Origin of the sequence: Duganella sacchari (assembly GCF_900143065.1) — a bacterium.
GTDB lineage: Bacteria > Pseudomonadota > Gammaproteobacteria > Burkholderiales > Burkholderiaceae_D > Rugamonas > Rugamonas sacchari.
The window spans coordinates 1-57671 of the sequence record NZ_FRCX01000011.1 but is presented as its reverse complement, the minus strand read 5'-3'; the positions used below and the strand labels follow the sequence as shown (position 1 = coordinate 57671).

Here is a 57671-nt window from a genome sequence, read left to right as displayed (position 1 = left end):
GGTGATCTCCATTTTAGCAGGCATCGTGCGCTTGTTTTTGGTGGTGGTGTAGAAGTGACCCGTACCTGCGGTCGATTCCAGTTTGATTTTGTCGCGGCCAGTTTTCGCCATGATAGCTCCCTATTTAGACTTTTTCGCCACGGGCGCGCATGTCGGCCAGAACGGCATCGATGCCGACCTTGTCGATTACACGCAGACCAGCGTTGGACAGACGCAGGGAAACCCAGCGGTTTTCAGATTCAACAAAAATACGACGGTTCTGCAGGTTAGGCAGGAAACGACGTTTGGTTTTGTTGTTTGCGTGGGAAACATTGTTGCCGACCATCGGCTTCTTCCCAGTTACTTGGCAAACACGTGCCATAACGCACTCCTTAAAAGACATTCCAAAATTGGAAAAACAAGAGTATATCCAAAAAAATCAGCTTTTTCAATCACTTACGAAAAACAATTGTGTCTTTAATCTATGAATAAATTTAACAATTGTGAATTCGTTCGTAAACCCTTGAGCGCATAGGGGTAAACCTAGAGCTGACCATGCTCGGCAAACGAGTGCACTTGATGCCCGGCGACCACAAAATGGTCGAGGATGCGGATGTCCACCAAGGCCAGCGCCTGCATCAGTGCCCGTGTCAGCAACAGGTCGGATTCGCTGGGATCGGGCGTGCCGGACGGGTGGTTGTGGGCCAGCATCACGCTGGCGGCGTTGCGGGCCAGCGCTTCCTTGACCACTTCGCGCGGGTAGACCGAGGTGTGCGTGAGCGTGCCGCGAAACATTTCCTTGGCGTCGATCAGGCGGTTTTTCACGTCCAGAAACAAGACGTGGAAGGATTCGAAGGACTTGGCGGCAAAGGTGACGCGCAGATAGTCTTTGACCGCGTGCGGCGAACTGAGCGTGGTGCCGGCCTTGATTTCCTCGAGGATGGCCCGGCGCGCCAGTTCCATCACGGCCTGCAACTGGGTGAACTTGGCCGGTCCCAGCCCTTTGACGGCGCTGAATTCTTCCAGGCTGGCGCCAAACAGCTGCTGCAGGGAGCCGAAACGGTGCATCATCTCTTGCCCCAGCTGCACGGCATCCTTGCCGTAGACGCCGGTACGCAGGAAAATGGCCAGCAGTTCGGCGTCGGAGAGCGCCTGTGCGCCTTCGCGTATCAAGCGCTCGCGCGGACGTTTTTCTTGCGGCCAGTCGATGATGCGCATGATGATTCTCCTTAAAACGTCCCTCACTTTGCATCAGCGGCGACGAGAGAAGGCGAGGAGGATCAAAGGTGGCTTACAATATGGCCTTTGTCAGTTCAACGAAGCTTAAGTCATGTCTAACGAGCAACCTGTCGTCACCGCGTCGTCCTACCTTACCCTGAACTATCGTCTGGCCTCGCTGGATGGCGCCGATATTGTCACCACTTTTGCCACCACGCCGGCCACGCTGCTGATGGGCCAGGGCCAGCTGGCGCCGGTGCTGGAAGCGCTGCTGATCGGCTTGCCGGAAGGCACGCACAAGACGTTTGAGCTGGAGCCGGGTGTCGGCTTCGGTCCGCGCAACCCGGAGCTGATCCGCGAAGTCAGCCGCGCCACGCTGGACGCCAATTCGGCGCCCGATGCCGATTACAAGATCGGTGATCTGGTCGACTTCGCCGCGCCGGGCGGTGGCCGCTTTGCCGGCATCTTGCGCGAACTGGGCCAGGAAACCTGCTTATTTGACTTTAACCACCCGCTGGCCGGCCAGCCGTTGAAGTTTGAAGTCCAACTGATCTCGGTGCTGTGAGGAACGCATGAGCGATAAAGAACTCCTGTTGGCCCAGCCGCGCGGCTTCTGCGCCGGCGTTGACCGCGCGATTGAAATTGTCGAACGCGCACTGCAGCAGTTTGGCGCGCCGATTTATGTGCGCCATGAAATCGTCCACAACGCCTACGTGGTGGCGGACCTGCGCGCCAAGGGCGCTGTCTTTATCGAAGATCTGAGCGAAGTGCCGGCCGGCCAGACGCTGGTGTTCTCGGCGCACGGCGTGTCCAAGGCGGTACGCGCGGAGGCGGATGCGCGCGGTTTCAGCATCTTTGACGCCACTTGCCCGCTGGTCACCAAGGTGCACGTGGAAGTGGCCAAGATGCGCAAGCAGGGCTGCGAGATCGTCATGATCGGTCACGACGGCCACCCGGAAGTGGAAGGCACCATGGGCCAGACCGACGAGGGCATGTATCTGGTGGAAACCGTGGAAGACGTGGAAAAGCTGCAAGTCACCAAGCCGGACCAGCTGGCGTATGTGTCGCAGACCACGTTGTCGGTGGACGACACGGCTGACATCATTGACGCGCTCAAGCGCAAGTTCCCGGCCATCATCGAACCGAAAAAGGGTGACATCTGCTACGCCACCACCAACCGCCAGGAAGCCGTGAAGTTCATGGCGCCGCAAGTGGAGGTGGTGATAGTGGTGGGCAGCCCGAACAGTTCGAATTCCAACCGCCTGCGCGAAGTGGCGGAGAAGAAAGGCACGCCGGCCTACATGGTGGACAACGCCACGCAGATCAATCCGGCCTGGCTGGACGGCAAGCTGCGCGTGGGCGTGACGGCCGGTGCGTCGGCGCCGGAAGTGCTGGTGCAGGCCGTCATCGACCGCTTGAAGGCCTTGGGCGTGCGCAGCGTGCGTCCGCTGGAAGGCGTGGAAGAGAATGTCACGTTCCCGTTGCCGAAAGGTCTGGACGGACAAAAAGTTGCACCAGTGGAGGGCGCTGCCTAAACCTGTTACCCGCGAAGCGGAATATAATTCACCTTCGCGGGCGTTATTCCACGATTAGTTTTTCGGAAATCTCGCTATTATTTGCTTCGCTCTAAAAAGTTGTCGTTTCGGCTTATAAAACCGGGATGGCGGAGACACCGATCAGGCATGAAACTTGCATCGTGAACGTGTAGTCAACGGCGGCACTACGGGGACACCCGGGTGCCGTTTTTGTTACATGGACGCATAACAATAGGTAAAGGCAAAGCATGGATACTTTTATCCAACAAATCATTAACGGGCTGGTGCTGGGCAGCATGTATGCACTGGTCGCGCTGGGCTACACCATGGTGTACGGCGTGCTGAATCTGATTAACTTCGCTCACGGCGATGTGCTCATGATCGGCGCGATGACGGGCCTGACCATTCTTAACCTGCTGAATCAGCATGCGCCGGATTTACCCGGCTACATCAAGCTGGCGATTGCGATTGGTGGCGCGATTCCTGTTTGCATGATCGTGAATGTGATTATCGAGCGTGTCGCCTACCGCAGCCTGCGCAATGCGCCGCGTCTGGCGCCGCTGATTACCGCGATTGGCGTATCGACCTTGCTGAACACCTTTGCCATGATGATCTGGGGCCGCAACCCGCTGCCTTTCCCGCAACTGCTGCCATCTGATCCTATCTCCATCGGTGGTGCGCTGATCTCCCCAACTCAAATTCTGTTGCTGGCGCTGGCGCTGGTGTCGATGGCCGGCCTGGTGCTGCTGGTGGAAAAGACCCGCATGGGCCGCGCGATGCGCGCCACGGCGGAAAATCCGCGCGTTGCCGGTCTGATGGGCGTGGATTCGAACAAGGTCATCATCGCCACGTTTGCGCTCGGCGCGGCGCTGGCGGCGGTGGCTGGCGTGATGTGGGGCGCCAACTATGCGTCGATCCAGTTCTCGATGGGCTTCCTGCCGGGCCTCAAGGCGTTCTGCGCGGCGGTGCTGGGCGGCATCGGCAATATTTATGGCGCCATGCTGGGTGGCATCGTGCTGGGAGTGATTGAGAGCCTGGGCGCGGGCTATATCGGCGACCTGACGGGCGGCTTCCTGGGCAGCCACTATCAGGACATCTTTGCGTTTGTGGTGCTGATCCTGGTGCTGACGGTACGGCCGTCCGGCATCATGGGCGAGCGCGTGGCAGACCGTGCGTAAGGAGGCGACATCATGGCGATTCTGAGTTTTGACACCTCCCGCGAGCCGCGCAAGGCTTACACCAGCATGGCGCTGTTGCTGGCGCTGCTGCTGATCTTCCCGTTCGCGGCTTCACAGTTTGGCAATTCGTGGGTCCGCATCGCCGATATGGCGCTGCTGTACATCATGCTGGCGCTGGGACTGAATATTGTGGTGGGCTTCGCCGGCCTGCTGGACCTGGGCTATATCGCGTTTTATGCAGTGGGCGCGTATCTGGCCGGCCTGCTGTCCTCGCCGCAGTTTGCGACCTTGCTGGAATCGGTCATCAACCAGTATCCAGTGCTGGGCGACTCGCTGATTGCGCTGCTGGGGCCGGAAATTCAGCAAAACGGCATCCACCTGTCGGTGTGGCTGATTGTGCCGCTGGCGGCGGCGCTGGCGGCGTTCTTCGGTGCGCTGCTGGGGGCGCCGACGCTGAAGTTGCGCGGCGATTACCTGGCCATCGTGACGCTGGGCTTCGGCGAGATCATCCGTATCTTCATGAACAATCTGAACGAGCCGATCAACTTCACCAACGGTCCGCAAGGCATCAATATGATCGACCCGATCAAGGTGTTTGGCGTGAATCTGGCCGGCGAAGCGGGTTCGCGCGCCACCGTGTTCATCGGTGGCTACGGCATGCCGTCGGTGAATGCCTACTACTTCCTGTTCCTGATCTTGTGCATTGCCGTGGTGTTTGTGACCTCGCGCCTGCAGCATTCGCGTCTGGGCCGCGCCTGGGTGGCAATCCGTGAAGACGAGATCGCTGCCAAGGCCATGGGCATCAATACCCGCAACGTCAAACTGCTGGCCTTCTCGATGGGCGCCTCGTTTGGCGGTGTCGCTGGCGCTATGTTTGCTTCGTTCCAGGGCTTTGTGTCGCCGGAGTCGTTCTCGCTGACCGAGTCGATTGCGGTGCTGGCGATGGTGGTGCTGGGCGGCATAGGCCACATTCCTGGCGTCATCATGGGCGGTGCGCTGCTGGCGGCCCTGCCGGAAGTGCTGCGTCACGTGGTGGAACCGCTGCAGGAAAAACTGTTCGGCCACGTGCTGATCGAGGCGGAGGTGCTGCGCCAGCTGCTGTACGGCCTGGCCATGGTGCTCATCATGCTGAACCGGCCGGCTGGTCTGTGGCCCGCGCCCAAGCATGAAGATCGCCCGGATGGCGATTCCGACACCAAGAATCAATCGTCCGGCGTGATCGCGGCTTGAGGAAGAGACAACAATGACTGAACAGGTAATTCTCCATATCGCTGGCGTCAACAAGCGTTTCGGCGGCCTGCAGGCGCTGACGGATGTTGGCATCAAGATCATGAAAGGCCAGATTTATGGCCTGATCGGGCCCAACGGCGCCGGCAAAACCACTTTCTTTAACGTGATTACCGGCCTGTACCAGCCGGACACTGGCACTTTCGAGCTGGCCGGCAAGCCGTATTCGCCGTCGGCGCCGCATGCGGTGGCCAAGGCCGGCATTGCCCGTACCTTCCAGAATATCCGCCTGTTTGGCGAGATGACGGCGCTGGAAAACGTCATGGTGGGGCGGCATGTGCGCTCGAAGCAGGGTGTGTTTGGCGCGATTTTCCGCCACAAGGCGGCGCGTGACGAAGAGGCGTCGATCCGCCAGCGTGCGCAGGAACTGCTGGATTTTGTCGGGATTGGCCAGTTTGCGAATCGCACGTCCAAATTCCTGTCCTACGGCGATCAACGCCGTCTGGAAATTGCGCGCGCCTTGGCGACCGATCCGCAACTGCTGGCATTGGACGAACCGGCTGCCGGTATGAATGCCACCGAGAAACTCGCGCTGCGTGAGTTGTTGGTCAAGATCAAGCAGCAGGGCAAGACCGTGTTGTTAATTGAACACGACGTCAAGATGATGATGGGCCTGTGCGACCGGCTGATGGTACTGGAATATGGCAAGCCGATTGCCGAAGGCTTGCCCGCTGAAATACAAAGTAATCAGGCAGTGATTGACGCCTACCTCGGAGGATCGCACTAATGAGCGACAACGTTCTAAAAGTATCGGGACTGAAAGTCGCATACGGCGGCATCAAGGCCGTCAAAGGTATCGATCTGGAGGTAAACAAGGGCGAGTTAATCGCGCTGATTGGCGCCAATGGTGCCGGTAAAACCACAACGCTGAAAGCCATTACCGGTACTTTGCCGCCATGTAAAGTCGAAGGCACAATTACTTATCAAGGCGAACATTTAAAAGGCACTAAATCTTTTCATCTGGTGGAAAAGAAATTGGCGATGGTGCCGGAAGGTCGTGGCGTATTTACCCGCATGACCATCCATGAAAACCTGATGATGGGTGCTTATACCCGTAATGATAAAGCCGGGGTGGAAGCAGATATTGCGAAATGGTTCGATGTATTTCCACGTTTGAAAGAGCGCGCACAACAATTGGCAGGAACTTTATCCGGCGGTGAACAGCAAATGCTGGCCATGGCGCGTGCATTAATGTGCCACCCTAAATTGCTGTTATTGGATGAGCCGTCGATGGGTTTATCGCCTATCATGGTGGAAAAGATTTTCGAGGTTATTCGTAATGTCTCGAAAGAGGGAATTACGATTCTGCTGGTTGAGCAGAATGCGAAACTCGCATTGCAGGCAGCCCACCGAGGTTATGTCATGGACTCCGGCAATATCACCATGAGTGGCGATGCCTGGGACATGCTGGACGACCCGCGCGTCAAAGCTGCCTACCTCGGCGAATAATTCCGTCTCGCCTATGAAGAAGCCGCCATGTGCGGCTTTTTTATTGTCTGCACCATGCTAAAAATTGGCACGTATAAGCCGGTTTCTGGCGTGAGAAGGGCAGGTGGTACAAATAAAAAAAAGCCCCGGCATGACCGGGGCTTTTTAATCAGTTAATCCGGCACCCTACCGTGCCGGATTAAATCGATTTATTTCTTGACTGGAGCAGCTTTGGCGGCAGCAGCGGAGAATTGATTTACTGCGGCGCTCAGATTGTTTTCCAGCGATTCAACTGCTTGCTTAGCAGTTTTGGTGAATTGCTCGTAGCCGGCGTTTGCATTGCCGATTGCCGATTTAAACAGGGCAACAGCGTTTTCCGAACCGGCCGGTGCGTTTTTGCTGACTTCTTCAACCAGCGAAATAACTTTGCGGTTGGTTTCTGCGATTTGGGTTTCAGCAGCTTTGCTGAATTCTGCGCCGGTGCTGGTGGCGATGGTTGCCAGGTGGCGGCCATAAGCGATGGTTTTTTCAGCGCTAGGTTGTGCTTGAGCAGCAGCCAGCGAGAAGAATTCTTGTGGATCTTTAGCCGACAGCAATTGCTTGGTGGTGGCCGACGATTCTTCCAGCGATGCTTTGGCGGCGGTCAGGTTCAGATCAACGAATTTCTCTACACCTTCAAAGGCTTTATTGGTCAGCGTCGAGAAAATAGCGAATTGGGCTTCGAAATTAGCTTTGGTCGCATTCGAGAATTGCTCAGGAATCGAAAACATTTAGTTCTCCAGGAAAAATAGTCATTGAGGAATACTGCCAGTCTCTACCGTCGGTGAGAAACAGCCAAACTACGTTTCAGACCGAACAACGAATTGTGCATCGCAACAAACCCGATTTTACGGCCTTCAGAAATTAAGTCAAGCGATTTTTTGTGCATTGCATCAAAGCACCATTTGTTCAGCTGCCAGAAATATTTCAAGGTAGAACTATTGCCAAAAAGTGAGCAAATTAGCGGGCTGCCCATGGGAAACGACGTGCCGTGTTAGACTCAAACCCTCCTGAGTCAGCGTAGAAAGTCAGCGCTGATCGCCTTTTAGATCACAAGCCGCATTCATGCCCGATACGCCTCACACCGTGCCGACCGCCCGGCACGCCAGCTTTTTGTGGCCGTTACCGTTGTTTTTTGTGCTGTTGTGGAGCAGCGGCTTCATCGTGGCGAAGTTCGGCCTGCCTTATGCGCCGCCGCTGACGTTCCTGCTGCTGCGCTTTCTGGGCGTGCTGGTCTTGCTGGTTCCGGCCGTACTGCTGCTGAAAGCGCCTTGGCCGCGTGGCAAGATTGGCCATATTGCATTTGCCGGGTTGCTGGTGCAAGCCGGTTATCTGATCGGTGTCTGGTGCGCGATCAAACAGGGCATGCCGGCTGGTTTGTCGGCGCTGATCGTTGGCATGCAGCCGATTCTGACGGCGTTTGCCGCGCCCTTGATTGGCGAGAAAGTGCGTCCCCGCCAGTGGTTGGGCTTGTTGTTTGGCATAGGCGGCGTGGCGCTGGTGGTTGCTGCCAAGATTCAATTGCTTGGTTTGTCGGCCGTTGCCATTTTGTTGTGCGTGGGTGCACTGCTTTCCATCACGGCCGGCACGCTGTACCAGAAACACCATTGCCCGCAATTCGACCTGCGCGTCGGTACGGTCATACAGTTCACTGCATCATTGCTGCTGGTGTTGCCGCTGGCCGTGATTTTCGACGGGCTGGGCCCGGATTTTGCTGCGGTGCATTGGACGCCGCGCTTTATTGGTGCGTTGCTGTGGTCGGTACTGGGCTTGTCGATAGGCGCCATCTTCCTGCTGTTTGCACTGATACGCCGCAATGACGCCACGCAAGTCAGCAGCCTGATGTATCTGACGCCGCCGACCACCGCCATCATGGCCTGGCTGATGTTTGGCGAGGCTTTTAATGTCCTCGGCATTGCTGGTATGGTGCTGGCTGTGGCCGGCGTGATTTTCGTGGTCAAAAAATAAAGAAGCGAGACAGCATGATTTCTACCCCTCAACAGCAGGCCGTTGACGATGCAATTACCTCCCGCCGCTCCCTGCGCGCTTTTTTGCCGACGCCGGTCGCGCACGAAGACATAGTGCAGATTTTGCAAGTTGCCGGCCGCGCGCCATCCGGTACCAACACGCAGCCATGGAAAGTGTATGTGCTGCAAGGTGAGCGCAAGCAGCAGTTGTCTTCGGCCATTCTGGCCGCACATAACAATCCAGAACTGGCGAAACAGCACACGGAAGAATATGCCTACTATCCGCAGGAGTGGGTCTCGCCGTATATCGACCGGCGCCGCAAGGTCGGCTGGGATTTATATGCACTGCTGGGCCTGACGCGCGACAACAAAGCTGGCATGGCTGCCCAACATGGCCGCAATTATGAATTTTTCGGTGCTCCGGTAGGTCTGATCTTTACCATCGACCGCATCATGGAGCAGGGCTCCTGGCTGGACTACGGCATGTTTTTGCAGAACATCATGGTAGCGGCGCGTGCGCGCGGACTGGACACGTGCCCGCAAGCCGCGTTCACGCAATATCACCGCATTATCAGCGATCAACTGGCGTTGCCGGACAAGGAAACGGTGGTGTGCGGCATGGCGCTTGGCGTTGCAGATATGACCAAGGTTGAGAATTCTTTGATCACGGAACGTATGCGCGTCGAGGAATTTGTTAAATTTGTTGATTAGAACTAGCTTGTTTTTTCCTATATTGCGGCGCTACAACCATTGGGGCCGTGAAGGTTAAATTTGCTTGCGCTCGCTCTGTGTTTTGCTACACTGCAACCGTGATTGCTTGAATTCTTTTTTGGGGATACGAATGGTTAAACTCGCATTAAGCGCGCTCATTTCGCTGATGTTTGCATCTGCTGCCATCGCTGCACCGGCAACGGACGCCAGCGGCGCCGCGCCCAAAAAAACGCATGTGAAAAAGAAACGCCAGGTGGTACGCATCGCTGCGGCTGACGCCGGCGACCGCGTGGTCAAGCGCGTGATCAAGGTCAACGGCAAGCGCAAGGTGGTGTACCAGCGCGTGATCGCTGCCGCGCCGCCGGTGCCGACCATGGGCGATCTGGCGGGCCTGAGCAGCACCCACGATCCGCTGGACCTGAAATCCAACGTGGCGCTGGTGCTGGACCAGGCCAATTCGGAAGTGCTGTTTGAAAAGAATTCCAACATCGCCTTGCCGATCGCTTCGATCACCAAGATGATGACCGGCCTGATCGTGGTGGAAGCCCGGCAGGACATGGACGAAATTCTCACCGTCACCGATGAGGACGTGGACCGCGAGAAGTTCAGCAGCTCGCGCCTGAAAGTCGGCACCCAGATGACGCGCGCCAATATGCTGCACATCGCGCTGATGAGCTCGGAAAACCGTGCGGCCTCGGCACTGGGCCGCAACTATCCGGGCGGCCGCGCGGCTTTTGTGGACGCCATGAATGCCAAAGCCCGCGAGCTGGGCATGACGGACACCCACTATGTCGATTCCAATGGCCTGTCGAAAATGAATGTGGCCAGCGCGCGCGATCTGGCCAAGCTGGCGATGGCGGCGTATCAGCAGCCGATGCTGCGCCAGTTCTCCACCGACCCGAAAGCCATCGTGGAAACCAGCAATGGCCGTCCGATGGCGTTTGGCACCACCAACCATCTCGTGGCCAGCCCGGACTGGGCCATCGGTTTGCAGAAAACCGGCTTCATCAACGAAGCCGGGCGCTGCCTGATGATGCAGGCGGTGATTGAAGGCCGCTCGGTGATCATGGTGTTCCTGGATTCCAAGGGCAAGCAATCGCGTACGGCCGATGCCGGCCGCATGCGCAAATGGCTGGAAGCGCTGCGCCCGGCCAGCCTGGGCGGCAGCACCAGCCCAACTTACTCGGCAGGCATGTAACCCAGCGTGGCGGAGATCTGGCGTGCGGTAATGACCAGATCTTCCATCCATTCTTCCTGCAGACGGTCGGCCGGCGCCGAGATCGACAGCCCGGCAATCAGCTTGCCGCTGTCGTCGTAGATGCCGGCGGCCATGCAGCGCACCCCCAGTTCCAGCTCCTCATTGTCGCGCGAGTAGCCGCGCGACTTCACCAGGCTGAGTTCACGCTCCAGCTTGCCCAGATCCGTAATCGAATTCTTGTTGTGGCCCGCCAGGCCGGTACGGGTGGCGTAGGCGCGGATGGCTTTCGGCTCATCGGCTGACAGGAACAGCTTGCCGGTGGAGGTCAGGTGCAGTGGCGCCCGGCCGCCAATCGCGCGCACCACCTGCATGCCCGAGCGTTCCGAGAACGCGCGGTCGATGTAGACGATCTCGTCGCCCTGGCGTACCGACAGGTTGATGGTCTGCTGGGTTTTTTTGTGCAGTGCACGCATGAAGTCCAGCGCGGCCTCGCGCACGGACAGGCGGCTCTTGACCACATTGCCCAATTCCAGCAGGCGCATGCCGAGCCGGTAGGTGCCCGGTTCAACGCGGTCGACAAAGCGGGTGACCACCATGTCATTCAAAATTCGATGGGCGGTAGATGGGTGTAGCCCCGAAACCTTGGACAATTCCTTGAGGCTCACAGGATCTGGATACTTGGCCAAAGCATCGAGCAGCGCCACCATGCGCTCGATCACCTGGATGGTAGTCTTTTGCTCGGGAACGGGTTCGATTTTCATGATGTGGTTTGTGCGATGCGGTAATCGATACCAAACTTTATACCATAATGTGGAAAAAAACGAAAATGCTGCATAATTGCGGCATTCTTATTTTTTTCTACATCATGGATCCAGTCAGCGAGTTCAAAAGCAAGAGCGGCCTCAAACGGATTTATCAGGCATTTTGGTATTCGCTTGACGGCTTCCGTTCGGCCTGGCGGCATGAACACGCGTTCCGCCAGGAGGTCAGCGTATTTGTCGTGGGCGCCATCATTGCGCTGATCCTACGGATTTCAGCGTTTGAAAAGCTGGTGCTGATCGGCGTGCTGCTGCTGATCCTGATCGTGGAACTGATTAATTCCTCGATTGAAGCGGTGGTGGACCGGGTGTCGCTGGAACGCCACCCTTTGTCCAAAAACGCCAAGGATTTCGGTAGCGCAGCCGTGTTGCTGACCTGCTTGCTGGCGATCGCCACCTGGGCGGTGGTGCTGTACAACCGCTTCTTATGATTTTCTTGTATATGGAATCAATTAAATCTTAGTTCTCATTTATAAGGGACGGCAGTAATCTGGAGACCTTCACTACTAGGGGAATCCAATGCTGTCCAAAAAAATCATTGCTGCTGCTGTTCTCGCTGTCTCCGCTGTTGCACCTGCTTTGGCTGCGGAGATTTCGCTGCTGAACGTCTCCTATGATCCAACCCGCGAGCTGTACCAGGACGTGAACGTTGCGTTCGCCAAAGAGTGGAAAACCAAGACGGGCGACACCGTCAAAATCAAACAATCGCACGGCGGTTCGGGCAAGCAAGGCCGCGCAGTCATCGATGGCCTGGAAGCGGACGTCGTCTCGCTGGCGCTGGCTTATGACATCGACGCCATTGCCGAACATAAGCTGCTATCGCCAGACTGGCAGAAGAAGCTGCCGCACAACAGCACGCCCTACACCTCGACCATCGTATTCCTGGTCCGCAAGGGCAACCCTAAAAGCATCAAGGACTGGAACGATCTGGTAAAGCCAGGCGTGTCGGTGATTACCCCAAATCCGAAGACCTCCGGCGGCGCCCGCTGGAACCACCTGGCGGCCTACGGCTATGCGCTGCGTCAGCCAGGCGGCAGCGAAGCCTCGGCAAAAGACTTCCTGAGCAAGCTGTACAAAAACGTGCCAGTGCTGGATTCCGGCGCCCGCGGCGCCACCACCACCTTCGTTGAGCGTGGCATCGGCGACGTGCTGATCGCCTGGGAAAACGAAGCGCTGTTGGCGATCAAGGAACTGGGTCCGACCAAGTTTGACATCGTCGCCCCGTCGGTCTCGATCCTGGCCGAACCGCCAGTGGCCGTGGTGGACAAGGTGGTCGACAAGCGCGGCACCCGTAAAGTGTCGGAGGCTTATCTGAATTTCCTGTACACCGATGAAGCGCAGGACATCATCGCCAAGAACTACTACCGTCCAGCCACGGAAAAGGCGTCGAAGAAATACGCCGCGCAATTCCCGAACGTGAAACTGTTCACGCTGGCACAAGTGGCAGGCGACTGGACCAAGGCGCAGAAGACCCACTTCGCCGACGGTGGCCTGTTCGACCAGATCTACCAGCCTAACAAGTAATCCATCATGGCCAGCGTCTTTGCCGAGTTTCGCGTGCTGATTGCGCCCGGTCTGCATAACAGCGGACCGGACCACTGGCAAAGCCGCTGGCAGCGCCTGTTCCCCGCGTTCGAGCGGGTGCAGCAGGATGATTGGGAGGTGCCCGATCTGGCGCGCTGGTCGGCACGTGTCGATGCGCTGCGCCAGCGCGATACGCGGCCCACGCTGATCGTCGGCCACAGCTTTGGCGCACTGGCGACGGTGCACAGTCTGGCGCGCGATCCGGTTGGCGTCGCGGGCGTGCTGCTGGTAGCGCCGGCCGATCCCGATAAATTCAACGTCGCAGCGCAGCTGCCGCAGCAGGCTTTACCTGTGCCTTCCATCATGGTGGGCAGTACCAATGATCCGTGGATGGCGGCGCCGCGCGCGGCGCAGTGGGCGCGGCGCTGGGATAGCCGCTTCATCAATGGCGGACCGCTGGGCCATATCAATGCGGAGTCCGGCCTCGGCGATTGGCCTGAAGGTCTGGAAACCTTGTACTTTTTAGCAGAGCAAGCGCACAATGGTGTCTTGTCCGCTTGACCCTTTCCCATTGGAGAACATAACTATGACTATTCGCCTGGGCGATACCGCGCCTGACTTTGAACAAGATTCCTCGATTGGCAAACTGAAGTTCCATGAATGGGCTGGCAATTCGTGGGTAGTGCTGTTCTCGCACCCGGCAGACTTCACGCCAGTCTGCACCACCGAACTGGGCCTGACTGCAAAGCTGAAACCGGAATTCGACAAGCGCAATGTGAAAGCGATCGCGCTGTCGGTCGATCCGGCCGAGTCGCACACCGCGTGGATCAAGGATATCGAAGAGACCCAGAACACCGTGGTTGGCTTCCCGATCATCGCCGATGCCGACCGCAAAGTCGCGACGCTGTACGACATGATTCACCCGGAAGCATCGGCCACCGCCACCGTGCGTACGCTGTTCGTGATCGACCCGAACAAGAAGGTTCGCCTGAGCATCACCTATCCAATGAGCACCGGCCGTAACTTCGACGAAGTGCTGCGCGTGATCGATGCGCTGCAACTGACTGATGGCTACACGGTTGCCACCCCGGGCAACTGGAAGGACGGCGATGACGTCATCATCCCGCTGACCGTGCAAGATCCAGAAGTATTGAAACAGAAGTATCCAAAAGGCTTTAGCGCACCACGTCCTTACCTGCGCGTTACCCCGCAGCCGAACAAATAAGCTTATAAGTTTTCCGTTGTTTGGATATATCCTCGAAGTAGGTACCCTGCGGGCCTACTTTGGGGAAATTCTATGGATGTGCACTTTGTTGCATCGGGATTTGCAGTTGGCCTGCTGGTCGGCATGACCGGCGTTGGCGGCGGTTCGCTGATGACCCCGCTGCTAACTTTGCTGTTTGGCGTAACGCCGGCGGTTGCGGTCGGCACCGATCTCGCTTTCGCCTCGCTGACCAAGGGTGTCGGCACCTTCACCCACAAAATGCGTGGCACGGTCCACTGGGACATCGTGCGCCGTCTCTGCATCGGCGCGCTGCCGGCCGCGCTGCTGGCCTCCGTCGCCCTCAAACACTTTGGCACACTGAACAAGGAAATGGGACAGATCATCCGCTACATGATCGCCACCTCCGTGTTATTGACCGTCATTGCCCTGTTGTTTAAACGCACAATGCTGGCCTGGATTACCGCCCATCCGGAGCGTCAGTTGCAGGGCGCTGCCTTGCGCAATGCCACCATTTTGAGCGGCGCCGTGCTCGGCATCCTGGTGACGATTTCCTCGATCGGCGCGGGCGCGATTGGCGCTACGCTGCTGGTGATGCTGTATCCGCGCCTGTCGGCCGCCGAAGTGGCCGGTACCGACATCGCCTACGCCGTACCGCTGACAGCGATTGCCGCTGTCGGTCACTGGTGGCTGGGCTCGATCAACTGGACGCTGTTGCTGACCTTGCTGATCGGTTCCTTGCCCGGCATTACGCTAGGCTCCTATGCCGCGCGTGCGGTGCCGGAAGGGCTGCTGCGCGGCTTGCTGGCGGTGACCCTGGTGGCCGTGGCCGCCAAGCTCGTATATAGCTGAATGATCTAATCAAATGACTATTGCTTCGTTTGTATTATGAAGCATAGATGAGAATATGCAGCCCTTATAGAAGGTTTTGTAATAAGGGAGCAACCATGTCTGCAGTTCTCGCAGTGCCCGCCGCCACGCCGCCCGTGGCCAAGCGAGGCGCCCCGTTCCGCGTCATGCCGGGTTTCCGGCTATCGCTGGGATTCACGATTTTTTACCTGACGCTGATCGTCCTGATCCCGCTGTCGGCCATCTTCCTGAAGAGCGCCACCATGAGCTGGGAGGCGTTCTGGAACACGGTCACTTCGGCGCGCGTGATTGCTTCCTACAAATTGACGTTCGGCGCTTCGCTGATCGGCGCCTTCATCAACGTGATTTTTGGCGGCATCGTGGCGTGGGTGCTGGTGCGCTATGAGTTTCCTGGCAAACGGATTGTGGATGCGCTGGTGGACCTGCCATTCGCGCTGCCAACCGCTGTGGCCGGCATTACGCTGACCGCGCTGTATTCCGCCAACGGCTGGCTGGGCCGCTATATCGAAGGCGTGGCCGGCATCAAGGTTGCGTTCACGCCGCTGGGTGTGGTGATTGCACTGACCTTCATCGGCCTGCCGTTCGTGGTGCGTACCGTGCAACCAGTGCTGGAAGATGCGGAGCGCGAACTGGAAGAGGCCGCCGCAAGCCTGGGCGCCAATGCCTGGCAGACCTTCAGCCGCGTCGTGTTCCCGACCATCCTGCCGTCGCTGATGACCGGCTTTGCGCTGGCCTTTGCGCGCGCCACCGGCGAATACGGTTCGGTGATTTTCATTGCCGGCAATATGCCGATGGTGTCCGAGATTACACCGCTGTTCATCATCACCAAACTGGAGCAGTACGACTACGCCGGCGCGACCGCGATTGCGGTGGTGATGCTGGTGGTGTCGTTCCTGCTGCTGTTGACCATCAATCTGTTGCAAGCCTGGGCTCGCGGAAAGTCGGGGAAATAAAATGAGTGGAGCACCAACTACACCCGTGCGGCGCGGCGAGCTGCCGTCGGCGCCGGAGATTCTGGAACCACGCTGGGTGCGCGGCATCCTGATCACCATTGCGCTGCTGTTCCTGACGCTCTTCCTGTTTGTGCCGCTGGTAGCGGTGTTTGTCGAGGCGCTCAAAAAAGGCTGGGACGCGTATGCCGCCGCCATCATTGAAGACGACGCCATCTCGGCCATCAAGCTGACGCTGATTACCGCAGCGATTGCCGTGCCGCTCAACCTGGTGTTTGGCGTGGCGGCCTCGTGGGCCATCGCCAAGTTTGAATTCCGTGGCAAGAGCATCCTGCTGACCCTGATCGACCTGCCGTTCTCGGTGTCGCCGGTGATCTCGGGCCTGATCTATGTGCTGCTGTTTGGCGCGCAAGGTTGGTTCGGTCCGTGGCTGCAGGAGCACGACATCAAGATCCTGTTTGCGGTGCCGGGCATCGTGCTGGCCACCATCTTTGTCACGTTTCCGTTTGTGGCGCGCGAGCTGATCCCGCTGATGCAGGCGCAAGGCAGCGAAGAAGAAGAGGCTGCCATCGTGCTGGGCGCATCGGGCTGGGACACCTTCCGCCGCGTCACGCTGCCCAATATCAAATGGGGCCTGCTGTATGGCGTGATCCTGTGTAATGCCCGTGCCATGGGCGAGTTTGGCGCGGTGTCGGTGGTGTCCGGCCACATCCGTGGCGAGACCAACACCATGCCGCTGCAAGTAGAGATTCTGTACAACGAATACAACTTTGCCGCCGCCTTTGCCGTGGCGTCCCTGCTGGCGCTGCTGGCCCTGGTGACGCTGGTTGTGAAATCCTTTATCGCCTGGCGCCTGAACGAATCCATCGCCGACGACGTGCGCACTTCGGAGTAATACCATGACGATTGCAGTTAACAACATCAACAAGCGTTTCGGCGATTTCGTCGCCCTCAATAACGTGTCGCTGGACTTCCCGCAAGGCGAGCTGACCGCGCTGCTCGGCCCGTCCGGCTGCGGCAAGACCACGCTGCTGCGCTGTATCGCCGGCCTCGAGCATCCAGATTCGGGCCAGGTGCTGCTGGATGGCGAGGATGCGTCCCGACGTCATGTGCGCGAGCGCCAGGTCGGCTTCGTGTTCCAGCACTATGCGCTGTTCAAGCACATGACGGTGTTTGAAAACGTCGCGTTCGGCCTGCGCGTGAAACCGCGCGGCGAGCGTCCGTCGGAAGACCAGATCCGCCGCAAAGTGAAAGAGCTGTTGGAGCTGGTGCAGCTGGACTGGCTGGCGGACCGCTATCCGCCGCAGCTGTCGGGCGGCCAGCGTCAGCGGATTGCACTGGCGCGTGCACTGGCGGTGGAACCGCGTGTGCTGTTGCTGGACGAACCGTTCGGCGCGCTGGACGCCAAGGTGCGCAAGGAACTGCGCCGCTGGCTGCGCCGCCTGCACGACGAACTGCACGTAACCTCCATCTTCGTCACCCACGACCAGGAAGAAGCGCTGGAAGTGGCCGACCAGGTGGTGCTCATGAACAAAGGCAATGTCGAGCAGATCGGCGCACCGGACGAGGTCTACAACCACCCGGCCTCGCCGTTTGTCTACGGCTTCCTGGGCAACGTCAATATGTTCCATGGCCGCGTGCAGGATGGCGTGCTGGCCAGTGGCGACGCCAGCTTTACCGTGCCGGGCGAACCGGGCGCGGCAGGCAAGGGCATCGCCTATGTGCGTCCGCATGAGCTGGAGGTAGACCGCTACACGCCGGGCGCGGAAGGCATCGTGGTCAAGCTGCGCCGCGCGCATGCGATCGGTCCGCTGGCCCAGCTGGACCTGGAACGCGGCGACAACGCCGAACTGATCGAAGCAGTTATCCCTAATGAGCGCTTCAGCACGCTCGGCCTCAAGGAAGGCGAGACGCTGGTAGTGCGACCAAAACGTCTGCGCGTGTTCGTGGATGGAGGAGCCTCTCAATGAATTTTCAACAGCTGCGGTCCATCCGCGAAGCCGCCCGTCGTGGCTACAACCTGACGGAAGTGGCGAATGCCTTGTTCACCTCACAGCCTGGCGTGTCGCGCCAGATCCGCGAACTCGAAGACGAACTGGGCGTCGTGATTTTCGAACGTAATGGCAAGCGCCTGACCGGCATGACCGAGCCAGGCAAAGGCATCCTGAAAATCATCGACCGTCTGCTGATCGAAGCCGAGAACCTGCAGCAGGCCAGCCTGGAATACACGGGCCAGCAAAGCGGCACGCTGAGCGTGGCTGCCACGCACACGCAGGCGCGCTATGCGCTGCCGAAAGTGGTGCAGAGCTTCCGCAGCGCGTATCCCGATGTGCGTATCGCCTTGCAGCAGAGCGCGCCGGAACATATCGCCGAATGGATCTTGTCGGGCAAGACTGACATCGGTATTGCCACTGAGGGCCTGTCGCAGTTCCCGGACCTGGTGTCCTTCCCTTGTTACCGCTGGAGCCATCTGATTGTGGTGCCCGACGGCCATCCGCTGCTGAGCCGGTCGCCGATCAAGCTGGAAGACCTGGCCGAGTTCCCGCTGATTACCTATGACGTCGGCTTTACGGGCCGTGGCCACATTGACGCGGCGTTCGAACAGGCTGGCGTCAAGCCGGACATCGTGCTGACCGCCATGGATTCGGATGTCATCAAACAGTATGTATCGCTGGGCCTGGGTGTGGGTATTGTCGCCTCGATGGCGTTTGACCATGGTCGCGACAAAGGCATGCGTGCAGTGGAAGCGTCGCACCTGTTCGCGCAGAACACTACGCGCCTGGCCGTGCGCAAGGGCGCCTATCTGCGTGCCTACGCCTACCACTTCATCCAGCAATTTGCGCCGGACCTGAGCCGGGCCGACATCGACGCCGCCCTCAACGGCGGGGAACTCTCGTAATTGCCTGCCGCCGCCACCTGAGTGTGGCGGCGGCAGAACAGTTCTCAAATTTTCCCAAATTTCCGTAATGGAATGACCCTATACTGATTCCCTGCATCCAACTCCGGGAGCACTGAAATGGGTATCGGTAATTGGAAAATCGGCTACCGTCTGGCGGCTGGTCTGGGCGTTGCCATCATCTTCATGGTCGGCATTTCTGTTGTCGGAATAGGCAATCTTGGCAAGTTGAATAACAACACCAAGGATCTCGCCACGGATAAAGTACCCAAGGTCATCCTCGCTTACGAAACGATAGGCGGGCTCAACGACATTGCCCGCGCGATGCGCAACGCCATGCTGTCCACCGATCCGGCGGTGGTCAAGGCCGAGCTGGAGCGCGTGGACAAGCGCAAGGTGGAAAACGCCGAACGGCTCGACAAGCTGGGCAAGCTGATCGCCGACGATAACGACCCGCAAAGCAAGGCCAAGCTGCAAGCCGTGCTGGAGGCGCGCGAAAAATATCTGGTCGTGCAAAACGCCTTCATCAAAATGTCGCCCGACGAAAGCAAGCGCGACGAATCCGTCAAATATCTGCTGACCACTGTGCGCAAGGAACAGACCGCGTACCTGAATGCCTTGACCGACATGGTCAAGTTCCAGACTGCGGCCATCGAGGAAGCGAGTAGCGTTGCCGAGCAGGCTTATTCGAGTTCGCGCATGACCATGGTCCTGCTGACCGTGGCGGCAGCGGCGCTGGCGGCGTGGGTGCTGTACTGGATCACGCGCAGCATCACGCAGCCGCTGAACCGGGCGGTCGATATGGCGCAGGCGGTGGCGGGCGGCGACCTCACCATGCGCGTGGAGTGCAACACCACGGATGAAACCGGCCAGCTGTTGCGCGCGCTCATCGACATGAATGACAGCCTGGCGCGCACGGTGGGTCAGGTGCGCTCGGGTACGGACACGATTGCCACGGCGTCGAACCAGATCGCTACCGGCAATCTGGATCTGTCGTCGCGTACCGAGCAGCAGGCGTCCAGCCTGGAAGAGACGGCATCCTCGATGGAGGAACTGACTTCCACCGTGTCGCAGAACGCAGAGAATGCGCGGCAGGCAACCAAGCTGGTGGTGGCCGCCAGCGACTACGCTACCAAGGGCGGGCAAGTGGTGGGCGAAGTGGTCAGCACCATGGGCGCGATCAAGGAAAGCTCCAACAAGATTGTCGATATCATCAGCGTGATTGACAGCATTGCGTTCCAGACCAATATCCTGGCGCTCAATGCGGCAGTGGAGGCGGCGCGTGCGGGCGAGCAGGGGCGGGGCTTTGCCGTGGTGGCGTCGGAGGTGCGCACGCTGGCGCAGCGTTCGGCCTCGGCCGCCAAGGAAATCAAGGAGCTGATTGGGCGTTCGGTGGAGACAGTGAATACCGGCGCAGCATTGGTGGATCAGGCCGGGACAACGATGCAGAGCATCGTGCAGTCGGTGCAGCAGGTCGCGGAAATCATGAACCAGATCAGCGCGGCCAGCAGCGAGCAGAGTACCGGGATTGAGCAGGTCAATCAGGCGATTGTGTCGATTGACGACGTGACCCAGCAGAACGCGGCGCTGGTGGAAGAAGCGGCCGCCGCCGCGCAAAGCATGCGCGACCAGGCGGACTTGCTGGCGCAGGCGGTGAGTGTATTCAAGCTGGCGGGCAACCCGCCGCCAGCAAGAACACTGCGCCAGCTGACGGCTGCGTAAGCGCCAGCCTTGAACCCGGCACATCAGGGTCTGACCCCGTACGGGGGCGGACCCTTGCATACCGCTGTGCGGGGATAGGCTTACCAGCTATAGGCTGCCTTGGCGTAGTAGTAGCGGCCGTTGAAACCGTTCGGCGCAAAGCCGCTATACGGATTGATGCCGTTATTGTTCAGGTTGCCCGCCGACGTGACCTGGTCCGGATAACGGTTGGTCACGTTGTCGATGCCGGCACTCAGGCGCCAGTTCTTGCCCAGCTTGACGCTCCCCGACAGGTCCAGCACCCATTGCGGATCGTAGGTCTGGTCCAGCGCCACGCTATTCTGCGGCACCGTAAAGCTGCCGTAGCGCGTCACCACAGCACGCGCGCCCCAGATGTTCTGGGTCCAGTCGGTGGCCAGGCTGAACTTGTCCTTGGGCGAACCAACGGTGATGCGGTTGATGGTCTGGCGGTCGATCAGCGTCAGGCCGTTGGCGGTCAGGATCGCCGGGTTGGCGTTCACATGCTCCAGCGCCGTCTTGTTGTGGTTGTAAGCGGCGGTGAAGTCGAAACGGCCCACCTTGCTGCTCTCCCAGCGATAGGTACTGAGGATATCGACGCCGGTGGTGCGCGTGTCGATGGCGTTGGTGAAGTAGCGGCCCGCGCCCACCAGCAGCCCTTGCTTGGCCAGCGTATCCTTGAGCGTCTGGCTCAGCGTCATATTCGCCGACAGCGCGACACGGTCATCGATATTGATGCGGTAGGCGTCAATCGTGGTGGTCCAGTTGCGGGTCGGCTGCAATTGCAGGCCGAGGCTGTAGTTGCGGGCTTTCTCTGCCTTCAGCGGCGTCGCGCCCAGTGCCGAGGCGGCCGCGCTGCCCACCGCAAAGGTGCCGGTTTCAATCGGCGTATTCACGCCGTTCACGACCGAGAAGTTGGTGGTGGTGATGGTGTAGAACTGCTGCGCCAGCGATGGTGCGCGGAAACCGGACGAAGCCGTACCACGCAGCGATACCGCATCGTTGAACGCGTAGCGCGCCGAACCCTTGGCCGAGGTGGTGCTGCCGAAGTCGCTGTAGCGCTCGTGGCGCAGCGCGGCAGAGGCTGAGAACTGCTTGGTGACTTCCGCTTCCAGGTTGGCGTAGATCGACTGGTTGTGGCGGCTGTTGGTGCCGGCGTTGATTGGACGGAAGCCGGAGAAGCCCTGCGCACCGCTGCCCGAGTAGGACGCCAGATCGCCCGCGCCAATCTCGTATTCCTCGTGACGGTACTCGGCGCCCAGCGCCACCGTCAGCGGGCCGGTGAAGGCTTCCACTGCGTATTCCTTGGCGACATCCACATTCAGCAGCGACTGCGTGTTCTTCAGCTTGCCGGCGTAGAAGTGGGTCGGGCTGCTGCCAGCCAGGTCGAGATTGACGGTGTTGTCCAGGTCCAGCTTGAATTCGTTGCTGCCGTAGTTGGCGCTCACGTCCCAACGCCAGCCGGAGGCTTCGCCGCGCAGGCAGGTGACCAGCGAGGTGTCGGTGGACCGGCTGTTCTCGAGCGGCAGGAAGCCTTCCGGATAGATCGTCGAGCGGCCGAAGGTGCGCCAGGTGGCGGCGGCCGAGGTGTCGCGCTGGCCGTAGTTGGCGAAGGCGTACCAGTCGATATTGTCGTTCACGCGGTACTGGCCATTCACGAACAGCACGCGCGGCTTGGTGTCCGGGTCGCCGAAGCGCTGGTTGACCTTGCCGTAGCGCGGATCGGCCGGATTGCGGAAGTCGGCGCCGGCGCGGTTGGTCGGGTCACGGTCGGCGGCGTCGATGGCGATACGCACCCAGCCGTCATCACCGAGGTTGAAGCCGGTCGAGCCGCGCACCGACACTTGCTTGCCGTCGCGCTTCTGGTATTCGCCAAAGCCGATTTCCGCATCGCCGCCCGCCGCGCCTTTTTTCAGGATGATGTTGATGACGCCGGCAATCGCGTCCGAACCGTACTGCGCTGCCGCGCCATCGCGCAGCACTTCGATGTGGTCGATGGCCGACAGTGGAATTGCATTCAGGTCGACCGGCGCCGAGCCGCGGCCCTGCGTGCCGTTGACGTTGACCACGGCCGAAGCATGGCGGCGCTTGCCATTGACCAGTACCAGCACCTGGTCCGGCGACAGGCCGCGCAGTTGCGCCGGGCGCACGGCGTCGCTGGCATCGGCGCCGGAGGGGCGCGGGAAGTTCAGCGACGGCAGCACACGGCCCAGCACGGTCGCGAGCTCGGTCGAACCGCTGGCCTGCAGTTCGCGTGCGCCAATGATATCCACCGGCGATTCGGAATCCACGGTGCGGCGGTTCTTGGCATAGGTGCCGGTCACCACGATGGATTGCAGCTCGCCATCCGACACGCTTTGCTGCGCCCACGCGGGGACGCTTGCCATCATCAAACCGCCCAACAACAGGGCGCGCGGCAGGGGAGCAAGGACGGTCAGCGGTGAGCGGGTAGGCATGGTAGCAATCTCGTAGTGATGTAATGTCGGGATGTTATATGCGGGCAATGCATTTGCCCACGAATCGTTATTACTTAGGATATGTGAATTCTGAATATTGTTGTTACAAGGTGTCGCTATTGTGGCACGTATGGGTAAAATTTTGTCGCCGTAGCGGCAGCGCGCCACTGTGGGCGCGGCTATAGTGGAACGGTCGTTCAACCCACGGAGGATCGCCATGTCAGCCACACTGCGCCACTTTGCCATCAACGCCGACGATGTCGGCCGTGCCAGGACGTTTTATGAAAGCGTGTTCGGCTGGCGCTTCGACCCATGGGGGCCGCCCGGCTTTTACCAGATCAAGAATGCCGGACAGGGTTTGCTGGGCGCGTTGCAGGAGCGCCGCGAACTGGTGGCCGGCGTACGCGTCGCCGCCTACGAAACCAGCATGGGCGTGGACGACCTGCGCGCCACCATGGCGGCGGTGGAAGCCGGCGGGGGGCGCATCGTCATGCAGCCCTACCGGATTGAGGGCGTGGGCGAACTGATCTACTTCGAAGATACCGAAGGCAATCTGGTGGGCGCCATGCAGTACGATCCGGCCTTCCAGTTTCCCTGAGATGGATGGCGACGGCTACGATGTGCGCTCGCTGGCGCTGGGCTTCCGCACCGGCGCCGTCATAGAAGAGCACAGCCACGCATGGGGACAGCTGGTGTTTGCGGCGTCGGGCGTGATGCGGGTGTGCACCGCCAGCATGGCCTGGCTGACGCCGCCCACACGGGCCATCTGGGTGCCAGCACGGTTGCAGCACCGCATCGAGATGGAAAGCGCGGTGGCGGTGCGTACGCTGTACATCGGCGCGCAACGCGCGGCACCGTTGCCGCAGATGCCGGTGGTGCTGGCGGTGACGCCGCTGTTGCGCGAACTGATCCTGCACATCCTCGGCATTGGCATGCTGGCCCCGCACGAGCCCGCTCAGGCACGGCTGGCTGGCGTGCTGATTGATTTGCTGCTGTCGGCCGGCCATGAGGACCTGGCGTTGCCGCTGCCCGGCGATCCGCGCGCGTTGAAACTGGCGCAGCACTGGCTGCGGCAGCCGGATGATGAGCGTGGCATCGCCGCGCTGGCGGGCGAGGCTGGCGCCAGCCTGCGCACCATGCAGCGCCTGTTCCCGCAGCAGACCGGCATGACGCTGGAGGCCTGGCGCCAGAAGGCACGCCTGCTGCACGCGGTGTCGCGCCTGGCCGGTGGCGCCAGCGTGACCGACGCGGCGCTGGCCTGCGGCTATCATAGCCTGGCGGCGTTTGGCACGGCATTTCAGCGCCAGTTTGGCGTCAGCCCCAGCCGCTACATCGCATGAGCCTTACTGGCCCGGGTTGGTGATGCGCGCGTGAATGGCGTCGCAGGCCTGGATCACTTCTTTCGGCAACTGCACCTCGAGCGCGTCGATGTTCTGCTTGAGCTGGTCGAGGTTGGTGGCGCCGATGATGGTCGAGGCCACGAACCAGCGCGAGTAGCACCAGCCGAGGGCCAGCTGCGTCGGCGTCAGGCCGTTGGCGCGCGCCAGCTTGGTGTAGCAGGCCACCGCTTCCAGCACGCCCGAACGCAGGTAGCGCGGGCTCCAGTTGGGCGGGAAGATGGTCAGGCGGCCATGGGCCTTGGGATTGTCGTGGTACTTGCCGGTCAGCTGGCCGAACGCTAGCGGGCTGTACGCCAGCAGGCTGACGTTCTCACGGTAGCAGGTTTCGTCCAGCAGGCTGGTTTCGTAGTGGCGCGCGGTCAGGTTGTACAGGTTCTGAATCGAGGCGATGCGCGGCAGGCCTTGCAGCTCGGCCTGCTTGATGAATTCGTTGACGCCCCAGCAGGTTTCGTTGGAGACGCCAATCGCGCCGATCTTGCCTTCCTTGACCAGCTGGCCCAGCGCGGCCAGCGTGTCTTCGATGGCCACGCACTCGCGGTCATGCTGGGGATTGAAGCTGTTGTTGCCGAAGATGGGCGCGTTACGGCTGGGCCAGTGCAATTGATATAAATCGATATGCTCGATTTGCAGGCGCTGCAGGCTGGCGTCCACTGCCGCTTTCAAATTGGCGGCGTCGAAGTTGCGCGCGCGGCCGCCGCGTATCCAGCTGACGTTGGCGTTGGGACCGGCCGCCTTGGTGGCGATCACCACCTTGTCGCGCAGGCCGCTCTTTTTCAGCCAGCTGCCGATGTAGCGCTCGGTTGAACCTTGCGTTTCGGCGCGCGGCATCACTGGGTACATTTCCGCCGTGTCGATGAAGTTGATGCCGCGCTCGATAGCGTAATCGAGCTGGCTGTGTGCTTCCGCCTCGGTGTTCTGCTCGCCCCAGGTCATCGTGCCGAGGCAGATCTTGCTGACGTTCAGATGGCTGTTACCCAGTTGTACCGTTTGCATATGCTTTCCTTTTAGTGGCCGCGAAGCGCGTCGGCGCAGTCCTTGATCAGCGCAGGTCCAGCGTAGATCAGTCCGCTGTACAGCTGCACCAGCTGGGCGCCGCACTCCATTTTGACCTTGGCGTCCGCCCCTTGCATGATACCGCCGACGCCGATGATGGGCAGCGCATCGCCCAGCTCGGCCTTGAGCAGGCGGATCACGGTGTTGGAGAACTGGAACACCGGCGCGCCCGACAGGCCGCCCGCTTCAGCGCCGTGCAGCATGCCAGTCACTGCATCGCGGTTCAGCGTGGTGTTGGTGGCGATGACACCGTCGATCTTGTGGCGGATCAGCGCATCGGCGATGTTCTTGACCTGGTCGCCGTCCATGTCCGGTGCAATCTTCAATGCCAGCGGCACGTAGCGTTGGTGCTGGTCGGCCAGGCGCAGCTGGGCGTCTTTCAAGGTGCTCAGCAGGCCGTCCAGTTCGGAACCGCCTTGCAGCTGGCGCAGGTTCTTGGTGTTGGGCGAGGAGATGTTGACGGTGACATAGCTGGCGTAAGGGTAGACCTTTTCCAGGCAGTGCAGGTAGTCGTCGGTGGCGCGTTCAATCGGCGTATCGGCGTTCTTGCCGATGTTCAGGCCCAGCACGCCGGCCTTGTCCTGGTAGAAGCGCGAGGACTGTACATTGGCCACAAACGCATCGACGCCGCCATTGTTGAAGCCCATGCGGTTGATGATGGCGTGCGCTTCCGGCAGGCGGAACATGCGCGGCTTGGGATTGCCCGGTTGCGCGCGTGGCGTCACCGTGCCCACTTCGATCGAGCCAAAGCCCAGGTCGGCCAGCGCATCGATATAAGCGCCATCCTTGTCGAGGCCGGCAGCGAGGCCGACCGGATTTTTAAACGTGATGCCCATGACGGTGCGCGGATCGGCCTTGGGCTGGGCGACCAGCCGGGTCAGGCCCAGTGCGGCGGCGCGTTTCAGTGCAGGCAGGGTGAAGTGGTGGGCGGCTTCGGCGTCCATCGAGAACAGCATGGGACGGGCCAGGGAATACAGGAATTTGTTGGACATGGGGCGCTCTGGTTGGTGATCGCCCGTATTTTATCAGGCGTCCAGCACGCTCCACACGCCCTTGATGCGGGCTTCCAGCGGCTTGAAGTTGGTTTTATAGGACATTTTCGGGCTTTCCTTGATCCAGTAGCCCAGGTAGACATAGGGCAGCTTGAGTTCGCGCGCCTGCTCGATTTGCCACAGCACGTTGTAGGTGCCATAGGAGGCGCCTTCCACATCCGGATCAAAGAAGGTGTAGACCGAGGACAGGCCATCCGACAGCACGTCGATGATGCTGACCATGCGCAGCGTGCCGCCCGGCTCGCGGAACTCCACCAGCCGCGTGTTGACGCGGCTTTGCAGCAGGAATTGCGCGTACTGGTCGCGGCTGTCCTGGTCCATGCCGCCGCCGGCGTGACGGCGACTCTGATAGCGCAGGTAGAGCTCGTAATGCTCGTCCGAGAAGGACAGCGTGGCCACGCCTGCCGTCAGGTCGCCATGCTTCATGCGGGCGCGGCGCTGGGTGCGGTTGGGCTTGAACTCGTCCGCCACCACGCGCACCGGGATGCAGGCCTGGCAACCATCGCAATATGGCCGATAAGTAAAGATGCCGCTGCGGCGGAAGCCGTTCTTGACCAGCTCCGAGTAGACGTCCGCATTAATCAGGTGCGAAGGCGTAGCCACCTGCGAGCGGGCCTGACGGGCGTCGAGGTAGCTGCAAGGGTAGGGCGCCGTTGTGTAAAACTGCAGCGTCGCGAAAGGCAGGTCGTTCAGGTGCGTCATGCACGTCCTATCGGGCGAGTGGTTGAGTCTTTACGCTAGCTTAACTGGCTGGCGCGAGTGGTGCAATTGGTTCCCATGCTGTGATCTGAGGCAATTCAATACTGTTGCGCAGATGCGCCAGGAATTGGGCGCGCGGAATGGGCGCCGCACCCAGCGAGGCCAGATGGCCGGTCTCCTGTTGGCAATCGATCATGCTTACACCCTGCTCACGCAGGAAGCGCACCAGATAGGACAAGGCGATCTTGGAGGCGTCCGTGACGCGCGCAAACATCGACTCGCCATAGAACATGCGGCCAATGCAGACGCCGTACGCGCCGCCCATCAGCTCGCCATCCAGCCAGACTTCGGCCGAATGCGCGTAACCCATGCGGTGCAGGCCGGTGTAGCCGGCAATGATGTCTTCCGAGATCCAGGTGCCGGGGCCATCGCGGCGCGGCGCGGCGCAGTTGCGCATGACTAGTTCGAACGCGCTGTCGAAACGCACTTGCCAGCGGCCGCCTTCGTTGCGGCTGCGTTCTACTTTACGCAAGGTTTTCCTGAGCGAGTCGGTGACGTGGAAGTTTGCCGTCATGAGCACCATGCGCGGATCGGTGCTCCACCACAGGATGGGCTGGCCTTCCGAGAACCATGGGAAGATGCCGTGCTGGTAGGCCATGAGCAAGCGCTGCGGCGACAGGTCGGCGCCGGCGGCCAGCAGGCCGGGCGCCTCGGTCGTCAAGGCGGTGGAGACATCCGGAAACGGGGTGTCGGTATCGAGCCACGGAATCATCTTAATGCGTCACGCCGGTTCGATGTCAGAGCGCATATTGCGGTTGATGTCCTGCGTGTGGAAGCCATAGCTGCCGCCTTCGCGGATTTTTACGCGGTCGGCAAAGAACAGTTCCAGCGTGGTGCGGATGGTGGGGAAGGCCAGCTCGTCCCAGGGAATCTCTTTTTCCGTGAACAGCTGGACTTCCAGGCTTTCCTCGCCAGGCGCGAAGTCGAGGTCGATGAGTTCGGCCAGGTAGAACATATGGACCTGGTGCACGTGCGCGACGTTGAGCAATGTAAACAGCTTGCCAAGCTTGATATTCGCGCCAGCTTCTTCCTGGGTTTCGCGGATCGCCGCCTGGCTGGTGGTTTCATTGTTTTCCATGAAGCCGGCCGGCAGCGTCCAGTAGCCGTAGCGCGGCTCGATGGCGCGCTTGCACAGCAGCACTTGCAGCTCGCCGCCGCGCTCCCACACGGGAATCGAGCCCAGCACCATCTTGGGATTTTGGTAATGGATGGCGGCGCAGCTGGCGTTGGTGCACACGTAGCGGGGACGGTTATCGCCCGCCGGAATCGACAGGCTGACAGGGGAAGCGCATTCGGAACAGAATTTCATAAACTCATTGGACAGGTCGGTTTTATGCTTACTTTACACCGATTGCCGTGCGCGCGGCAGGATAGCCGTCCCGCCAGCTCGGCATTTATTCGATCTATCATGCTTCTTTCGGAGATTGATATTGCCTAAACGCGCGAACTGCCCTATAATAACGGCACAGACGCGGGGTGGAGCAGTCTGGCAGCTCGTCGGGCTCATAACCCGAAGGTCACAGGTTCAAATCCTGTCCCCGCAACCAGAATACGGCAAGCCGTTGAATCCAAAAGGACTCAACGGCTTTTTGCTTTTGCGGGTGTGCCATTCCTAGTGAGCCACCTATGCAAATCAAAGCACCTCGTTTGTTCCTCAACCGTTGCGGCGTCTACTACTTTCGCTACAAAGCCAACGGCACCGAGAAACGCATCAGTCTTCGCACTAAGTGTGTGCGAACTGCTAATATTATTGCTCTGCAATTGAATCTCAACATTGAGAGGCAACGAGCAATGAATCAGCCCAAAATTTCAGATTTCGACTTTGGCTCGATTGATCGTTATGAGATCAGCCTACCTAACGGAATGACCATCAAAACGGATGGCACCCAAGCAGATCATGACCGGGCTATGGAAGCCTTGGAAAAGATCGGTCCTATTCCTGAGCAGGTTCAACAGCGACGAGCTATGGAGATCAAGATGGAAAAATCTGAAGCCCTAATACCTGCTGTCAAAAAATGGCTGGCTAACTGTGCGGGGAAAAATGGGCCTAGGACAGTGGTGACGAAGACCTATCACATCAAAGATTTTCTAGCCCGCTCCTTCTCGCATGTTGAAGTCGTTGAACGCTGGCTCGCTGAAAGCCAGAATACGGACTTTTTGAAAGAGCGTGGTCTTCGGGCAGTGGAAGCTCGGAAGGCCAAAGGAGACTACAAAGAGAAAGACATTGAGAGCAATGCCATCAGCAAGAAGACCCTCACTGACTACAAGGGGATGCTCGCAAGTGGTGAGGATGCACAGTCGGCCAAGACCATTGATAACAAGCTAGACTCCTTGAAGGACTTCTTTGACTACGCCATTGGGCATGGCCTCTATACGCTCTCGCAAGAGAACCCTGTTCGGGGCTTACACATCCATACCAAGAAAACGAGGAAAGCCAGCACACAATCATTCCAGCCCTTCCCTGTGCAAGCCCTGCAAACGCTCTTTGAGTCGAAGGGCTATCTGGCTCGCATGACTGAGCCGGATTTATTCTGGGGGCCACTCTTGGGCGTTTATAGCGGTATGCGGATTGGGGAGGCGACTCAGATTCGCACACAGGACGTGCATCTTGCTGACAATGGCGTTCACTACATCCACGTCTACAAAAGTAAAACGGTCGGTGGCATTCGCAACGTCCCCATTGCACAAGCCTTGATTGATATGGGTTTCCTTCAATACGTGGAAGAGTGCAAAGCGGCAGGTGCTGAACGGATTTTCCCGCATACGCCATACATCAACCACTCTTATTACAAGCACCTCTCTGCCGCATTACTAGAGCATCAGCGGGCTTTGAAAATCAAGCTGCCACAAACGAGCTTCCACTCATTCCGCGTGAACGTCATCACAGAGCTTCACAACAAGGATGCCAACGCGGGCAAGATTTTAAAGATCGTTGGGCATGAAGATGGAAGCGGTGGCGGGCAAGCTGTGCATTGGGGCTATGTGCGTGATCTGCCTGACTGCAAGGAAATTGTAGACTTGCTGCAATGGCCTATCGATCAAACGGCTCTGAAATATGATGGCCGTTTTAAAGATTTCGTGAGTGAGCCGAAGAACTGGGCTAAAGAAAACCAACAGCCTAAAAAAGTAACAGGGCTGAAGAGTAAAAAAACAAGCAGCAACTAAGTCGTCTCACGAGATTTGATTCAAGCAGGATAAATTTTATTGTGCGAGCACAAACAAATCATTTAATCCATCAAGAATTTATCAAAAGAAAGTTACTTAGACCTGCCAACTTCAGGTAACTCCTGTAGAATTGCTAAAACATAATTGTTATTTATAACACGTTTTAGTCCACATGAATGCAGGGAAAACAGAACGGGGCCATGGGAGTCAGCCTGTGGCATCCTTCTTCAGTAGGTTTGAAGCTTTAGCAACTCGCTCGAATAAAGCAGAATGAGAGGAGCCAGCATGTCTCCTCTAAATCCTCTTTTCAAAATGGCTGTGATGGCAGGAGTTGAGAGTGCTGTGCAGCTCCATATCGACCGAGGCGATGATCTCAATGCTCGCGATGGGAATGGGCTGACCTTGCTCATGCTGTCAGCGACAAGAAACAAATCAGCCATATGCCAACTGCTACTCAATGCCGGTGCTGACGATTCATTACTTGACCCGGTAGGCAGAACGGCCCATGCGATAGCCGTTGAAGTGGGAGCTGACCAAGCGGCCCAAGTGTTGGCTCCTCCAACTTCTTCGCCTGAAATCGTAGCGTCGTCTGATGCACCACTGCCTTCTCCGGTAGAGCATGCAGCGGCGATAGATTCGCCCGCCGAATCAGCTCATCCAGATGAAGGCACAGTAATTGTCGTAGAAGCGACACCTTCTGATAGCAGCTCAGAAATCGAGGTGGATGGCTTTGATTTATTTGGATGGGAGCCGGAAGAAACCCTTACTCCACCTGAGCTAGATCCGACCTTAGCCGCCGAAGCGAGTGCAGTCCAGGCAGCCATATCTGCCCATGAACCCATTGATTCCTCAACTGACTGGGACGATGTTGATGCGTTCTTGCCAGAGCAATCGGTTCCGTTCATACGCAAAGATGATATTGAAGCCAGGGAGAATTTACGTCTCACGCTACTGAGAGCGTATCGTGAGGGAAGCGTGCCCCATATGGCAATCGAGGCTTTGTCTACGAATGACGACGGGACTGCGAACCCTGAGTTTGAAGCCCTGTTGAGCTTGGTAGTCAATGACTTGGCCGCAGAGATCGATGAGCGATTTGAATATCGAACCAGTCAGGAAGACTTCACCGTTTTCATCTCGCCGTATGAGAGTGAAGATGAGGAGCAAGTCATTGACACCGCCTTGCAATTTATCGATACCGTCGCTTCTCGACGCTCAGAGCCGTTGAGGATCTACCTCAAAGAATTTCAGAAGATCAAACTGATCTCCGGCGATGAAGAGGTTGCACTTGCAAAGCAAATGGAGAAGCAGCATGCACATGCTCTTGAGGTGCTCGCCTCTTGGCCCGAAGGAATCGAAAAGGTATTAGCCGCAGGTCGTCTTGTTCAGCAAAAAGCAAGGACTCTATCTTCAGTGTCAATGGGACCTCTTGAGCCTCAGCCTGATTTAGACGCCTCTGACGATGAGCCTACTCTCGTATCTGAGATGGAGGCCACTGACGACGAGACGGATGATGAAGCCGAAGAAGCTGCCATCACCTCGGATAGTGCTGCACACCCTTTCTTTGATGGGCTGCTGCGTTTGACCGAGTTGAAAAACGAGCCCTCATCAGCAGACTCAAAAAAAGAAATTCAAGAACAACTGGGAGCACTGCGGCTGAGCACGGGGTTTCTCTTCGAGTTAACTAAGGCCGCATGCAATGATCCTCACGAATCGGCTTGTGAATTTGCGGCGGCAATGGCTGGATACCTGCAAGCACGTGAACAGATGGCCGCAGCGAATTTGAAGCTAGCCTTCCATATCGCAAAAAAATATCTCTACAGCGGCGAGCCTTTGGACGATTTGGTTCAAGAGGCCAATATCGGCTTAATGAAAGCGGTTGAGCGTTTCGACTGGAGACGTGGTTATAAGTTCTCGACCTATGCTACTTGGTGGATACGCCAGCAAGTAGGCCGCTCCGTTGCTGACACTGCTCGGACGATACGGATTCCCGTTCATGTTTATGAAACGCTCCAGAAGCTATATAGAGAGACACGGGCTTTTGAAGCAGAGGTAGGACGAAAACCGGAGGCGGACGAGATCGCAGATCGTCTCGGCATCAGTTTGCGAAAGCTCAGATCGCTTGAGCGAATTCCGCAAGAGCCTGCCACGATAGATGACGACTTTGATGATGAACTGATTGATGCTAGTTCATACGATAGCCTGGTGTCGCCTGACCCGTTTGAAGTGTCAGCCGAAGCTCAGTTCTGCCGGATCGTTGACACGGTAATTTCTTGCCTCAAATTAAAAGAACAAAAGGTCACTCGACTACGCTTCGGTATTGGTGTGAACTCTTCCTCCACACTGGAGGAAGTTGGTGTCGCTTACGGTGTGACAAGGGAGCGTATTCGCCAAATTGAGGCAAAAGCACTTCGTAAGTTAAGACACCCTAATCAATCAGATCAGCTACACCTGGCCTTTTTCGGAAAGCCACCGATAAGACCGAAGCATCAAGTGAGCTCGGATGCTTCAGAAGATCAAACCGACGAAGGTGCTCAAGTGGATGACGATGCCTCTGTAGAAATTGAGCCAGCATCAGTCAACACCCCAGAGATGGAACTAACTAGCAAATGATTGCTTGCTTTAACTGAAGGCCATTGAACATGACATTAAAAACCCGTAGCGCACCTCCTCATGCAATGGCGATGCTTGAGGCACTTCGTGGTTTAGGTTATTCAACATCTGCGGCATTGGCTGACATCATCGACAACAGCATTTCTGCTGGAGCTAAAGAGGTGTGTGTCGATTTCGTTTGGGATGGTCTTTCAAGCCGTATTTCAATACTAGATAACGGCAGAGGCATGTCTGACGCAGAGCTGGAAAGTGCAATGCGTTTAGGTGATAAGAATCCACTCGATTTACGAGCAGCACATGACCTGGGCCGCTTCGGCATGGGTTTGAAGACAGCTTCATTTTCACAATGCCGGCGCCTAACGGTTAAGAGCATCAAGAATGAAGTGGAGAGCTGTCTTCGTTGGGATCTGGATGAGCTTGCAGCCAATCCTGACGGCGGATGGCTTTTGTTTGAGGGGCCAGCTGATGGTTCAGCTAGCTATCTCGACGCATTGAATGCTGCAAAGTCGGGGACGCTCGTGCTGTGGGAGCTGATGGATCGGGTCGTCACTGGCGGCTACACCGTCAACAATTTCAATGACCTAATAGATACAGTTGAATCGCAGTTAGCGATGATCTTTCATCGCCTGCTTCAAGGACCTCGTGCCAAGCTCAAGCTATTGCTCAACGGGAGAGCTGTCGCTCCTTGGGACCCGTTTATGTCGGGCCACGCTGCAAAACCTTGGACCTCACCGGTCACGAATCATGCGACCAGCTACGGTAATGTCGCGGTCCAGTGCCACGTATTGCCTCACCGAGATAAATTAACAGTAGCCGAGTTTGAGGAAAATGCGGGGCCTACCGGTTGGACAGCTCAGCAAGGGTTTTATGTATATCGAAATGAACGGCTGCTTGTTGCTGGTGGATGGCTTGGACTCGGCAATGCCCGTGCCTGGAACCGCGAAGAAGCTCATCGCCTAGCACGGATTCGCCTGGACATTCCAAACACCGCAGACGCAGATTGGAAAATTGACGTTCGCAAGTCCACGGCACGGCCACCTGTATCACTACGTCCTTGGCTGATGTCACTCGCAGAAAATACGCGTGAACGAGCACGGCAAGTATTTGCATACCGAGGCACACCAACACCGGCACAAGGTAACGCCCCCATTGAACAAGCATGGCGTGTAGACCGGCTTAAAGCAGGCATGCGTTACAGGATCGATCAAAATCATCCTTCGGTTGCAGCGGTTCTGGCAGGTGCTGGCGAGCTGCAACCGCTTATCAAATCAATGCTTCGCGTCATTGAAGAAACTGTGCCGGTTCAACGCATCTGGCTTGATACTGCTGAAAATAAAGAAACACCTCGAACCAGCTTCGAGGGAGAGCCTAATGAAGCCATCATCGAAGTGGCGAGCGTTCTTTTTGAAGATCTCATTGAACGCAAAAAACTCAGTGTTGAGGAGGCCCGCAAGACCATGCTCCGCACTGAGCCCTTCCAAAAATATCCATCACTTGTCGCAAAACTTGGGAGCTAAAACATGACTGTAGCTGAAGAGATCGCAGCACAGAACGAGTTAATCGAGAACGTTATCGCTACTGCACAGCGATTGATCCGGGCCGAAAAAGACAAATCCAAAATCACGCCTGCATACATCGCAGCCAAGGTGCAGAAGGCCGTGGATATGTTTACGGGTGACGAGCCCGTGGTCATTGACCAGCAAGCCGTTGTCTCGACCCTGATTCAGCGGTTCAGCCACTGGATGGGTAAGTCCACCACCATGAAGGACGACACCAATCACAAGGAATGGCTGAACGCTGCACGTAAAGCGGACTGGCAATACTGGCGGCGTTACCAAGACTTCTTGGAATCCAAGTTGTCTGATACCGTAGTGGAAGGCGTTGACGAGGCTACGGATAATATTCTTGAGCTATTAGAAGACCCGCAGCGAACAGACTCATGGGACCGTCGCGGCTTAGTAGTCGGTCACGTCCAATCGGGCAAGACCAGTAACTATTCCGGTCTTATCTGTAAAGCTGCTGACGCAGGCTATAAAATTATCATTGTGCTTGCTGGACTTCACAACAATCTTCGTTCGCAAACCCAGATGCGGCTTGAAGAGAGTTTCTTGGGATATGAGACCACTCTGGATCGATCCCCAGGCATGCCTATAGGCGTCGCAGAATTCGGTGGAGATCTAAAGACTCATTCCGCAACAACGCGTGCAGATAATGGAGATTTTAGTAAGGCTATCGCCAACCACTTCCAAGGTATTTCGCCTGAAGCCCGACCTTGGCTCTTTGTGGTCAAGAAGCAGAAAACTGTTCTAACAGCCCTCCTCAAATGGATACAAACCCGTGTCGCTGATTCTACTGATTCGGAAGACGGTCGGAAGTTGGTAACAAAGCTGCCGTTGCTTGTCATTGATGACGAAGCCGATAACGCATCCGTTGATACTGGCGAAGATATCATGGATGAAAATGGACAGCCTAATGAGGAATATAAACCCAAGACAATCAATAGCCTCATTCGTCAGGTCTTGCATGCATTCACCCGCAAAGCTTACGTCGGCTATACAGCGACTCCTTTTGCGAACATTTTTATCCATCAAAAAGGCAGCACTAAAAAAGAAGGCCCAGACTTATTCCCCAAGGCGTTCATCATTAACTTGTCCGCTCCTTCCAACTATGTGGGCCCTGCTCGCATGTTCGGAAAAATGACCAAGGATGGTCGACAAGGCGTGTTGCCTTTATCGCGGGATATTGAGGATAACTATGATGAGGGGACGCAATTAGGATGGATGCCGCCTAAGCATAAGAAGACCCATGAGCCGCTTTACGAGGGGCAGGAGACAGTTCCTCCGTCATTGCACGAGGCGATCCATTCATTTGTTCTTGCCTGTGCCGTGCGTGAACTTCGCGGACAGGGAACAGAGCATAGCTCCATGCTGGTTCACGTCACTCGATATGTGGATGTGCAAAATCATGTGAAAGCTCAGGTTGAAGAAGTGGTCCGCCGTATGAAACAGCGGATCACAAGAGGTATCGATTCTGAGACCCTTCTTGCTCAATTACGTGAACTTTGGGAGAACGATTTCCTTCCGACTCGCGATGAAGTAGCAGAGCTCTCTACTGAAGCGGAACGGCCCGCACTGTTGCCAGCATGGGATGACGTTGTGGCCGCACTTCCCAATATCCTGGCTGACATTCAGGTTCGCTCGATCAATGGAACAGCCAAAGACGCCCTTGACTATGCCGCTCCAGGAGCGGCATTGAAAGTGATTGCTGTGGGCGGTGATAAGCTTGCACGGGGTCTAACTCTTGAAGGCTTATGCGTTAGCTACTTTGTGCGAACCACTAAAATGTATGACACGCTCATGCAGATGGGCCGTTGGTTTGGATATCGACCAGGCTATCTGGATCTCTGTCGCCTCTACACATCGCCGGATCTCATTAAATGGTTTGAACATATAGCTGACGCATCCGAAGAATTGCGTGAAGAATTTGACTTCATGGCAGCGGCGAAGCTGACGCCAGAACAATACGGATTAAAGGTTAAGTCTCACGAACTCTTGACCGTCACATCGCCGCTAAAGATGCGAAACTCTGAAACGCTGTCCCTCACTTACAGCGGAACAAGACCTCAAACGATTCTCTTTCGCAGAAACGTGGAAACACAGGAAACCAATCTGGAAGCCACAGATGCTCTGATCAGCAGCCTTGGAGCTCCATCTGAGCGCGAAATCGAATATCAGCGTGATGGCGAAGCTCATCGCTGGAAGAATGCGGGCCTGTGGAGAGATGTGGATGCAACCAACATCATCACTTTCTTGGAAAGCTACTTAACACACCCTGCTGCAACAAGTGCTAAAGCTGCTGTGCTCTCGGACTTCATTACCAGGATGAATGACACGGGACAACTCACAAAATGGAGTGTCGCACTTATTGGCAGTGGCAGCGGGCGTGGTGAGTCTCATCAATTCGGCGAGATCACAGTTGATTCGTTCCCATTTCGGAAACTAGACGAAACTCTTGATAAGAAAGATCCGTCGAAATTCGCCATCGGAGTTTTAACTGACCCAAAAGACGAAAGCATCGACCTAAATGATGAGCAATGGCGAGCGGCGTTAGAGTTAACTAGGGCAGCATGGAAGCCTGAGCCAGCTCGCGGCCGAGTCAATCCTCCAAAGGAGCCGAGCGGGAAAGGCATTCGCGAGGCACGTCAAAAATTGGGAGGAACTGCTGACAGAGGTTTGCTATTGTTGTATCCACTGACGCCATACGATACGGAGAAAGATCCCAAAGATCCCCAAGATCTAGTTGTTCCAGGGTGGACTAAACCTATCATGGCCTTTGCCATCGCGTTCCCCGCTAGTGAAGATCCTATTAGCGTATCTTACAAAGTCAATCTCTTATACTGGACTCAAGAATATGGCCCGTCAGAGTGATGAATTTTTGATGGCGTGGTCATCACTGTCTGGACTTAGTAGCGAGCCAGGCTGGCAGGCTATTCCTATTGCCCCAGCCTTCCCGCTTGCACTCCAAGCGGGCCGCCGTTCACCAGACAATGCAGAAGCCGTGTTAGTTGGATTCCCTTCTATACATTTGTCTGCTTCAGACAAACTACCTGAGGGGCAAGGCTTTGCGGTTGAGCGAGTTGATCCTCAAGGCGATAGCAAACTATGGCTGGCATTGACACGAAAGGCAGCCGGTAGCGAAGATCTATTCGCAAGCATGGCGTCTGATGTAGTGGGAGCACTCGATGATGCGGTTGCTGTCGGATCGAATGAACAGAAGCTGCTGCGTGTCTTTATCGGTCGTGTTGGGGCTTGGCAGGAGTTCATGCGAAAGGGACTTCAGGCCCTAAGCCCTGAAGCTGAAATTGGTTTGGTTGGTGAGCTCTCTGTGCTTCGTTCCATCATGGATGCCGGTGTGCCGGCGCCACTGGCTGTCGAGTCATGGCTTGGGCCACTGGATGCTCTTCAGGACTTTGAATTAGGGACTGGAGCGTTAGAAGTGAAGTCCACGCTTTCGGCCATTGGATTCCCTGCCAAGATAGGCTCGCTTGAGCAGCTTGAGGACTCAGTGCGACAGCCGCTATTTGTGGTTAGTGTTCGACTTAAACAAACGAGCACTGGAAAAACTTTGCCTGAGATCGTTGATGAGATGCAGTGCATCGTTAAAGGTGAACCGGAAGCTGAGCGTCTCTTGGCCGAGAGACTGCTCGCAGCAGGATTCATAGAACAGCATGGCGATCGCTATTCTAGGCGGTTCTCTGCCGCAGGCACACGCATTATTGAAGTGGACAAAGACTTTCCTCGCCTCACACTAGGCAATGTCCCAGTAGGCATTACGAAGGCGACTTATGAGATCGACCTGGATAAGGCTGCTGGAACTGTTCTGGGGATTGATGAAGCATTGAAAAAATTAGGGGCAATGAAGCTATGAATTTGAATGATTTTTTGCTTGAGACGCAGACAAGTGTCAGAGCACAAATGAATGATGGTGCTCTTTTTGAAGAGCTGGTTTTTTCCGGCATTGTGATGGATCACATGGCCGAAATTGGCATGACCTTCGAGCCAGTCGAGTGCCACTACGAGGGCAAGTTCGGTGCCGCAAATCTGCGACTCAGCGGCTACGCGATTTCGGAAGACCTGGACCAACTGGATTTGTTTGTCAGTCTCTATGCTGGTGTTGATGTCCCCACTCCAATTCCTGACTCTGAAACCAAAACCGCAGTTGAGCAGTGCTTGCGATTCTTGACCCTCTGTGCTGAGGGTAAGCTTGCACAGAAGCTGGACCAATCGACTAACGTCCGCTCTCTTGCGGAGACTCTCCAAGCAATCTATAACGACTTGGAGCAGATTCGCGTCTACGTCATTACCGACAAAGTAGCGAAATCCAAAAGCTTCAAGACTCGCGAGGTTGGTAGCAAGGCAGTTCGTCTTGAGGTCATGGACATCGAGCGACTGCATCGCCATTGGTCAGAAGGAAAACCGCGCGATGAACTCGTAGTGGACTTTAATGAGGTATCAGGTGCTCCATTGCCTTGCGTGTTTGTCCCGGGAGAAAACGACGACTACGACTATGCACTTACCGCTGTCCCTGGTGAAGCCCTCCGTCTTCTCTACGAGCGTTTCGGTGCAAGGCTTCTGGAAGCTAACGTGCGCTCATTTTTGAGTGTCAAAGGCAAAGGCGTTAATGCTGGTATTCAAAGCACGCTGAGATCCTCTCCTGAACGCTTTATGGCCTATAACAACGGTATCGTTGTCGTGGCTGATGAAATGATCCTTGGCAAGTCAAATGATGGCCCATCGGGCATTGCATGGCTCAAAGGGCTTCAGATCGTCAATGGCGGGCAAACGACGGCTTCCCTGTATTTCACCAAAAAGAAATATCCTGCGACCGATCTGAGCCATGTTCGTGTTCCCGCAAAAATCATTGTGATGAAGACTGTTGATCCATCCAAGGAAGAGGCACTGGTATCTGATATCTCCCGATATGCAAACAGTCAAAATGCAGTCAAGCAGTCAGACCTCTCTGCAAATAAACCGTTCCATGTAGAGATTGAAAAGCTGTCGCGGACAATCTACTGCCCTGATGGCGTGGGCCAGTGGTTCTACGAACGAGCCTCTGGCAGCTACAACACCCTGCTGACGAGGGAAGGTTCTACTCCTGCTAAGCTCAAGGCTCTGAAGGATGCAATTCCAACGTCTCGACGCATTACGAAAACTGATTTGGCGAAGTATCTAACTGCTTGGGACCGTAAGCCGGATATCGTTAGCTTGGGATCGCAGAAAAATTTTGATCGCTTCATGGCGAGCTTGACGCCTGCTGATGGTCAGGAAATCCCGCTGCCAAACGTGCAGGACTTTAAAGCGATGATTGCCAAAGCGAAGATCTATCGTGAGGCTCAAAAACGCCTGCGGCCAATGTTCCCCGCGTTCCAAGCCAATGTCACTGCCTACACCGTATCACTCGTAGCAGAAAAGCTTGGAGGCCGCCTCGACCTGGATCGCATTTGGAACAAGCAGGCCGTATCTTCCGAATTGCTCGACCAGATCGCAGAGTGGGCTAAAGAAGTGAATGAAGTGCTACACAATTCTGCCGGTGGGCGTATGGTATCGGAATGGGCCAAGAAACCTGAGTGCAAGGAAGCAGTGATGAGTGCCAGTTATTCAGCACCAGCTAACGACATACCAGAGCTTAAGGCGGTGTAAATCTTACTTAGCGGGACAGAGGATCTTAGTGACAGACATCGTTCAACCTCACGTGCGAAGCCGGATGATGTCTGGCATTAAAGGGAAAAACTCTAAGCCCGAAATCCTGGTAAGACGTCTGTTGTTTGCAGCAGGCTTTCGCTTCCGTCTTCATCGACGGGATCTGCCTGGAACCCCCGACATAGTTCTGCCAGGTAGAAAGATCGCCATCTTTGTGCATGGTTGTTTTTGGCACGCTCACAATGGATGCCGCTACTTCAAACTTCCTTCAACAAGACCTGACTTTTGGAAGTCCAAACTTCAAGGAAATGTAGAGAGGGATCAGAAGGCGATCATTAACCTTATGTCATTGGGGTGGAGAGTCTTGAATATATGGGAATGTGCGACCCGCGAATTTCAAGGACAAGAACTGGGGGAGGAAATAATCGCTTGGATCAATAGCGATGCTCCATCCGGGGAAATCGGAAGTCAAACCAACAAATAGCTGGCGAGACTTCTCAACCTCATGCGGCTCTGGCAGCCAAAAACTTATAGATGACTTTTGCGATCTTCCGTGCCAACAAAGGCGGCACGGCATTACCGATCTGGCCGTATTGCTCCGTGCGATTCCCTTCAAAGAAATAGTTATCGGGGAAGGTCTGCAAACGGGCCGCTTCTCGCACAGTCAGGCTACGACATTGCGAAGGATCTGGGTGGATGTAGTAGTGGCCATCCTTCTTGATATGAGCCACAACGGTCGAAGAAGGAATGCCACCAATTTGCACTCGGAATCGATCTGCAAACGGAATATTTTCCTCATCAACGTTCGTGTGTGCGGGCAGCAGCTTAGGAGGGAAATGATAAAGCGTCGGCGCATATCCCTCTTCTTTTGCAAATGAGGCTGCAAAAATATATCGATGCAAATCAGATCTCATGTGGCTACGCGTTTCATGCTGTAGCACGCCGCCCAGCCTTGAGTCCAAATACCATGACTTCAATTCTCTGGGCATGGCGGCACTTGGCGTCACCGTCATAGGGATAAAACTCCCGCCAGAATGGATCAGCTTTTTTGCTCTTTCCAAAGCACTTGCCATGCGACCTTCAATGGCCGTGCGATTTTCCGCTCTCCAGTGAGTAAGACTCTTTTTTGCACCTGCTAAAGCATCCAGCCAAGTCTCGTGAGAGTCGGGCTCTTTAGACAAGCGACTACGCAAAGGTGGTAAGCCAGATAGAGCTGTAGCCACTCCAGTTTTAGGGGTTACTGCTCGCAGCAGGAATCGATGTGGATGCGTGATCAAAGTTGGTGTTTGCTCTGCCACATCCGAACGGATGCCGAAGAGAATGACTCGGTGCCGACTTTGAGGAATTCCGTAGGCATCCGCTTCAATCACATAGTCATGCGGAGCCAATTCATCTGCATGCACAACTAGCGAGCGAATTTGATAAGTTAGGCCTTCACGTGGGGCCTTCAAATCCGCCAAGATGCGTTCAAAAATTTTACTACCACCGTGCTTCGAGCTCAGCATCCCCTTCACGTTCTCCATCACAAAAACCGATGGTGAAAACTGCTGGATGATTCGTAAGTATTCGGTGTAAAGGAAGTGTCGTTTGTCTTTCTCAAACGCCTCGGGGTCTTTCCCACGCAGGCGAGAACGTCCAGCCGTAGAGTATGCTTGGCAAGGTGGGCCACCGATTAAAACCCAATCCCGTGCATCGCCAATGCCCTCTTTGATCCATCCATCGATGGTTTCAATAGGTGTTAGCCCCAACTCAGCACAACGAGCTTCGTGAGCAGCCTGCTCAGCCGCCTCCTTGATATCGGGATGAGACAAAAAATCTTCACGCTTGATGGTGCCTCGCACGTAATCATAATACGCATCAGGCGCCTTCCCCTTAGGGAACTTCCTGAATAGAGCACGCAGCATTAACGTCCGATGTGCGACCGGATCTTTCTCAATCGAGACCTTCACGTCAAATCGAGGCACTTCACGCTCATCGCGGATGGAGGAGAAACCCTCGCAAAGCCCTCCGGGCCCTGCAAACAAATCGATTACGGGTATTTTTGCTTGCTGCACTGCCATCAATTATTCGTCTTTATGTCTACATGGAGGCGGAGAAAACAGCCTCAAGCCAGGTGGGATCGAGCTCTTCACAACCCGCTTTCTCAAAACCCTTCATTCTATCCGAAACGATCTGTTTCCCAAAGGATCACATACGCCTAATCTTAGCCCGATAGCCCGTAAGTCAACTCGTCATATACACCATCATTTCTGGTCGTTTCAATGCGAGTGTATCTTGCCACTTAACAGCAGGCTCCCATTCCAAAGCATCCATAGACATCACCTTATTGCGCTGTATGTCTGTCTCCAAGGCCTTGATTAGCTTGCCCCTTTCAGAGTTGGCCGAGATGCTCTGTAATTGATTCAATAGGCTCAAGGCACTACTACCGTCCTTTGCCACATCAAGAGGGGCGGCACCTGCAAGCAAAAGAAGTTTGAAAGTCTCTGTCATCTGCGGATACCACTGATCGCAACCGCTCAGGGCAATGATGGGCGTGTCGCCGTAAGCATTGCGAGCATGCACATCGGCGCCGTGCTCCAGCAGCCATTGAACGCAACGAGGATGCGTGCCAGGCCTATATTTCAGATAGACCATTTTGTGCAAAGCCGTGTAAAGGCTATTTGGCAAGGGTGCGTTGATATCCCACTCGCCCCAGTGCAGTATTCGCATACAGCTAATTTCCGACAGCCCGTGAGGAGCAAATCCCACGAACTCATGCTTGTTAGAAGCTGCGTAGGCCATGAGCGGCTCAGGATTTTTCCAATTTAATTTGCAGGCAGCGAGAGCCGCTAACACGTAGTTATCTAGCATTGCCTCTGCTGCTCCTCGGCCACTGAGAAACAACTCCATATAGTCGTCAGTGATGCCGTAAGCTGCATCCACTTCCAGTGCGAACTCGCACAAAAACTCCCAGGCTTCGTCGCTCTCGAACTGTGGAAGCGTGTCAGCGAATATGAGCATCTTCTTCAGCCCATCGGGTGTCGGCCCACCTGCCTGCGTTAACAAGTCTGAGAGATCCTCAACTGACAGTTCCATGCCTGCTCCTCAAGCGTAGATTCAAGCTCCACGTCTCATCAAATTTAATGCGAATTATCAACGAGACTTTCATTTATCCAATATTATCATGGTAAATTATCAAATAGAGTATTAAAAACATTAATTTCAATTTAATATCAACTCGCCCATAGAGGCCGGTCAACTAGGGTCAGTGTTTGTGCAAATCGGGCAGGCAAAGCCTCAGCCCGGATGACGCGAACTTCCACCAGAAAGAGGCAACACATGCTGAAGAACATTCAACGCATCAAAGGGCTTGGCGTCTTTAACGACTACTCACACAAGGCGGATGAAACAGCGGAATTCGGGGCCAAAAATCTTATCTACGGATGGAACTATTCCGGTAAGACGACGCTATCCCGCCTGGTGTCTATGTTGGAGAAAAAAGCCCTGCCAACCGATCTTACGGCATTTAATTTTGTCCTTAACACAGATGGCGACGCCATCAATGACACCAACTACACAGCCCACCCTTTTGCCGTTCGGGTCTTTAACTCGGACTTCATCTCAGAGAACTTGAACTTTGCGGGCTCATCATTCAAACCCATCTTGCTCTTAGGTGCCGACTCAGAGAAAGCACAAAAGGAAATTGACGAGCTCGAAAAGGACGAGAGAAAACTTCGTGAAGAAGCCGACCTTAAATCGAAAGAGGCAGCGGCCAGCGTTAAATCCATGAACGCTGCGAAGACCACCACGGCCTCCACTATCAAGACAACCATGGGGATCGTTGAAGCGTTCAGTGCGACTCATCTTGATAAGCAGATCGGACTCGTTCGAATCGATCTTCCTGCGTTCAAGCTTGAAGCAGATGTTGTGCAAGAGAAGCTTAAAATCGCACGAGCTCAAGAGGTCGAAAAACTGCCTCCATTACAGCATGCTTCAATCTCGCTCAAGCTTGATGGAGTGCTCACTGAAGTGCCCGCACTACTCAACAAAATCCCCGACATGGCCAACACGATAGAACACTTGGCCCAGCATCCAAAAGTAGAAGCCTGGATTGCGACAGGTCTTCCGCTTCACGAAGGTAAAGAGGCTTGTGAATTCTGCGGTAGCCCATTGAAGCAAGACCACATGGCCACTTTGCTTGCCCACTTTTCCAAAGACCTGGCAAATCACAAGCAAGATCTCACCAATCTCAAAATCAAACTGAGCGGCGCCGAAATTTCTTACATCGCTCCCAAAGATGCTGAAGTTGAACCCGCCTGTAGGATAAAGATTGCAGAAGCTGCAGCGAAACTCATTTTGGCGATTAAGCACTACAACGAGGCCAGCGTTACCGCCATCTTAGACTTGGATCGCAAATCTCAAGCCCCGTTCTCGATCGTAAGTCAAACACCGATCAAGCCAGGTCTTACGCAAGCTGTGAAGGACGCCCTCAAGGAGCTCAACGATCTCATTGATGGCAATAACAAATCCTTCGATAACTTCCCAACAGAAAAAGCCGATGCGGTCAATGCACTGAAGCTTCACTTCGCTCAAGAGTTCTGCGTCAACCAGAAGCTCGGGGAGTTCGACGAGACGCAAAAAAAATTGGCCGATCGCGTGAAGGAATGCACAGACAGTGCCGCGAAGTTAACGGCCACCATTCAAGAGAAAAAAGCCATCATCAGCAAGTCCCAGCTAGGCCGAGAAGAAATGAACAAGCTGATTCACGAGCTCCTTGGCGTGAACAGTGTCCATATTGATGTGGTTCCTGTCGGCACAGAGGAACGCTTCCAACTTCAGCGAGCAAACAAGAAGCCTGCCAAGCATTTGAGTGAAGGCGAAAAAACCGCAATTGCGTTCTCCTACTTCCTAACGAGGCTGCGTGAGCACAAGAATTTTGAAGAGCTGATCGTTTACATCGATGATCCAATTTCGAGCCTTGACAGCAATCACATCTTCCAAGTCACAGCCATCATCAAAGACACCTTCTTCCATCAAAAACCCGGTGGCGAATGGGGGACTCGCTGCAAGCAGCTCTTCGTATCGACCCACAACTTTGAGTTCTTCAATTTGCTCAAGGAGCTCAAACCCGACAACAAGGCGTCACGGCATTATCTGGTCAAAAGGAATTCGCCCACGACTTCAATTTTCTGCGACCTGCCAAAATCTCTCAGCCAATACAGCTCCGAGTATCACTTCTTGTTCAGTGTCCTGCACGAGTTCCAGCAGTCCGCAGACAAAAAGGACTTCCGCGTTTTGATGATGCTTCCAAACGCTGCACGCCGCTTCTTGGAGCTTTACAGCTATGCCAAGTATCCAGACACGAAGAATGCAACTGTGGATCAGCGAGTAGATAAGATCTTTGGCGAAGTGAAGTCCAAGCGAATTCTCAAAGCCCTCCACTATTTCAGTCATGCCAACAACATTGAACGCATGGCGGAGAACAACGAGCTAATGTGTGACATCGAGGCTGCCGTAGGTGATCTTCTCACCGCATTGGAGGAGGATGACCCCAAACATATGGAAGCACTTCGGGCCGCCATCGCAGCCTAATCGTCAAACGTAATCGCAAGAGAGGGAGCCGATGGCAAACGAATGTTGGGCAGCATCTCGGGGAGACTGCACGGGGAAGATCTCCAGGGAGCATGTAGTGTCGAAGTGTCTGTTCATCACACCTAAGGTTCAGGTCCAAGGATATTCTTGGTGCAAGCACGAGCCGAAGGTCGTCGGTATTGAAGCCATCACTTCAAAGATCCTGTGCAAAGGACACAATAACTCCCTCACGGATCTCGACGCGGCAGCGGGCCACGCCTTCAATGCTATCCGAGAGCACTGTTACCGAGAAAATCAGCATCGCAAAGTGTCGCCTCTTAGTGAACTCATGGTGCCGCCAGCCGTCATTGATGCGAAATTGCTTGAACGGTGGCTGCTCAAGACACTTCTAAACCTATCATTTAAAGGCGATCTTTTCATCGGTGAAGACGGCACAGAGAAAGGTGTTCCACCGAAAAGTCTAGTCGATACCTGTTTCGGATCTCAGCCCTTTGAGGGAAAAGCTGGAATGTATGTCGCTGCGAATCTCGGCATGTGGATCAGATCGACGGACACCATACAGTTCGCACCGCTAATCAAAGACGATGAGCGAATACTCGGCGGCTTCTTCGAATTCAGAGGAATACGCTTTTTCCTCGATCTCACGAAAGAAGGACTGCAACACCCTCTCTCATCGATCCCAGGCGTTGGCGATGACTGGAAAAACGCGAATCTTCTCCGCCCTTTTTTGGCCATCAACACTCACGTCACACCTTTAATCGTGAGAGCGATCATCCGGTTTCAGTGGTGAATGTGTTGTAGTCAACAATTGAAGCACCTCCTGTTTTATCAAGGTAGCTTTACCTACACGGCTCGATTCAGATCATGCTTTACATCGTCATAGATATCTAGACCTTGAAAGCATGTTTGAACTCTCGGTAATGAAACGATCTAGTGCTCATCCGGCCTGACTATCACCCCATTTTGAGAGTGGAGAAACGCGAGTCTGTAGAGCTCCGCTCCTGAAGCAATCCCCATCTTCTGCTTGATGTTCGTGCGATAGCTTTCTACTGTATGCGGTGACAGATTCAGCTCGCGAGCAATGCCACCTTTTTTTAGACCCATGCCGATCAGGTGAAACACTGACATTTCTCGATCTGACAATGATCGGAACTGATCGTTTACTGTCGCACCATCCGTTGCGGCGATACGATTGACAAGCTCATCCCGCAACGACTCTGATAGCCACACCTTACCATCCCTTACGCTCTGGACTGCTTTGCACATAAGCTTCGCGGGAATCGTCTTCATCGCATACCCACGAGCTCCAGCACGAACAGCTCGCTCCGCATATAGCCTCTCGTCATGATGGGATACAACCAGAATGGGCATGCTTGGATTTGCAAGGCGTAGCTTCTTTATCAGCTCAAAGCTGCTGCCGCCAGCAAGTGAGAGGTCGATGACAGCGATGCTTGGCGAGTGCATAAGGGTTAGGTCAATCGCTAGCTTTGAAGTGTCAGCTTCTATGAATTTAAACTGCGAATCGATTTGGCGAAGCAGCGTCATCAGTCCCAAGCGAACGATGGGATGCTCGTCAACGAGTAACGCAAATGCAGAGGCTGATGGGCTCACCTCGACTTTCTCTGACTCATCCAGTTCTACTCTATCGCCTGTCATTCAACCATTTCCATCTCGCGGTAACACGCAGTTACAGTTTTTTCATCTGCTCTTTTGCTGGCAGCGATTGTGATTCGTTTATGCCTCGCCCGGTATCACTCAACTATTGACGGCAAAAAAATGAAGGCAGAAATCCTATTTTTCTCCTTTACCTAAAGGCGAAAAAAAAATCATCGCTTTAAGATTTTGTGCTGTGAGCTGCTTGCGGATTTCTCAAAAAGTGATCCCTGGAAAGTGGAATGGCACCGCTCATTGAGTGGTGCCAAAAACTTACAACGAGTGATTCTAGGATGACGTTCTTGAAAGCTAAAGTGCTGAATCAGCAATCTGCGCACATTTCAAATTTATTTGATTGACGTGCAGATTTCACTTCCACACGTTCAAAGGAGCGCGCTAACATGCCAAAAAATTTCAACCTGATCGGTCTGGTTTTCATCAGTGCTTTGCTGTCTGCTTGTTCATCAAAGCCCACTGACGATGATCTGCGTCAGGCTCAAACCAAGTCTTATCAGAAGATGACTGGATCATTGTCGGAACAGGATAAGAAAGACATTGCAGAGATGCGTGTTCTGTCATGCACAAAGTTGGAAGATAAGTCTTATGACTGCTCCATCCAAGGCATCCTGGGACCACAGAAAGTGCAAATGATTAAAGGTGATGATGGCTGGACCGTCGTTAATTAAACCCAGTAGGCCGAGTGCCGCACGCGGCATAAGGAACTATTTTTGATGGAGTGAATGATGATCGTAGATGAGCAAACACAGAAGAAGCGTGAGCAGAAAATGACAGTGGGAACCTTCGCGTTCTTTGTGTGCATTCCTGTAATCGGGCAGATCGTTGGCATGGGCATAGCTGCCTACATCGCGGGGAACATTCTGCGTCTTTCAGCTCGACGCATGCACGATCTTGGTTTTCTTCTGCTCGGAATCATCGTCTACATCATTGCTGGGCTGACGCTATTTTTGTCCATCTTTGGCAACGGCACCGATGGCCTCGTTGGCAGCATCATTTTTTCTACGCTGATGTGGGGAGTGAGCTACGTCCTGCTGTCGAGGCTCAAAGAGTTTCTCTGACTCGATCTATCTAACAGAAACGCCGCCAAGGTTAGCGGCGTTTTCCTTTTAGTCGTTGTGAAGTCTTGCGGTCAGTGCGGCTTAGGTGGCCTGGTCAGACGGATTGCGTAACTAAGCCTGCCGCGAGCACTGATAATCAAGCTCACAATTTGATCAACCGAGTCGCCTTGCTCAAGGCAGTCAAATGCGAACTCCAGCTCGAATTCTGTGATGCCTGGCACGAGCTCCCTAATCAGCCTCCGATCGCGATCCCATCCTCTCAGTCGCAGAAGAGCAAGCTTGATCGCCCTGGCAGGCATACAGAACCTGGCACAGGCTCTCACGAAGTCCTGTTCTGGCTGAGGTAGACGGCTGATGTGCGATACATTGAGCAGACCACTGACTCGCTGCTCGACTCTACTTATTGCGTGGCTCATATATCCTCCTGGATTGTTGAAATGGTGATCTGGTGTGATGTGCTCAAATGGGTCTAGCGATGTGCGAGCTCAAGCTCTTTCGACGCAAGAGCTTGGTCATACTCCGCAATCCAATCTTGATGTGCGACTTGGGCAGTGAGTTTGGCTTCGAGGTTCAGCATATAAGCTGACATGAGCTCTGCATCTTTAGCTGCCGAGAACAAAGCCATAGGGTGCTTAGTCAGGCTCTTGATCCAGGCATTGAGATACTGAGCATGGTTGTCGATGTTCGATTGCGATCTAGGCACGCCGGTTTCTGCGGCCAGGATGGCCGAACAGATTTCTGCACGCAGTTCTTCTAACGCGTAAGCCTCATCCCCCCACTGCTTTGAGATCGCCTCCGTGCGGTTCATGCGTTTAACATGCAAGGTCGAGTGAGCTCCTTCATGCAAAAGTGTTGAATACAGATCGTAAGTGGAATGGAAGGAGGCCTTGGGCGGCATCTGGATCTTATCTAAAGCAGGGCTATAGAAAGCCTGGTTGCCACTGTAAGCAATAGAGAGTCCCGTCTGCCTCAAGGCCTCCATGACACGCTCAGCCCTCGCTATCGTCTCGCTTTCAGCTAATGGGCTGGGAGCTTCAAACGGAGTGAGACCTTCTATTTGCTCTGCATTAAAAACAGTATAGCGTTTCAGAGCGAAGCGTTTCTGTTGGTGGGCATCAGTGCTGGAGCCTGGCTCTGCCGCCTGTTCGCCATCGCTGGCATGACCGGGGCTCAACTCGACTAGCTTGATGATGTGACTGCCTTTTTCGCCCCGCCTGACTTGCCAGCCTTCTGTGCTGGCCTGCTGATAAGTCATCCATCTTGGATCAGAACGCCCCGAAAGACTCAGCAAGAGCCGATTGATGCCACGATATGCATTGCCTGAAGTGGGATTCATAGGCAGTAAAGCCTGCGAGTTCCATGGTTTCTGCCATGGCGTATTGTTTTGCTTCATCGCTTCAATCAATGTGCGAGCGACTTCTGATTTCACATCGGTCTTTTCGTTCTGTGCCGAGTCCATGGCATCTCCTTATTGTTCTTGTTCGCTCGCATCCTCTGCAAAGCTTTTGTCACTGCTCACGGCTCCGTCCCACATTTGTGAGAACGGGCTGAAGTCATCTGATGAGCTGGCGTCATCTAGCGGAATCGCTTGACCATCATCCAGCCAGAGCGGCTCATCGCTGTGCGGCGTCGACGTGGTGCTAGGTGCGAATGCCACCACCGGATCGGGATGATCCGAGTTATCGTCGTTATCCATGGGGTGGTGGCCAATCGGTGTTACTAAGCCATTGGCCCAGGCTGATGGGATATGTGCGGCTCTTGCGTCTTTCATTGGAAAGGTAGGCCAAAAGAGTTCGTATATGTTGCCTTCCAGAGCCAGTGCAAACCGCACACCTTTGCGGTCTTCGTCATAGCCCAGCCGGGAGCCTAGTTCTGCGGCGGTATAAAGCGGAATGGTCTCGCGGGCGTAGGAGACGCTTTGAGAGCGTCCTGAGCCAAAGCTAGTGGAGATGTTGCGTCTTTCGACTTCGCGAGCTCCTAGAGCTTTTGCGAGCGTTTCAGCTGTATCACCTTGGCTGACCTGGCCGATCAGAATAGACCCGCTCATTGAAACAAGCGATTTAACGGTTTGGGCTCCATGCACTTCTTCGAGCTGTGCAAGATCCTGACACACCGCAATGCACCGCAGACCTCGCGACCGGCCAAGTTCAAACAAGGGCCGAATCGGGATCTTGCCCATCTGCGGCAACTCCTCACAGATGATCCAGACTTTGCGATCGGGACTGTCTTCAAGCTCCACACTGCTAACCATCCCGGAGATGACTGAGAAGATCCCTTCTACATAGCCCTTCGTAATTTCGGGATATGCACCGTTCCCTTGCAAGATGATCTGCCTGGGAGCCAGCTCTGGATTTTTAATCCAGTCAAAGAAGCTCACCCGCCGATCTGCGGGCGTATCCCCCCATGCGTCTGCTAAATCGAAAATGGGAGAGCAGAAAGCGGTCAGGTTGATGAGCACTCCCTGTGTTGTCACCGATGCTCGTTCGACCGCTCTCACAGCTTCAGGAAAGTGACGGCTCATAATCTTTAAAAGAGAGGGCTGCGGCAATGCCAGCGTGTCTGCGATCTGCCGCCATCCCCAATAGATGCCGTATTTCCTTTGTAGATAAAGCAGTGATCCCACCACAAGCTGGCGGGCAGCGTTGGCCCACATGGGGTCAGTGCCCTGCAAAATCAGAGCGGCAGCAAACCGACGTGCAAAACCGATGTTTCGCATATCACCGCCGATGTCCCACGCCCACCCGCGTTCATCCCATGGAGCAATCAAGATCGGTTTTTCAAATGCCCTGGTGAATTCACCTTTGGGATCGAAGAGAAGCATTTGCTCATCGTGCTTTACGATCGTTTGCACCAGTGGCCTGAGCACAGTTGATTTGCCGGCGCCGGTTCCAGCCACTACCAGCATGTGACGAGTCCACAAATTCTTGGGATAAAAAATGTCGGGGGCAATCGCGTGATCTGGTTGCCGCTTTACCGCAGGGGATAGCTTGGCCTTGAGCTTATCGACCGCCACCTTGCCCGAGTATCGACGGGCTCCCCGCAAATAGATCAGGCCATCCCTGGGCCGCAAATATTTCCATGCTGCCCAACCCAGTGGAACAAGGCCAGCAGCCGCACCCATTGCCAACCTGGCGTAAATGCCGCCTATCTCTCCATGGTTTTTCAGTGCCTCGATGTGAGCAGCAAAGAGCTGGGCTTTATGGGAGAAAAATGACGGTGCAAATTGATGCATCACCCATGCACCACCGTAACTCAGGTGATCTACAAACGAGCCGGGAGGCATCGGCAGTGATGGCAATGGCCTCCATGCTGCCCACGTTCCAATAAAGGCTACTGGAGGCACGGACAGCAAGATGGATTTACAAAACCGCAGAGGGTCTACCCGTTTAATCGATGGAGCAGCTCCGGCTCCCCACTGAACCTTTTCCCTTTTTTTCATCGCTCTGCCTCATCAGCCTGTCATGAGGCATAAGGCGAAACAGAACGCTGAACCTGCGAAGAAAATCGATCTGATACGACGAACGGGAAAAACTGCCAATTGTCAGCAAGATTGTTGATTCGGCCACGAATTCCGCCTACGTTTATTCTACAAATCACACGAGAAACGATATGCAAAACTACGCGAGCATGACCGAGCTTCTCCAAGCTTTTGAAGCCTTATCATCCATTGAAAAAACTCTACTCAGACAGTCAGCATCAGCAAAGATTTTTAGAACGCATTTCACAGAACCCGATGACCTCATTCACGAAGCACTCCATCGCTGCTTAAACGGAACAAGAAGATGGCCACGAGATGTCAATTTCGTGGTCTTTTTGATGAATGTGATGAAGAGCATCTCAAGTGGTGAACGCAGTAAGGCATCAGCACGCCAAATGATCCCCTTGGACCACTGGCAGGACTCTGATCCCTACAACGGCGAAGGCATCACTCACCTGTCAGCAGAAGAGCAGTGCATTGAGCTCGAAAAGCTTGTTGATGTTGAGAGGCGTTGGCTCCGCTTACGAGATGCACTGATAGACGACATCGAAGCCCAGGCCGTATTTCAATCGCAGCTTGATGGGCTGCGGGCGTCCGCCATCATGCAGCAGCTCAGCCTTACCGCTGCTGATTACGAGATCGCCCGTCGCCGCCTACAGCGGAAAATTGATGCTGGACGAGCTGCGATCAGTGGCATTTGACAAGCACGTATACGATTGATAACTTCAGTATACGGTCGTATACGTTAGTAAACATACATAACAGCAAAGGAGATAGCCCCCCGCCCGAATTCCAATCTGCCACATCTCACCCCGTAGAATCCATTCCCTAATTTTCACATGCACACGGTCAGCCTGTATCGGCTGAGGGAGACGCTTTACGCCTAAATTTTGATAAGACCAAGGAGACTTTTTTTATGAGCACCGCCACAACTGCCATCGTCAAGGACGGACGAAGATCTAAACGACCCACCTGCATCCTCATCACTGACCATGGCATCTACTGGCCACTGGCCGAATACTTTTTACGCCGAAACCTTAGTCTTTCTACCGAGCGTGCCTATGCTCTCTCCATCCGACGTTTAATGAATTGGACGGAAGCTAAACATTCGGCGTTTGTAGCAGGAGGAGGTCAAGATAGCTCAATCTTCGCGTCGTTCTTGCATGACCTCACTTATGGAACGATCCACAACAGTGAAGACCCATCCGGCCTCTGGTGGTTATCGCACAGCCCTGAAGTCGTCAAACGAACAGCAGGCCACATCGCCGAATTCTCAGATTGGCTTGCCAGCACAGGCGAAGGTATCTCGATCAATCCAAGAGATCGGCCCGCAAGTGCATTTGAACAGATGGTCACAGCCAAGGCCTTCGCTCATAAAAAAGCAGCCTCACTACTGGCACATGCTAAGCATCAGGATGCATCCCGTCTTTTCTCCAGCATGACCCGTCAGGTCACTCCACCTGGTCGCATTCAAAAGCTACTCAGCACACCACCTGCTTTTCCCGAATCCAAAATCAATGAACTGCTTTGGGTAGGATTCCAAAACGAAAAATATAAAGCAGACCCTCGCCCCTGGAAACGCTGGAAGCTCAGGGATATCCTCATCACATTGATCTGCCTATATGGCGGAGCAAGGGTCAGTGAACCCATGCACCTGTGGCTTGAAGATGCACGAAGAGACGAGTCTGATCCTGACTCATGCCGTATTTTGATTCATGAACCTGACCATGGCAAAGTCACGATCGATGATCCTGTGCTTGGAAAAAAGAATATCAGCAGAACCGATTATTTGACGCTCTACTGCAATGGAAAAACACCACTGACGCGTGCTATGGGTTGTCGGCACTCGGGCTGGAAAGGAGGACTTCTAGATGTTCCAGATCGTCTTGCGATGGACATTAAGTGGATCAATCCTGAAGCTGGCCGCCTATTCAAACAGCTCTGGGAAATGTATGTGCAAAACGTAAGACCCATGAGCCCGACACTTCCCTGGGCGTTCCTGACAAAAAATGGCCTACCGATGGGAACTTCGGCTTACAGTGACTCGCTGGAAAAAGCGGTAAGGAAAATCGGGCTGAAATTCAAGAAATCCCATGGCAGCACGCCACATGGCCTGAGGCATCGTTACGGCCAATGGCTAAACGATCTGGGCGTCAATGAGAAGGTCGGCCAGGTGTGCATGCATCATGCAAACCCGCTCAGCCAAGAAGTCTACCGACAACTCAGTGCGGAGCAAGTAGCCCAAGAAATGAAGGCCGCAGCTTTACACAGTCGCATCAGTGTTCCTGCACTTCCGTTGGAGGTGCTATGAACTCTCCATTGAAAACATGCATAGTTGAGCCTGGCCTTGAAATCTCAACGCGACACAGGCAAACGCGGATCATAGAAAACCTAAGCACTGATCGCTTTCTGATCCCGCCAACATGGACGGCTGCGGCGTGCAGTGCCGCTTTGAGTGACTGGATCAGCACGGCAAAAGGGACAGAGGAATCTACCAAAATTCTCGAACCAGCAAAGCAGCTTGAAGCGTGCAGAACCCGGAAACACTTTGCAGAGAAATTAGATACTCAGCTAACGGCCGCTTTCGTCGGGAAGTCTTGCGGCCCGATCAAACCTCTTCAAAAAATTTATCATCATTTATTGGTCGCGTTATGGAATAGAGGATGTTTAATTTGGCCGGCTGAAACGAGCGTCTGTGGCTGGCCACCCGAACATACAGCCTTGCCCTGGGGAGCCTCCAATGAGCTGGTTGAGAACATCGTTCAAGGGCTAACCGAGACCAAATCCCAAAGAGGAACACATCGATGTCGCCGGTTCATGCGATTACTCCTAAGTAGATCGAGCATCGATAACATCCTAGACCTCACACCTCGCTCAGACTCCAAGCTGTTATCTGATTCCCCGGCAAGACAAGATTCATCTGCGGTGGCAAAGCTGATCGTGATCTTGCAGCGTCAGGCCCCAGCACCGATCATCCTCAAGCATTTCGAGCCCTCCGACTTTACGCACGGAGGCAAGCCTAAGCCTGGTAGTAGATCCGATCCCGAATTCAGATGGGTCACGCAGAAAGACCATCGCTGGGATAAATGGAGAATGCTCGCCACCGAATATCTTAGTTTGCTTCGAAGAGGAAGAAATATAGCCACACACGCTCTGAATACTTTTCTTGATTACGCAAGCGAGCATGAACTTCCATACGATCCTAAGGAGCTGTTCCTAAACACTAAGGCGGCAAACTATCCCGCCTTTCCTTCAGCCCGGAGCTCAGACAATCCGCGAAACGCCATGCTCAAACGCTTTCTAAAGCACGTCGAGGATGGCATCAGGCAAGATCTTCTCTCCAAAGGATTACATCAACAATCCAACATTCTCAGGCTGTGCGTCTCGATTCCTGACGCCATTTCAGCACCGGCCCCAACGCAAAGTCATAGAGATCCTATGCCCCAGCATCTTGTCGATCTGTGCATAAAGATCCTGACCGAAAACGATTATGCCTGGCCGAAATCAAGCGGCTTGGACTGGATCACAATAGCCGATCCCATTAGCAAGCAGCCCACCACAATCTGGAGCCCAGTGAGAGCCTCGGTGCTAATCGCAAAACTGATGCTTCCGGCTCGCACTATGCAAATTCGGATGCTTGATTCTGGCGAAGCAGATGCAGAACGGTATGAGCCTGAAGGACGATGCTGGGCTCCTAATCTCAATCCTATGGCAATCAAGTCCGGCAAACGCTTGGAAAATGGGGTATTCCGAGCATACCCAAGAGAAGATGGATCTCGCGGCTCTCTCATCTACTTCAACACCAATAAGACGGCCGACGCCAATCAGCCCATTCATAAACGAGGACACCTCATGACCTGGGAGCACGAAGCTGCTTTGCAGCTCTTTGCGAATCTCAGAAATTGGCAAGAGCAATTTAATCCATTGTCTGAACCAACGGCTTGGACGGACTTGAGTAAGCAGCGATGCGAGTCCCAACTCGACTTGGCAGCACGAGGCACAGCATGCTTCTTATTCAGAGATCCAACCAATGCAAACCCCACGCTGCCAATCTCAAATGGCAAAGTTCAGATCATGTGGGCGAAGTTGATGGAGGAGGCAGAAAGGCGGCTTGCACAGCAAGGTGAAAAACATCCTGATGGCTCCCCCATTCAGCTCGTCATCTCTCGAACAAACGGAATGCCCACAAAGCTTGCATACGACCTGCACTCACTGCGAGTCACGATGATTACAGCTCTGTATGACAGTGGCGTGCCGGTAGATCGGCTGATGAAGGTGGCTGGGCATTGTGCAACCATGATGACGCTCTACTATGTCAAAGAGTCCCGCGAAAAAATATCTCAAGCGCTAACGAATGCCAACATAAAACGGCAACTGCCCGCCATCAAATCGTCGGAATGGAACGAGTTCCTCGCCCGTCCCAAGAGCCTGCCTGAGAGCCTCACGAACTTGCACAGTGGGGCAGTGCAAAGCACGGCCGCCCCCATCAAATTCATTGACAAGGGTTTGTGTTTAAAGGGGTCTCACTCCTGCCCAAGCTCGCAAGGCCCAGGCCGAAGCTGCGTGCAGTGCCCGCATTTTGCAAGCGGCCCAGCATTCATTCCAGGGCTTCAGGCCGAGTGTGGCGAATTATTTAAAGATACTTGCCGAGCGAGCGAGGCCTATCAGAAAGCGGAGATCCGAGTATCGGCTTTACGCCTTGATTCTGCACAGGGAAAGCCTGGTGCATCATCGGAGCTAGATGCTGCAAAGATCAAGCTGGAGCAGTCTGCTCACCAAGTCGATGAGCTCAGCCGCTCACTCATCGCATGCCACGCCTGGACAAAGCAGTGCATCGAGCTAACTACGATCGATCAAAGTAGGCCCATGCTCCTTAGATCAAGCGAGTTAGAGGCCCCATCTCTTGAATCTCCTTGCTCTGGTGACGCGGTGTTATCGAGGCTCCATAAGCAAGCTGCGATCTACACGGCACCTCGCTCAACGCCTCCATCCGAGATGGTATGCCGCCTTCGATTCTTGGCCAACTCCCTCGGAGCTGGAAAGGGAAACGTAGGATTTGGGATTTGCTTGAGTGCTGAGATCTCAAAAGGGATCGCAAAACAAGGGGCCCTCTGGGCCGAGCTACGCTGTCATCAGGTAGATCAAGGGCTCGCAGTCCCGTCCATATTGGAGCAAGCCACTCCCCCCGTAATCAAGGCCGTGCCATTACAACTCACAAGAAAGGAGGCAGTATGAAACATGTCGACCAAACGACATTAGCAGCGGCGAAGGATCTTCTGGAAAGCTACAAGAAGCAAAGTCAAAGTCCGGTGCGTCAAAAAAATCTTGATCTGCTATGGCCCCGTTGGCCGGTCAAATTCCCCCACCTCTGGCCACCCCAAATTCCCCCACCCTCTGACCGTATAGCGGCGCTGTAGAAGCGCCAGCAGCGACCACCGGGAGCATCCCGTTGGCAGGACGTTATCTTTCTCCTTCGATCGTCGAGGGAGTTCGGAGTGAACGTCTTGAAACCGCATCTGCAAACCACCATCCTGACCCTGCTGGCAGCGGGCAAGAGCCAGCGCGAGATCGCCCGCATCACCAGCGTCGACCGCAAGACCATCCGCAGCCTTGCCCAGCGCACGATTAGGGGAGTTTCAAATTCCCCCGGGGTGGCCACC

51 protein-coding genes, 1 tRNA gene and 1 pseudogene (1 of these 53 running past the window's edge) are annotated in these 57671 nt (G+C 55.2%); 37 read left to right on the top strand and 16 right to left on the bottom strand.

Going from position 1 to position 57671, the window contains the following annotated elements; all coding sequences use genetic code 11:
- From rpmG to radC, 3 genes are all read right to left on the bottom strand, one after another.
- Positions 1-111, bottom strand: partial view of a 50S ribosomal protein L33 gene (gene rpmG / locus BUA36_RS22525; protein WP_005665735.1) — the 5' portion only. 57 nt of this gene lie to the left of the window's left edge; 111 of the gene's 168 nt are visible here — the first part of the coding sequence; its start codon is at positions 109-111; its stop codon lies off the left edge, out of view.
- Positions 112-124: 13 nt separating this feature from the next.
- Complete coding sequence (gene rpmB, locus BUA36_RS22520; protein WP_008451488.1) at positions 125-361, bottom strand: 50S ribosomal protein L28; 237 nt, start codon at positions 359-361, stop codon at positions 125-127.
- Between the two features lie 161 nt (positions 362-522).
- Complete coding sequence (radC, locus tag BUA36_RS22515; protein ID WP_072787653.1) at positions 523-1197, bottom strand: RadC family protein; 675 nt, start codon at positions 1195-1197, stop codon at positions 523-525.
- Positions 1198-1309: 112 nt separating this feature from the next.
- On the opposite strand from radC, the gene BUA36_RS22510 reads away from it, so the two are divergent.
- The 6 genes from BUA36_RS22510 to BUA36_RS22485 all read left to right on the top strand — a co-directional run bounded on the left by BUA36_RS22510 (position 1310) and on the right by BUA36_RS22485 (position 6646).
- Positions 1310-1762: an FKBP-type peptidyl-prolyl cis-trans isomerase gene (locus BUA36_RS22510; protein ID WP_072787650.1), complete on the top strand. Its 453-nt coding sequence runs from the start codon at positions 1310-1312 to the stop codon at positions 1760-1762.
- Positions 1763-1769: 7 nt separating this feature from the next.
- Positions 1770-2732 (top strand): 4-hydroxy-3-methylbut-2-enyl diphosphate reductase, encoded by a 963-nt coding sequence (gene ispH, locus BUA36_RS22505; RefSeq protein ID WP_072787648.1) that lies wholly within the window; start codon positions 1770-1772, stop codon positions 2730-2732.
- Positions 2733-2980: 248 nt separating this feature from the next.
- Positions 2981-3910 carry a branched-chain amino acid ABC transporter permease gene (locus BUA36_RS22500; RefSeq protein ID WP_072787646.1) on the top strand — a complete coding sequence of 310 codons (930 nt, stop codon included), beginning with the start codon at positions 2981-2983 and terminating at the stop codon, positions 3908-3910.
- Positions 3911-3922: 12 nt separating this feature from the next.
- A complete protein-coding gene (locus BUA36_RS22495; protein ID WP_072787644.1) occupies positions 3923-5140 on the top strand; it encodes an ABC transporter permease subunit in 1218 nt (405 codons plus the stop codon).
- A 13-nt stretch (positions 5141-5153) separates the two neighbouring features.
- The gene (locus tag BUA36_RS22490; RefSeq protein ID WP_072787642.1) at positions 5154-5924 is read left to right on the top strand and encodes an ABC transporter ATP-binding protein; all 771 of its coding nucleotides are present in this window, start codon (positions 5154-5156) and stop codon (positions 5922-5924) included.
- Positions 5924-6646, top strand: a complete 723-nt coding sequence (locus BUA36_RS22485; protein WP_072787640.1) for an ABC transporter ATP-binding protein — start codon at positions 5924-5926, stop codon at positions 6644-6646. Before BUA36_RS22490 ends, BUA36_RS22485 begins: the two co-directional genes overlap by 1 nt.
- A 188-nt stretch (positions 6647-6834) precedes the next feature.
- On the opposite strand, the gene BUA36_RS22480 is transcribed toward BUA36_RS22485, so the two are convergent.
- A complete protein-coding gene (locus tag BUA36_RS22480) occupies positions 6835-7395 on the bottom strand; it encodes a phasin family protein (protein ID WP_072787638.1) in 561 nt (186 codons plus the stop codon).
- A gap of 334 nt (positions 7396-7729) precedes the next feature.
- Between BUA36_RS22480 and BUA36_RS22475 the strand changes: the two genes are divergently transcribed.
- The 3 genes from BUA36_RS22475 (at position 7730) to pbpG (ending at position 10540) form a co-directional block, all read left to right on the top strand.
- Positions 7730-8632 (top strand): DMT family transporter, encoded by a 903-nt coding sequence (locus BUA36_RS22475; RefSeq protein ID WP_072787636.1) that lies wholly within the window; start codon positions 7730-7732, stop codon positions 8630-8632.
- A gap of 14 nt (positions 8633-8646) precedes the next feature.
- The gene (locus tag BUA36_RS22470) at positions 8647-9342 is read left to right on the top strand and encodes a nitroreductase (protein ID WP_072787633.1); all 696 of its coding nucleotides are present in this window, start codon (positions 8647-8649) and stop codon (positions 9340-9342) included.
- A 130-nt stretch (positions 9343-9472) separates the two neighbouring features.
- Entirely contained in the window at positions 9473-10540 is a 1068-nt protein-coding gene (pbpG, locus tag BUA36_RS22465; protein ID WP_072787631.1) for a D-alanyl-D-alanine endopeptidase, read from the top strand.
- Here the strand turns inward: pbpG and BUA36_RS22460 are convergent.
- Positions 10522-11301 carry an IclR family transcriptional regulator gene (locus tag BUA36_RS22460; RefSeq protein WP_072787630.1) on the bottom strand — a complete coding sequence of 260 codons (780 nt, stop codon included), beginning with the start codon at positions 11299-11301 and terminating at the stop codon, positions 10522-10524. The two genes, pbpG and BUA36_RS22460, sit on opposite strands and share 19 nt — an antisense overlap.
- A 104-nt stretch (positions 11302-11405) precedes the next feature.
- On the opposite strand from BUA36_RS22460, the gene BUA36_RS22455 reads away from it, so the two are divergent.
- The 10 genes from BUA36_RS22455 (at position 11406) to BUA36_RS22410 (ending at position 20542) form a co-directional block, all read left to right on the top strand.
- The gene (locus tag BUA36_RS22455) at positions 11406-11789 is read left to right on the top strand and encodes a diacylglycerol kinase (RefSeq protein WP_072787892.1); all 384 of its coding nucleotides are present in this window, start codon (positions 11406-11408) and stop codon (positions 11787-11789) included.
- Between the two features lie 88 nt (positions 11790-11877).
- The gene (locus BUA36_RS22450; RefSeq protein ID WP_072787629.1) at positions 11878-12882 is read left to right on the top strand and encodes a sulfate ABC transporter substrate-binding protein; all 1005 of its coding nucleotides are present in this window, start codon (positions 11878-11880) and stop codon (positions 12880-12882) included.
- A 6-nt stretch (positions 12883-12888) separates the two neighbouring features.
- Complete coding sequence (locus BUA36_RS22445; protein ID WP_072787627.1) at positions 12889-13443, top strand: RBBP9/YdeN family alpha/beta hydrolase; 555 nt, start codon at positions 12889-12891, stop codon at positions 13441-13443.
- A gap of 25 nt (positions 13444-13468) precedes the next feature.
- Positions 13469-14107, top strand: coding sequence for a peroxiredoxin (locus BUA36_RS22440; RefSeq protein WP_072787624.1), 639 nt, complete (start codon positions 13469-13471; stop codon positions 14105-14107).
- Between the two features lie 72 nt (positions 14108-14179).
- The gene (locus BUA36_RS22435) at positions 14180-14956 is read left to right on the top strand and encodes a sulfite exporter TauE/SafE family protein (RefSeq protein WP_072787622.1); all 777 of its coding nucleotides are present in this window, start codon (positions 14180-14182) and stop codon (positions 14954-14956) included.
- Positions 14957-15051: 95 nt separating this feature from the next.
- Positions 15052-15927, top strand: coding sequence for a sulfate ABC transporter permease subunit CysT (cysT, locus tag BUA36_RS22430; protein ID WP_084560297.1), 876 nt, complete (start codon positions 15052-15054; stop codon positions 15925-15927).
- Position 15928: 1 nt separating this feature from the next.
- Positions 15929-16819: a sulfate ABC transporter permease subunit CysW gene (cysW, locus tag BUA36_RS22425; protein ID WP_072787620.1), complete on the top strand. Its 891-nt coding sequence runs from the start codon at positions 15929-15931 to the stop codon at positions 16817-16819.
- A gap of 4 nt (positions 16820-16823) precedes the next feature.
- The gene (locus tag BUA36_RS22420; RefSeq protein ID WP_072787618.1) at positions 16824-17894 is read left to right on the top strand and encodes a sulfate/molybdate ABC transporter ATP-binding protein; all 1071 of its coding nucleotides are present in this window, start codon (positions 16824-16826) and stop codon (positions 17892-17894) included.
- A complete protein-coding gene (locus BUA36_RS22415; RefSeq protein WP_072787616.1) occupies positions 17891-18823 on the top strand; it encodes a CysB family HTH-type transcriptional regulator in 933 nt (310 codons plus the stop codon). Before BUA36_RS22420 ends, BUA36_RS22415 begins: the two co-directional genes overlap by 4 nt.
- A gap of 117 nt (positions 18824-18940) precedes the next feature.
- Complete coding sequence (locus BUA36_RS22410; protein WP_072787614.1) at positions 18941-20542, top strand: methyl-accepting chemotaxis protein; 1602 nt, start codon at positions 18941-18943, stop codon at positions 20540-20542.
- A gap of 80 nt (positions 20543-20622) precedes the next feature.
- Here the strand turns inward: BUA36_RS22410 and BUA36_RS22405 are convergent, their stop codons facing one another.
- Positions 20623-22995 carry a TonB-dependent receptor plug domain-containing protein gene (locus BUA36_RS22405; protein WP_072787612.1) on the bottom strand — a complete coding sequence of 791 codons (2373 nt, stop codon included), beginning with the start codon at positions 22993-22995 and terminating at the stop codon, positions 20623-20625.
- Positions 22996-23212: 217 nt separating this feature from the next.
- Between BUA36_RS22405 and BUA36_RS22400 the strand changes: the two genes are divergently transcribed.
- Together BUA36_RS22400 and BUA36_RS22395 are read left to right on the top strand one after the other, a co-directional pair.
- Positions 23213-23593 (top strand): VOC family protein, encoded by a 381-nt coding sequence (locus BUA36_RS22400; RefSeq protein ID WP_072787610.1) that lies wholly within the window; start codon positions 23213-23215, stop codon positions 23591-23593.
- A 1-nt stretch (position 23594) separates the two neighbouring features.
- Positions 23595-24335 (top strand): AraC family transcriptional regulator, encoded by a 741-nt coding sequence (locus tag BUA36_RS22395; protein ID WP_072787608.1) that lies wholly within the window; start codon positions 23595-23597, stop codon positions 24333-24335.
- A 3-nt stretch (positions 24336-24338) separates the two neighbouring features.
- Here the strand turns inward: BUA36_RS22395 and BUA36_RS22390 are convergent, their stop codons facing one another.
- Genes BUA36_RS22390 through BUA36_RS22370 form a run of 5 tightly spaced genes read right to left on the bottom strand, consistent with a single transcriptional unit; the run spans position 24339 to position 28568 of the window.
- The gene (locus BUA36_RS22390; protein ID WP_072787606.1) at positions 24339-25388 is read right to left on the bottom strand and encodes an aldo/keto reductase; all 1050 of its coding nucleotides are present in this window, start codon (positions 25386-25388) and stop codon (positions 24339-24341) included.
- An 11-nt stretch (positions 25389-25399) separates the two neighbouring features.
- Entirely contained in the window at positions 25400-26440 is a 1041-nt protein-coding gene (locus BUA36_RS22385) for a quinone-dependent dihydroorotate dehydrogenase (protein WP_072787605.1), read from the bottom strand.
- Positions 26441-26473: 33 nt separating this feature from the next.
- Positions 26474-27202 (bottom strand): arginyltransferase, encoded by a 729-nt coding sequence (locus tag BUA36_RS22380; RefSeq protein ID WP_072787603.1) that lies wholly within the window; start codon positions 27200-27202, stop codon positions 26474-26476.
- A gap of 40 nt (positions 27203-27242) precedes the next feature.
- Complete coding sequence (gene aat / locus BUA36_RS22375; RefSeq protein WP_072787601.1) at positions 27243-27971, bottom strand: leucyl/phenylalanyl-tRNA--protein transferase; 729 nt, start codon at positions 27969-27971, stop codon at positions 27243-27245.
- 9 nt (positions 27972-27980) lie between these two features.
- Entirely contained in the window at positions 27981-28568 is a 588-nt protein-coding gene (locus BUA36_RS22370; RefSeq protein ID WP_072787599.1) for an NUDIX hydrolase, read from the bottom strand.
- Positions 28569-28729: 161 nt separating this feature from the next.
- On the opposite strand from BUA36_RS22370, the gene BUA36_RS22365 reads away from it, so the two are divergent.
- The 8 genes from BUA36_RS22365 to BUA36_RS22330 all read left to right on the top strand — a co-directional run bounded on the left by BUA36_RS22365 (position 28730) and on the right by BUA36_RS22330 (position 40717).
- Positions 28730-28806 (top strand) — tRNA-Met (locus BUA36_RS22365).
- A gap of 79 nt (positions 28807-28885) precedes the next feature.
- On the top strand, positions 28886-30424 hold the full coding sequence (locus tag BUA36_RS22360; RefSeq protein ID WP_072787596.1) for a site-specific integrase: 1539 nt from the start codon (positions 28886-28888) through the stop codon (positions 30422-30424).
- A gap of 285 nt (positions 30425-30709) precedes the next feature.
- The gene (locus BUA36_RS22355; RefSeq protein ID WP_072787594.1) at positions 30710-33034 is read left to right on the top strand and encodes a sigma-70 family RNA polymerase sigma factor; all 2325 of its coding nucleotides are present in this window, start codon (positions 30710-30712) and stop codon (positions 33032-33034) included.
- A gap of 29 nt (positions 33035-33063) precedes the next feature.
- On the top strand, positions 33064-34551 hold the full coding sequence (locus BUA36_RS22350; RefSeq protein ID WP_208861921.1) for an ATP-binding protein: 1488 nt from the start codon (positions 33064-33066) through the stop codon (positions 34549-34551).
- Positions 34552-34554: 3 nt separating this feature from the next.
- A complete protein-coding gene (locus tag BUA36_RS22345) occupies positions 34555-37461 on the top strand; it encodes a Z1 domain-containing protein (RefSeq protein ID WP_072787590.1) in 2907 nt (968 codons plus the stop codon).
- Positions 37445-38461, top strand: a complete 1017-nt coding sequence (locus BUA36_RS22340; RefSeq protein WP_072787589.1) for a PD-(D/E)XK motif protein — start codon at positions 37445-37447, stop codon at positions 38459-38461. The genes BUA36_RS22345 and BUA36_RS22340 overlap by 17 nt, the downstream gene beginning before the upstream one ends.
- Positions 38458-40233 carry an AIPR family protein gene (locus BUA36_RS22335; protein WP_072787588.1) on the top strand — a complete coding sequence of 592 codons (1776 nt, stop codon included), beginning with the start codon at positions 38458-38460 and terminating at the stop codon, positions 40231-40233. The genes BUA36_RS22340 and BUA36_RS22335 overlap by 4 nt, the downstream gene beginning before the upstream one ends.
- 28 nt (positions 40234-40261) lie before the next feature.
- Entirely contained in the window at positions 40262-40717 is a 456-nt protein-coding gene (locus BUA36_RS22330; protein ID WP_072787587.1) for a very short patch repair endonuclease, read from the top strand.
- A 19-nt stretch (positions 40718-40736) separates the two neighbouring features.
- Here BUA36_RS22330 and BUA36_RS22325 read toward each other — a convergent pair whose 3' ends face one another.
- Complete coding sequence (locus BUA36_RS22325) at positions 40737-42293, bottom strand: DNA cytosine methyltransferase (RefSeq protein ID WP_072787586.1); 1557 nt, start codon at positions 42291-42293, stop codon at positions 40737-40739.
- 163 nt (positions 42294-42456) lie between these two features.
- A complete protein-coding gene (locus tag BUA36_RS22320) occupies positions 42457-43308 on the bottom strand; it encodes an ankyrin repeat domain-containing protein (RefSeq protein ID WP_072787585.1) in 852 nt (283 codons plus the stop codon).
- A 243-nt stretch (positions 43309-43551) separates the two neighbouring features.
- Between BUA36_RS22320 and BUA36_RS22315 the strand changes: the two genes are divergently transcribed.
- On the top strand, positions 43552-45804 hold the full coding sequence (locus BUA36_RS22315) for an AAA family ATPase (RefSeq protein WP_072787584.1): 2253 nt from the start codon (positions 43552-43554) through the stop codon (positions 45802-45804).
- A gap of 97 nt (positions 45805-45901) precedes the next feature.
- The gene (locus tag BUA36_RS22310) at positions 45902-46594 is read left to right on the top strand and encodes a hypothetical protein (RefSeq protein WP_139260669.1); all 693 of its coding nucleotides are present in this window, start codon (positions 45902-45904) and stop codon (positions 46592-46594) included.
- 140 nt (positions 46595-46734) lie between these two features.
- Here the strand turns inward: BUA36_RS22310 and BUA36_RS22305 are convergent, their stop codons facing one another.
- Complete coding sequence (locus BUA36_RS22305; protein ID WP_084560294.1) at positions 46735-47460, bottom strand: response regulator; 726 nt, start codon at positions 47458-47460, stop codon at positions 46735-46737.
- A 398-nt stretch (positions 47461-47858) separates the two neighbouring features.
- Between BUA36_RS22305 and BUA36_RS22300 the strand changes: the two genes are divergently transcribed.
- Positions 47859-48143: a hypothetical protein gene (locus BUA36_RS22300; protein ID WP_072787582.1), complete on the top strand. Its 285-nt coding sequence runs from the start codon at positions 47859-47861 to the stop codon at positions 48141-48143.
- A gap of 54 nt (positions 48144-48197) precedes the next feature.
- The gene (locus tag BUA36_RS22295; RefSeq protein WP_139260668.1) at positions 48198-48533 is read left to right on the top strand and encodes a hypothetical protein; all 336 of its coding nucleotides are present in this window, start codon (positions 48198-48200) and stop codon (positions 48531-48533) included.
- Between the two features lie 469 nt (positions 48534-49002).
- Here the strand turns inward: BUA36_RS22295 and BUA36_RS22285 are convergent, their stop codons facing one another.
- On the bottom strand, positions 49003-49992 hold the full coding sequence (locus BUA36_RS22285) for an ArdC family protein (protein WP_072787575.1): 990 nt from the start codon (positions 49990-49992) through the stop codon (positions 49003-49005).
- Between the two features lie 9 nt (positions 49993-50001).
- Positions 50002-51972: a type IV secretion system DNA-binding domain-containing protein gene (locus BUA36_RS22280; RefSeq protein ID WP_084560293.1), complete on the bottom strand. Its 1971-nt coding sequence runs from the start codon at positions 51970-51972 to the stop codon at positions 50002-50004.
- Positions 51973-52142: 170 nt separating this feature from the next.
- Between BUA36_RS22280 and BUA36_RS30445 the strand changes: the two genes are divergently transcribed.
- The 4 genes and pseudogenes from BUA36_RS30445 to BUA36_RS22260 form a co-directional block, all read left to right on the top strand.
- On the top strand, positions 52143-52712 hold the full coding sequence (locus tag BUA36_RS30445) for a hypothetical protein (RefSeq protein ID WP_139260667.1): 570 nt from the start codon (positions 52143-52145) through the stop codon (positions 52710-52712).
- Between the two features lie 215 nt (positions 52713-52927).
- Entirely contained in the window at positions 52928-54322 is a 1395-nt protein-coding gene (gmtY, locus tag BUA36_RS22270) for a gamma-mobile-trio recombinase GmtY (protein ID WP_072787569.1), read from the top strand.
- Positions 54319-57246, top strand: coding sequence for a VPA1269 family protein (locus tag BUA36_RS22265; protein WP_084560292.1), 2928 nt, complete (start codon positions 54319-54321; stop codon positions 57244-57246). The genes gmtY and BUA36_RS22265 overlap by 4 nt, the downstream gene beginning before the upstream one ends.
- Positions 57247-57506: 260 nt before the next feature.
- Positions 57507-57671: pseudogene (locus tag BUA36_RS22260) on the top strand (IS21 family transposase); the annotation flags it as partial.

What these genes read in the sequence shown, in the direction of transcription:
- rpmB (WP_008451488.1), bottom strand. Translation starts at nt 361, where the DNA reads ATGGCACGTGTTTGCCAAGTAACTGGGAAGAAGCCGATGGTCGGCAAC.
- radC (WP_072787653.1), bottom strand. Translation starts at nt 1,197, where the DNA reads ATGCGCATCATCGACTGGCCGCAAGAAAAACGTCCGCGCGAGCGCTTG.
- BUA36_RS22510 (WP_072787650.1), top strand. Translation starts at nt 1,310, where the DNA reads ATGTCTAACGAGCAACCTGTCGTCACCGCGTCGTCCTACCTTACCCTG.
- ispH (WP_072787648.1), top strand. Translation starts at nt 1,770, where the DNA reads ATGAGCGATAAAGAACTCCTGTTGGCCCAGCCGCGCGGCTTCTGCGCC.
- BUA36_RS22500 (WP_072787646.1), top strand. Translation starts at nt 2,981, where the DNA reads ATGGATACTTTTATCCAACAAATCATTAACGGGCTGGTGCTGGGCAGC.
- BUA36_RS22495 (WP_072787644.1), top strand. Translation starts at nt 3,923, where the DNA reads ATGGCGATTCTGAGTTTTGACACCTCCCGCGAGCCGCGCAAGGCTTAC.
- BUA36_RS22490 (WP_072787642.1), top strand. Translation starts at nt 5,154, where the DNA reads ATGACTGAACAGGTAATTCTCCATATCGCTGGCGTCAACAAGCGTTTC.
- BUA36_RS22485 (WP_072787640.1), top strand. Translation starts at nt 5,924, where the DNA reads ATGAGCGACAACGTTCTAAAAGTATCGGGACTGAAAGTCGCATACGGC.
- BUA36_RS22480 (WP_072787638.1), bottom strand. Translation starts at nt 7,395, where the DNA reads ATGTTTTCGATTCCTGAGCAATTCTCGAATGCGACCAAAGCTAATTTC.
- BUA36_RS22475 (WP_072787636.1), top strand. Translation starts at nt 7,730, where the DNA reads ATGCCCGATACGCCTCACACCGTGCCGACCGCCCGGCACGCCAGCTTT.
- BUA36_RS22470 (WP_072787633.1), top strand. Translation starts at nt 8,647, where the DNA reads ATGATTTCTACCCCTCAACAGCAGGCCGTTGACGATGCAATTACCTCC.
- pbpG (WP_072787631.1), top strand. Translation starts at nt 9,473, where the DNA reads ATGGTTAAACTCGCATTAAGCGCGCTCATTTCGCTGATGTTTGCATCT.
- BUA36_RS22460 (WP_072787630.1), bottom strand. Translation starts at nt 11,301, where the DNA reads ATGAAAATCGAACCCGTTCCCGAGCAAAAGACTACCATCCAGGTGATC.
- BUA36_RS22455 (WP_072787892.1), top strand. Translation starts at nt 11,406, where the DNA reads ATGGATCCAGTCAGCGAGTTCAAAAGCAAGAGCGGCCTCAAACGGATT.
- BUA36_RS22450 (WP_072787629.1), top strand. Translation starts at nt 11,878, where the DNA reads ATGCTGTCCAAAAAAATCATTGCTGCTGCTGTTCTCGCTGTCTCCGCT.
- BUA36_RS22445 (WP_072787627.1), top strand. Translation starts at nt 12,889, where the DNA reads ATGGCCAGCGTCTTTGCCGAGTTTCGCGTGCTGATTGCGCCCGGTCTG.
- BUA36_RS22440 (WP_072787624.1), top strand. Translation starts at nt 13,469, where the DNA reads ATGACTATTCGCCTGGGCGATACCGCGCCTGACTTTGAACAAGATTCC.
- BUA36_RS22435 (WP_072787622.1), top strand. Translation starts at nt 14,180, where the DNA reads ATGGATGTGCACTTTGTTGCATCGGGATTTGCAGTTGGCCTGCTGGTC.
- cysT (WP_084560297.1), top strand. Translation starts at nt 15,052, where the DNA reads ATGTCTGCAGTTCTCGCAGTGCCCGCCGCCACGCCGCCCGTGGCCAAG.
- cysW (WP_072787620.1), top strand. Translation starts at nt 15,929, where the DNA reads ATGAGTGGAGCACCAACTACACCCGTGCGGCGCGGCGAGCTGCCGTCG.
- BUA36_RS22420 (WP_072787618.1), top strand. Translation starts at nt 16,824, where the DNA reads ATGACGATTGCAGTTAACAACATCAACAAGCGTTTCGGCGATTTCGTC.
- BUA36_RS22415 (WP_072787616.1), top strand. Translation starts at nt 17,891, where the DNA reads ATGAATTTTCAACAGCTGCGGTCCATCCGCGAAGCCGCCCGTCGTGGC.
- BUA36_RS22410 (WP_072787614.1), top strand. Translation starts at nt 18,941, where the DNA reads ATGGGTATCGGTAATTGGAAAATCGGCTACCGTCTGGCGGCTGGTCTG.
- BUA36_RS22405 (WP_072787612.1), bottom strand. Translation starts at nt 22,995, where the DNA reads ATGCCTACCCGCTCACCGCTGACCGTCCTTGCTCCCCTGCCGCGCGCC.
- BUA36_RS22400 (WP_072787610.1), top strand. Translation starts at nt 23,213, where the DNA reads ATGTCAGCCACACTGCGCCACTTTGCCATCAACGCCGACGATGTCGGC.
- BUA36_RS22395 (WP_072787608.1), top strand. Translation starts at nt 23,595, where the DNA reads ATGGATGGCGACGGCTACGATGTGCGCTCGCTGGCGCTGGGCTTCCGC.
- BUA36_RS22390 (WP_072787606.1), bottom strand. Translation starts at nt 25,388, where the DNA reads ATGCAAACGGTACAACTGGGTAACAGCCATCTGAACGTCAGCAAGATC.
- BUA36_RS22385 (WP_072787605.1), bottom strand. Translation starts at nt 26,440, where the DNA reads ATGTCCAACAAATTCCTGTATTCCCTGGCCCGTCCCATGCTGTTCTCG.
- BUA36_RS22380 (WP_072787603.1), bottom strand. Translation starts at nt 27,202, where the DNA reads ATGACGCACCTGAACGACCTGCCTTTCGCGACGCTGCAGTTTTACACA.
- aat (WP_072787601.1), bottom strand. Translation starts at nt 27,971, where the DNA reads ATGATTCCGTGGCTCGATACCGACACCCCGTTTCCGGATGTCTCCACC.
- BUA36_RS22370 (WP_072787599.1), bottom strand. Translation starts at nt 28,568, where the DNA reads ATGAAATTCTGTTCCGAATGCGCTTCCCCTGTCAGCCTGTCGATTCCG.
- BUA36_RS22360 (WP_072787596.1), top strand. Translation starts at nt 28,886, where the DNA reads ATGCAAATCAAAGCACCTCGTTTGTTCCTCAACCGTTGCGGCGTCTAC.
- BUA36_RS22355 (WP_072787594.1), top strand. Translation starts at nt 30,710, where the DNA reads ATGTCTCCTCTAAATCCTCTTTTCAAAATGGCTGTGATGGCAGGAGTT.
- BUA36_RS22350 (WP_208861921.1), top strand. Translation starts at nt 33,064, where the DNA reads ATGACATTAAAAACCCGTAGCGCACCTCCTCATGCAATGGCGATGCTT.
- BUA36_RS22345 (WP_072787590.1), top strand. Translation starts at nt 34,555, where the DNA reads ATGACTGTAGCTGAAGAGATCGCAGCACAGAACGAGTTAATCGAGAAC.
- BUA36_RS22340 (WP_072787589.1), top strand. Translation starts at nt 37,445, where the DNA reads ATGGCCCGTCAGAGTGATGAATTTTTGATGGCGTGGTCATCACTGTCT.
- BUA36_RS22335 (WP_072787588.1), top strand. Translation starts at nt 38,458, where the DNA reads ATGAATTTGAATGATTTTTTGCTTGAGACGCAGACAAGTGTCAGAGCA.
- BUA36_RS22325 (WP_072787586.1), bottom strand. Translation starts at nt 42,293, where the DNA reads ATGGCAGTGCAGCAAGCAAAAATACCCGTAATCGATTTGTTTGCAGGG.
- BUA36_RS22320 (WP_072787585.1), bottom strand. Translation starts at nt 43,308, where the DNA reads ATGGAACTGTCAGTTGAGGATCTCTCAGACTTGTTAACGCAGGCAGGT.
- BUA36_RS22315 (WP_072787584.1), top strand. Translation starts at nt 43,552, where the DNA reads ATGCTGAAGAACATTCAACGCATCAAAGGGCTTGGCGTCTTTAACGAC.
- BUA36_RS22305 (WP_084560294.1), bottom strand. Translation starts at nt 47,460, where the DNA reads ATGACAGGCGATAGAGTAGAACTGGATGAGTCAGAGAAAGTCGAGGTG.
- BUA36_RS22300 (WP_072787582.1), top strand. Translation starts at nt 47,859, where the DNA reads ATGCCAAAAAATTTCAACCTGATCGGTCTGGTTTTCATCAGTGCTTTG.
- BUA36_RS22295 (WP_139260668.1), top strand. Translation starts at nt 48,198, where the DNA reads ATGATGATCGTAGATGAGCAAACACAGAAGAAGCGTGAGCAGAAAATG.
- BUA36_RS22285 (WP_072787575.1), bottom strand. Translation starts at nt 49,992, where the DNA reads ATGGACTCGGCACAGAACGAAAAGACCGATGTGAAATCAGAAGTCGCT.
- BUA36_RS22280 (WP_084560293.1), bottom strand. Translation starts at nt 51,972, where the DNA reads ATGAAAAAAAGGGAAAAGGTTCAGTGGGGAGCCGGAGCTGCTCCATCG.
- BUA36_RS30445 (WP_139260667.1), top strand. Translation starts at nt 52,143, where the DNA reads ATGCAAAACTACGCGAGCATGACCGAGCTTCTCCAAGCTTTTGAAGCC.
- gmtY (WP_072787569.1), top strand. Translation starts at nt 52,928, where the DNA reads ATGAGCACCGCCACAACTGCCATCGTCAAGGACGGACGAAGATCTAAA.
- BUA36_RS22265 (WP_084560292.1), top strand. Translation starts at nt 54,319, where the DNA reads ATGAACTCTCCATTGAAAACATGCATAGTTGAGCCTGGCCTTGAAATC.